54 protein-coding genes (2 of these 54 only partly in view) are annotated in these 57,671 nt (G+C 69.8%); 39 read left to right on the forward strand and 15 right to left on the reverse strand.

The features are described 5' to 3' along the window. Positions 1–104: the beginning of an alpha/beta family hydrolase gene (locus tag AABM41_04655; protein MEK6191601.1), read on the reverse strand. It extends 424 nt beyond the left edge of the window; only the first 104 of its 528 coding nucleotides appear in the window; it begins with the start codon at positions 102–104; the stop codon falls past the left edge of the window. 52 nt (positions 105–156) lie between these two features. Here AABM41_04655 and AABM41_04660 point away from each other — a divergent pair, with 52 nt between their 5' ends. From AABM41_04660 to AABM41_04770, 23 genes are all read left to right on the forward strand, one after another. Further along, complete coding sequence (locus tag AABM41_04660; GenBank protein ID MEK6191602.1) at positions 157–1,680, forward strand: molybdopterin-dependent oxidoreductase; 1,524 nt, start codon at positions 157–159, stop codon at positions 1,678–1,680. 15 nt (positions 1,681–1,695) lie between these two features. After that, positions 1,696–2,607, forward strand: coding sequence for a diacylglycerol kinase family protein (locus AABM41_04665; protein ID MEK6191603.1), 912 nt, complete (start codon positions 1,696–1,698; stop codon positions 2,605–2,607). Continuing rightward, entirely contained in the window at positions 2,604–2,858 is a 255-nt protein-coding gene (locus AABM41_04670; protein ID MEK6191604.1) for a hypothetical protein, read from the forward strand. Before AABM41_04665 ends, AABM41_04670 begins: the two co-directional genes overlap by 4 nt. Further along, a complete protein-coding gene (locus AABM41_04675; protein ID MEK6191605.1) occupies positions 2,851–3,234 on the forward strand; it encodes a DUF2255 family protein in 384 nt (127 codons plus the stop codon). The genes AABM41_04670 and AABM41_04675 overlap by 8 nt, the downstream gene beginning before the upstream one ends. A gap of 17 nt (positions 3,235–3,251) precedes the next feature. Continuing rightward, positions 3,252–4,160 (forward strand): 1,2-phenylacetyl-CoA epoxidase subunit PaaA, encoded by a 909-nt coding sequence (gene paaA / locus AABM41_04680; GenBank protein MEK6191606.1) that lies wholly within the window; start codon positions 3,252–3,254, stop codon positions 4,158–4,160. A 9-nt stretch (positions 4,161–4,169) separates the two neighbouring features. Further along, positions 4,170–4,490 carry a phenylacetic acid degradation protein PaaB gene (locus AABM41_04685; protein ID MEK6191607.1) on the forward strand — a complete coding sequence of 107 codons (321 nt, stop codon included), beginning with the start codon at positions 4,170–4,172 and terminating at the stop codon, positions 4,488–4,490. Then, on the forward strand, positions 4,487–5,257 hold the full coding sequence (paaC, locus tag AABM41_04690; protein ID MEK6191608.1) for a 1,2-phenylacetyl-CoA epoxidase subunit PaaC: 771 nt from the start codon (positions 4,487–4,489) through the stop codon (positions 5,255–5,257). The genes AABM41_04685 and paaC overlap by 4 nt, the downstream gene beginning before the upstream one ends. Before the next feature lie 17 nt (positions 5,258–5,274). Continuing rightward, positions 5,275–5,775 (forward strand): 1,2-phenylacetyl-CoA epoxidase subunit PaaD, encoded by a 501-nt coding sequence (gene paaD, locus AABM41_04695; GenBank protein MEK6191609.1) that lies wholly within the window; start codon positions 5,275–5,277, stop codon positions 5,773–5,775. 9 nt (positions 5,776–5,784) lie between these two features. Then, entirely contained in the window at positions 5,785–7,599 is a 1,815-nt protein-coding gene (thrS, locus tag AABM41_04700) for a threonine--tRNA ligase (protein MEK6191610.1), read from the forward strand. A 28-nt stretch (positions 7,600–7,627) separates the two neighbouring features. Beyond that, entirely contained in the window at positions 7,628–10,606 is a 2,979-nt protein-coding gene (locus tag AABM41_04705) for an adenylate/guanylate cyclase domain-containing protein (protein MEK6191611.1), read from the forward strand. Between the two features lie 208 nt (positions 10,607–10,814). Beyond that, on the forward strand, positions 10,815–11,186 hold the full coding sequence (locus tag AABM41_04710) for a plastocyanin/azurin family copper-binding protein (GenBank protein ID MEK6191612.1): 372 nt from the start codon (positions 10,815–10,817) through the stop codon (positions 11,184–11,186). Positions 11,187–11,313: 127 nt separating this feature from the next. After that, positions 11,314–11,535, forward strand: coding sequence for a hypothetical protein (locus AABM41_04715; GenBank protein MEK6191613.1), 222 nt, complete (start codon positions 11,314–11,316; stop codon positions 11,533–11,535). A gap of 9 nt (positions 11,536–11,544) precedes the next feature. Further along, positions 11,545–14,520 carry an adenylate/guanylate cyclase domain-containing protein gene (locus AABM41_04720; GenBank protein ID MEK6191614.1) on the forward strand — a complete coding sequence of 992 codons (2,976 nt, stop codon included), beginning with the start codon at positions 11,545–11,547 and terminating at the stop codon, positions 14,518–14,520. Then, positions 14,520–14,927: a hypothetical protein gene (locus AABM41_04725; protein MEK6191615.1), complete on the forward strand. Its 408-nt coding sequence runs from the start codon at positions 14,520–14,522 to the stop codon at positions 14,925–14,927. Before AABM41_04720 ends, AABM41_04725 begins: the two co-directional genes overlap by 1 nt. Positions 14,928–15,251: 324 nt before the next feature. Beyond that, entirely contained in the window at positions 15,252–18,401 is a 3,150-nt protein-coding gene (locus tag AABM41_04730; protein ID MEK6191616.1) for an adenylate/guanylate cyclase domain-containing protein, read from the forward strand. A 103-nt stretch (positions 18,402–18,504) separates the two neighbouring features. Next, positions 18,505–19,209 carry a translation initiation factor IF-3 gene (infC, locus tag AABM41_04735; GenBank protein ID MEK6191617.1) on the forward strand — a complete coding sequence of 235 codons (705 nt, stop codon included), beginning with the start codon at positions 18,505–18,507 and terminating at the stop codon, positions 19,207–19,209. 14 nt (positions 19,210–19,223) lie between these two features. After that, a complete protein-coding gene (rpmI, locus tag AABM41_04740) occupies positions 19,224–19,421 on the forward strand; it encodes a 50S ribosomal protein L35 (protein ID MEK6191618.1) in 198 nt (65 codons plus the stop codon). A gap of 15 nt (positions 19,422–19,436) precedes the next feature. Further along, positions 19,437–19,796, forward strand: coding sequence for a 50S ribosomal protein L20 (gene rplT / locus AABM41_04745; GenBank protein MEK6191619.1), 360 nt, complete (start codon positions 19,437–19,439; stop codon positions 19,794–19,796). A gap of 104 nt (positions 19,797–19,900) precedes the next feature. After that, the gene (gene pheS / locus AABM41_04750; GenBank protein ID MEK6191620.1) at positions 19,901–21,004 is read left to right on the forward strand and encodes a phenylalanine--tRNA ligase subunit alpha; all 1,104 of its coding nucleotides are present in this window, start codon (positions 19,901–19,903) and stop codon (positions 21,002–21,004) included. A 3-nt stretch (positions 21,005–21,007) separates the two neighbouring features. After that, on the forward strand, positions 21,008–23,458 hold the full coding sequence (gene pheT / locus AABM41_04755; GenBank protein ID MEK6191621.1) for a phenylalanine--tRNA ligase subunit beta: 2,451 nt from the start codon (positions 21,008–21,010) through the stop codon (positions 23,456–23,458). A gap of 64 nt (positions 23,459–23,522) precedes the next feature. Continuing rightward, a complete protein-coding gene (locus tag AABM41_04760; protein ID MEK6191622.1) occupies positions 23,523–24,092 on the forward strand; it encodes a CvpA family protein in 570 nt (189 codons plus the stop codon). A 59-nt stretch (positions 24,093–24,151) separates the two neighbouring features. Next, complete coding sequence (locus AABM41_04765; protein ID MEK6191623.1) at positions 24,152–24,676, forward strand: DNA-3-methyladenine glycosylase; 525 nt, start codon at positions 24,152–24,154, stop codon at positions 24,674–24,676. Next, positions 24,651–27,026: an endonuclease MutS2 gene (locus AABM41_04770; GenBank protein ID MEK6191624.1), complete on the forward strand. Its 2,376-nt coding sequence runs from the start codon at positions 24,651–24,653 to the stop codon at positions 27,024–27,026. Before AABM41_04765 ends, AABM41_04770 begins: the two co-directional genes overlap by 26 nt. A 4-nt stretch (positions 27,027–27,030) precedes the next feature. Here the strand turns inward: AABM41_04770 and AABM41_04775 are convergent, their stop codons facing one another. Further along, positions 27,031–29,724: a transglycosylase domain-containing protein gene (locus AABM41_04775; GenBank protein ID MEK6191625.1), complete on the reverse strand. Its 2,694-nt coding sequence runs from the start codon at positions 29,722–29,724 to the stop codon at positions 27,031–27,033. 68 nt (positions 29,725–29,792) lie between these two features. On the opposite strand from AABM41_04775, the gene tyrS reads away from it, so the two are divergent. Further along, positions 29,793–30,995 carry a tyrosine--tRNA ligase gene (gene tyrS, locus AABM41_04780; protein ID MEK6191626.1) on the forward strand — a complete coding sequence of 401 codons (1,203 nt, stop codon included), beginning with the start codon at positions 29,793–29,795 and terminating at the stop codon, positions 30,993–30,995. A gap of 25 nt (positions 30,996–31,020) precedes the next feature. Here the strand turns inward: tyrS and fusA are convergent, their stop codons facing one another. Then, entirely contained in the window at positions 31,021–33,096 is a 2,076-nt protein-coding gene (gene fusA / locus AABM41_04785) for an elongation factor G (GenBank protein MEK6191627.1), read from the reverse strand. Positions 33,097–33,139: 43 nt separating this feature from the next. Continuing rightward, positions 33,140–33,781, reverse strand: a complete 642-nt coding sequence (locus AABM41_04790; GenBank protein MEK6191628.1) for a hypothetical protein — start codon at positions 33,779–33,781, stop codon at positions 33,140–33,142. 25 nt (positions 33,782–33,806) lie between these two features. Here AABM41_04790 and AABM41_04795 point away from each other — a divergent pair, with 25 nt between their 5' ends. Genes AABM41_04795 through AABM41_04810 form a run of 4 tightly spaced genes read left to right on the forward strand, consistent with a single transcriptional unit; the run spans position 33,807 to position 36,050 of the window. After that, positions 33,807–34,571 carry a YebC/PmpR family DNA-binding transcriptional regulator gene (locus AABM41_04795; GenBank protein ID MEK6191629.1) on the forward strand — a complete coding sequence of 255 codons (765 nt, stop codon included), beginning with the start codon at positions 33,807–33,809 and terminating at the stop codon, positions 34,569–34,571. Next, a complete protein-coding gene (ruvC, locus tag AABM41_04800) occupies positions 34,568–35,044 on the forward strand; it encodes a crossover junction endodeoxyribonuclease RuvC (GenBank protein MEK6191630.1) in 477 nt (158 codons plus the stop codon). The genes AABM41_04795 and ruvC overlap by 4 nt, the downstream gene beginning before the upstream one ends. Further along, complete coding sequence (gene ruvA, locus AABM41_04805) at positions 35,041–35,616, forward strand: Holliday junction branch migration protein RuvA (protein ID MEK6191631.1); 576 nt, start codon at positions 35,041–35,043, stop codon at positions 35,614–35,616. Before ruvC ends, ruvA begins: the two co-directional genes overlap by 4 nt. Beyond that, the gene (locus tag AABM41_04810) at positions 35,607–36,050 is read left to right on the forward strand and encodes a CoA-binding protein (protein ID MEK6191632.1); all 444 of its coding nucleotides are present in this window, start codon (positions 35,607–35,609) and stop codon (positions 36,048–36,050) included. The genes ruvA and AABM41_04810 overlap by 10 nt, the downstream gene beginning before the upstream one ends. Here AABM41_04810 and pucL read toward each other — a convergent pair. Genes pucL through uraH form a run of 3 tightly spaced genes read right to left on the reverse strand, consistent with a single transcriptional unit; the run spans position 36,034 to position 37,886 of the window. Next, entirely contained in the window at positions 36,034–36,960 is a 927-nt protein-coding gene (pucL, locus tag AABM41_04815; protein ID MEK6191633.1) for a factor-independent urate hydroxylase, read from the reverse strand. The genes AABM41_04810 and pucL overlap by 17 nt on opposite strands. Next, the gene (locus AABM41_04820) at positions 36,957–37,478 is read right to left on the reverse strand and encodes a 2-oxo-4-hydroxy-4-carboxy-5-ureidoimidazoline decarboxylase (GenBank protein MEK6191634.1); all 522 of its coding nucleotides are present in this window, start codon (positions 37,476–37,478) and stop codon (positions 36,957–36,959) included. Before AABM41_04820 ends, pucL begins: the two co-directional genes overlap by 4 nt. Positions 37,479–37,508: 30 nt before the next feature. Further along, positions 37,509–37,886, reverse strand: coding sequence for a hydroxyisourate hydrolase (uraH, locus tag AABM41_04825; GenBank protein ID MEK6191635.1), 378 nt, complete (start codon positions 37,884–37,886; stop codon positions 37,509–37,511). Between the two features lie 15 nt (positions 37,887–37,901). On the opposite strand from uraH, the gene AABM41_04830 reads away from it, so the two are divergent. From AABM41_04830 to AABM41_04840, 3 genes are all read left to right on the forward strand, one after another. Next, complete coding sequence (locus AABM41_04830) at positions 37,902–38,318, forward strand: DUF3830 family protein (GenBank protein ID MEK6191636.1); 417 nt, start codon at positions 37,902–37,904, stop codon at positions 38,316–38,318. Then, positions 38,315–39,676 (forward strand): dihydropyrimidinase, encoded by a 1,362-nt coding sequence (hydA, locus tag AABM41_04835; protein ID MEK6191637.1) that lies wholly within the window; start codon positions 38,315–38,317, stop codon positions 39,674–39,676. Before AABM41_04830 ends, hydA begins: the two co-directional genes overlap by 4 nt. Before the next feature lie 68 nt (positions 39,677–39,744). Further along, positions 39,745–40,206 carry a DnaJ domain-containing protein gene (locus AABM41_04840; GenBank protein MEK6191638.1) on the forward strand — a complete coding sequence of 154 codons (462 nt, stop codon included), beginning with the start codon at positions 39,745–39,747 and terminating at the stop codon, positions 40,204–40,206. On the opposite strand, the gene aceB is transcribed toward AABM41_04840, so the two are convergent. Together aceB and AABM41_04850 are read right to left on the reverse strand one after the other, a co-directional pair. Then, positions 40,203–41,753, reverse strand: a complete 1,551-nt coding sequence (gene aceB, locus AABM41_04845) for a malate synthase A (protein MEK6191639.1) — start codon at positions 41,751–41,753, stop codon at positions 40,203–40,205. The genes AABM41_04840 and aceB overlap by 4 nt on opposite strands. 35 nt (positions 41,754–41,788) lie before the next feature. Then, positions 41,789–42,394, reverse strand: coding sequence for a YdeI/OmpD-associated family protein (locus AABM41_04850; protein MEK6191640.1), 606 nt, complete (start codon positions 42,392–42,394; stop codon positions 41,789–41,791). Positions 42,395–42,451: 57 nt separating this feature from the next. Between AABM41_04850 and AABM41_04855 the strand changes: the two genes are divergently transcribed. Beyond that, on the forward strand, positions 42,452–42,703 hold the full coding sequence (locus AABM41_04855) for a DUF4242 domain-containing protein (GenBank protein MEK6191641.1): 252 nt from the start codon (positions 42,452–42,454) through the stop codon (positions 42,701–42,703). Here the strand turns inward: AABM41_04855 and AABM41_04860 are convergent. The 6 genes from AABM41_04860 to AABM41_04885 are packed head-to-tail and all read right to left on the reverse strand — an operon-like array spanning position 42,700 to position 51,655. Continuing rightward, positions 42,700–45,450, reverse strand: coding sequence for a tetratricopeptide repeat protein (locus tag AABM41_04860; protein MEK6191642.1), 2,751 nt, complete (start codon positions 45,448–45,450; stop codon positions 42,700–42,702). The two genes, AABM41_04855 and AABM41_04860, sit on opposite strands and share 4 nt — an antisense overlap. Next, positions 45,447–46,307 (reverse strand): xanthine dehydrogenase family protein subunit M, encoded by an 861-nt coding sequence (locus AABM41_04865; protein ID MEK6191643.1) that lies wholly within the window; start codon positions 46,305–46,307, stop codon positions 45,447–45,449. Before AABM41_04865 ends, AABM41_04860 begins: the two co-directional genes overlap by 4 nt. Positions 46,308–46,310: 3 nt before the next feature. Next, positions 46,311–46,793 (reverse strand): (2Fe-2S)-binding protein, encoded by a 483-nt coding sequence (locus tag AABM41_04870; GenBank protein ID MEK6191644.1) that lies wholly within the window; start codon positions 46,791–46,793, stop codon positions 46,311–46,313. Continuing rightward, positions 46,790–49,075, reverse strand: a complete 2,286-nt coding sequence (locus AABM41_04875; GenBank protein ID MEK6191645.1) for a xanthine dehydrogenase family protein molybdopterin-binding subunit — start codon at positions 49,073–49,075, stop codon at positions 46,790–46,792. The genes AABM41_04870 and AABM41_04875 overlap by 4 nt, the downstream gene beginning before the upstream one ends. 13 nt (positions 49,076–49,088) lie before the next feature. Further along, positions 49,089–50,678 (reverse strand): amidohydrolase family protein, encoded by a 1,590-nt coding sequence (locus tag AABM41_04880; GenBank protein MEK6191646.1) that lies wholly within the window; start codon positions 50,676–50,678, stop codon positions 49,089–49,091. Further along, positions 50,675–51,655 (reverse strand): XdhC family protein, encoded by a 981-nt coding sequence (locus AABM41_04885; GenBank protein ID MEK6191647.1) that lies wholly within the window; start codon positions 51,653–51,655, stop codon positions 50,675–50,677. The genes AABM41_04880 and AABM41_04885 overlap by 4 nt, the downstream gene beginning before the upstream one ends. A 9-nt stretch (positions 51,656–51,664) precedes the next feature. On the opposite strand from AABM41_04885, the gene AABM41_04890 reads away from it, so the two are divergent. The 7 genes from AABM41_04890 to recA all read left to right on the forward strand — a co-directional run. Continuing rightward, positions 51,665–52,237: a nucleotidyltransferase family protein gene (locus AABM41_04890; protein MEK6191648.1), complete on the forward strand. Its 573-nt coding sequence runs from the start codon at positions 51,665–51,667 to the stop codon at positions 52,235–52,237. A gap of 9 nt (positions 52,238–52,246) precedes the next feature. Next, a complete protein-coding gene (gene ruvB, locus AABM41_04895; protein MEK6191649.1) occupies positions 52,247–53,296 on the forward strand; it encodes a Holliday junction branch migration DNA helicase RuvB in 1,050 nt (349 codons plus the stop codon). Positions 53,297–53,469: 173 nt separating this feature from the next. Next, positions 53,470–54,822: an NCS2 family permease gene (locus AABM41_04900; GenBank protein ID MEK6191650.1), complete on the forward strand. Its 1,353-nt coding sequence runs from the start codon at positions 53,470–53,472 to the stop codon at positions 54,820–54,822. 70 nt (positions 54,823–54,892) lie between these two features. Continuing rightward, positions 54,893–55,966, forward strand: coding sequence for a tRNA preQ1(34) S-adenosylmethionine ribosyltransferase-isomerase QueA (queA, locus tag AABM41_04905; GenBank protein MEK6191651.1), 1,074 nt, complete (start codon positions 54,893–54,895; stop codon positions 55,964–55,966). A gap of 24 nt (positions 55,967–55,990) precedes the next feature. After that, the gene (gene tgt / locus AABM41_04910; protein MEK6191652.1) at positions 55,991–57,193 is read left to right on the forward strand and encodes a tRNA guanosine(34) transglycosylase Tgt; all 1,203 of its coding nucleotides are present in this window, start codon (positions 55,991–55,993) and stop codon (positions 57,191–57,193) included. Between the two features lie 6 nt (positions 57,194–57,199). After that, positions 57,200–57,355, forward strand: a complete 156-nt coding sequence (locus AABM41_04915; GenBank protein MEK6191653.1) for a hypothetical protein — start codon at positions 57,200–57,202, stop codon at positions 57,353–57,355. 44 nt (positions 57,356–57,399) lie between these two features. After that, a protein-coding gene (gene recA / locus AABM41_04920) for a recombinase RecA (GenBank protein ID MEK6191654.1) crosses the window boundary here: on the forward strand, positions 57,400–57,671 show its 5' portion. The gene runs 814 nt beyond the window's last position; only the first 272 of its 1,086 coding nucleotides appear in the window; it begins with the start codon at positions 57,400–57,402; the stop codon falls past the right edge of the window.

The raw sequence follows: 57,671 nt of genomic DNA on the forward strand, positions 1-57,671 counted from the left end.
GCCTCGAAACCGCGATCGCGCAAGCCATCGGTCCACGGCCGCATCGAGGCCGCGGAGCCTGACGCACCGTGGCCCAGGAAGACGTGGAGCGCTGATGGGCGCATCGGGGCATTGTGGGCGACATGGCGGTACTCTGATCGGGTGACAGGCGGGCCGATGATGACCTCGCGCCCGAGCGCTGCACTGGCCGGGGCGGCCGCCGGGACGGCGGCTATCGGCGTCAATGAGCTCATCGCCGGCCTGCTGCCCGGCGCGCCCTCGTTCGTGGTCGAAGTCGGCGCGTTGGTCATCTCCCTCCAGCCGCCGGGCGCCAAGCAGTTCGTGGTGGACCTGTTCGGGGAGGCTGACAAGCTCGTCTTCAACCTGCTGATCGTGGCGGTCGCGATCATCGGCGCCGCGGTGCTGGGGATCGTGGCGCGCACCCGCTTCAGCATGGCCGCCCTGGGTTTCGTCGGGGCCGGGCTGGCCGCCCTGGCCGTCTCGGTGTTGTTCGACTCGCTGGTGCAGCCGATCCTGGCGCTCGCATCGGCCGTCATTACCGTGGGTGCCGGGGTCGGGGTCCTGCGCTGGCTGCTGGGAACAGCCACCCCGTTGGTGGCGGAGATGCCCGATTGGTCGCGACGCCGCTTCATCGGTACCTCGCTGGGGGTGGCCGGCGTGGCGGTTGCCGGCGGCGTGCTGGGTCGTTGGATCGGCGAACAGACGCGCGTCGCGACGCCGGTTGGCATCACCCCGGTTCCCGAGCCCGTCAACCCGCTTCCGGAGCTGGGAGCGGGGACCGACCTGGGCATCTCGGGCCTGACGCCCATCGTCACGCCGAACCCCGATTTCTACCGCATCGACACTGCCCTGCTCACCCCGCGGATCGACGCCGCGACCTGGCGCCTCACCGTCACCGGCATGGTGGACCGCTCGCTGACCTTCACCTACGACGACCTCCTGGCCCTTCCGCTGTACGAGCAGTACGTGACCATCGCGTGCGTTTCGAACGAGGTCGGAGGCCAGCTGGTAGGCAACGCCCTGTGGACTGGTGCCCGCCTGCGCGAGGTGCTGGACACCGCTGGCGTCCAGCCCGGGGCGACCCAGGTCGTGGGCCGCTCATTCGATGGCTGGACCGCGGGATTCCCGACCGAGTGGGTGATGACCGATGAACGCGAGGCCCTGATCGCGGTGGCCATGAACGGGGAGGCGCTGCCCGCGGAGCACGGGTTCCCGGCCCGCCTCATCGTCCCCGGCCTGTTCGGCTACGTGAGCGCCACCAAGTGGCTGACCGAGATCGAGCTGACCACGTGGGACGCGTTCGACGCGTATTGGGTCCCGCTGGGGTGGGCCAAGGAGGGGCCGATCCTGACCCAGTCGCGCATCGACCTGCCGCGTCCCGGCTCGTCGCTGGGCGCGGGACACGTCGCCGTCGCCGGCGTGGCCTGGGCGCCGGATCGGGGCGTGACCCGGGTCGAGGTCCAGGTCGACGACGGGGCGTGGAACCCGGCCGAGCTGTCGGTTGCCATCAGCGATGCCACCTGGGTCCAATGGCACTACCCCTGGCACGCCAACCCAGGCAGCCATCAGATTCGAGTCCGCGCCACCGACGCCACGGGCGATGTCCAGGAGTCGCGGGTTACCGAGCCCGCGCCCGATGGGGCACGCGGCTACCACACCATCCAGGTGAGCGTCGGGTAGGTCACAATCGGCCGCGTGCCGAACCCGGTCGCGCCGGTCCTGATCGTGAACCCCATCGCCGGCGACGGGGCCGGCGGCCGTCTTCTGCCGCGCCTGGAGGAGCAACTCGGCCGGCGCGATGCGCAGATGTTCGTCTCCACCCGACGCGGCCACGCCGAGGAGTTGGCCGCCGAGGCGGTGCGCGACGGTGCCGACCGGGTCGTCGCGGTGGGCGGCGACGGCACGATGCAGGAGGTCGTCAACGGCATCATCGCCGCCGGCGGGGGAACGCTGGGCGTCGTACCGGTGGGTCGTGGTAACGACCTGGCGCGCAGCCTGTCCATTCCCCTCGATCCGTTGGCCGCCCTCGACGTGGCGCTCGGCCCGACCAAAACCACCATGGACGTGGGCCGCGCCATTCGGGGCGCGCATCTCCGCCATTTCGTGGCCGCTGGTGGGGTCGGCTTCGACGCCCAGGTGGCATGGACGATGGCCAACCCGCGCCCGTGGTGGAAGAACGGTCGAGCCGGCTACTTCGCCGGCACCCTGGACGAGCTGCGGCGATTCCACAACCAGCGGCTGCGGATCACGTTCGACACGGCCGACGGACGGGAAGCGGTGGACCACGTCTCCCTGATGGCCGCCTTCGCCAACGGCCCGTACTACGGCGGCGGCATGAAGATCTGCCCGGATGCGAGCCTGACCGACGGGCAGCTCGACGTCTGCGTGGTGGGCGACCTGACGCGCTTCCAGGCGCTCCGTGAGCTGCCGGGCATCTACGAGGCCAAGCACGTCCGCAATCCAAAGGTCCGCTTCTACCGCAGCCGCTGGCTCCTGATCGAGGGCGACGAGCCGACCCGCGTCCACCTGGACGGCGAGCCGTGGGGAACCCTGCCGTTGCGGGTCGAGGCGTTGGCGGCGGCCATTCAGGTGGCGGTGCCGGCATGAGCGAGGCTGAGCCGGCCGCCCGTGGCTGGCAGGTGCTTGATGCCGCGGGCCGCTGGATCGGCACCGTGGACGACGTCTTTGCCGACTACCTGCTGGTCCGGACCCGCGGCTGGCTGCCGGTCGACCTCTACGTCCCGGTGACCGACGTCAGCCCCGCCGGCCAGCCCCAGGCGGTTGTGGTTGCCGCCGAGAACGACCGGGATGCGTATGCCCGCTGGCATCGGCCGCTCAAGAAGGCCCCGCATGACTGAACCGATGGGCTTCGCGCCGGACGTCCTCGGTCGGCTGCGGACGACTGATGAAGTCCGCATAGAGACCTGGGCCGCGCCCTCGGCACAGGCGCATCGGACCACCATCTGGGTCGTGGTCGACGAGCGTGATCGTGTCCTGATCCGAACCTATCGCGGCCCGACCTCGCGCTGGTATCGCGAGGCGAGAGCCAACGCGCAATGCGTGCTGTGGTTGGGTGGCGAGCCGGTGCCCGTGCGGGCCGAGGCGGCTGACGACCCTGACCGGATCGCTGCCGCCAGCCGGGGGTACGAGGCGAAATACGCCGGCGATCCGGCCGTGCGGGGGATGGTGGCTCCAGCCCAACTGCCGACCACGCTCGAACTGCGCCCGCGCTGAACGGGTACCCTACCCACGTGAACGAGGTCCAGCGTGCCGAGGCCTTCTACGCGCACGTCTCGAGCGGGGGCAGAGTCGAGGCCGATGACTGGATGCCGGACGATTACCGGGCCGCCGTCCTGAAGTTCGTCGAAATGCACGCCAACAGCGAGCTCATGGGCGTCCTGCCGGAACGCGAATGGATCCTCCGCGCGCCGAACCTGCGCCGCAAGCTGGCGCTGACCAGCAAGATCCAGGACGAAGTGGGGCACGCCCAACTCCTGTACCGGGTGGCCGAGGACCTGGGCAAGAGCCGCGACGCCATGCTGGCCGACCTGCTGGCCGGCAAGACGAAGTTCCACAACGTGTTCCACTACCCGACACGCTCGTGGGCGGACGTGGGGATCATCGCCTGGTTGGTGGATGCGGCGGCCATCGTCAGCCAGCAGGCCCTGCGCGACTCCTCATACGCGCCGTACGCGCGGACCATGAAGAAGATCTGCTGGGAGGAATCGGTCCACATCATGCACGGCCGGGACGTCGTGCTGACGCTGATGACCGGCACCGATGCCCAACGCGAGATGGTCCAGGAGGCACTGGACCGATGGTGGGGCCCGCTCATGCAGATGCACGGTCCGCCCACCGATCCAGCCACCGACCGCGACCTGATCTGGCAGATCAAGTCAAAGGGCAACGAGCAACTGCGCCAGGAGTTCCTGGCCATCTACGTCCCGCGCATCAGGGAGCTGGGGCTCACGATTCCTGATCCCGAGCTGCGTCATGACGAGGCAACCGGCCGCTGGCACTACACCGAGCCCGACTGGGACGAGCTCCGGTCGGTGGTGACCGGCCACGGGCCGATGTCGCAGGAGCGTCTCGAGTTCCGCCGCTTCCATCGCGCCGAGACCCAGTGGGTGCGCGACGCGGTCCTGGGAGCCGCTGCCTGAGCGGCAGCCGTGACTGACCGGGTGTGGGAGGTCTTCCGTCAGGAGGCGGAGGGCGACCCATTCATCCACGGGGGCAGCGTCAATGCCCCCGACGAGGAATTGGCCATGCACTACGCGCGCGAGTTCTACGGCCGCCGCCAGGAAAGCGTGCGGCTGTGGGTCGTGCCGCGCGACGCGATCGTCGAGCTGGACGACCCGGACCTGCTCCAGCCGCCATTCGATCGGTCCTTCAAGCGCCCCGGCGGCTACCTCATCAAGCACAAGCTGGAGGCGGCCCGGGTGCGTGCCGGTTCGCCGGTCGGCAATGTTGAGCCGGAGGGCGAGGCGTGACGGACCTGGACGCGGCGACGCGGGAGGCGCTGGCGGAGCTGCTGCTCACCCTGGCCGACGACGAGTTCGTGCTCGGCTTCTGGGACTCGGAGTGGACCGGGATCGCCCCCATGCTCGAAGAGGACGTGGCCACCTCGTCCATCGCCCAGGACGAGATCGGCCATGCCAAGGCCTGGTACGAGTTGCTGGCCGAATTGACCGATGACGACGCGGATCGGATCGCGTACGGCCGCGAGCCTGAAGCGTACCGCCACGCCGCGCTCATGAACCACCCGCGCACCGACTGGGCGTTCACGGTGGCCCGTCGCTTCCTGTACGAGACCGCCGACGCGGTTCGGCTCGAGGCGCTGAGCCGGTCGAGCCATCCCGGGGTCGCCGGGCTGGCGGCCAAGATGCGGCGCGAGGAGACCTACCATCTCCTCCATTGGTCGGCATGGATGCGCCGCCTGGCGGAAGGGGTCGGCACGCGGGCGCGCATCGTGGCTGCCCTGGAGCGGCTGTGGCCCGACGCCGAGGCCATCTTCTCCCCGCTGGCCGGTGAGGCGTCACTGGTGGCCGCCGGCATCCTGCCCGACCGCCTCGCAGCCCTCCGCGCAGCCTGGCATGAGCGAGCGGCGACCGAGCTGCGCGGCCTGGGCCTGCCAGTGCCCGTGGATGATGAGGCGCCCCCGCCGACCGAGGGGCGGACGCTGCGGACCGATGACTTCCGCTGGCTGTGGGGCGAGTTCACCTCCGTGGCACGCGCTGAACCGGGAGCCACCTGGTGATCCCGAATCGGGCGCCGGTGGGCGAACCGGAGGCCGCCATCTGGGCCGCCCTGGCCGAGGTTCCCGATCCCGAGATCCCGGCCATCAGCGTCGTCGACCTCGGCGTGATCCACCGCGTGGAGCTCGCGCACGATCGGTCCACGCTGCGCGTGGAGCTGCTGCCGACGTTCATCGGCTGTCCGGCGATCGAGATCATGCGGGAGGCGATCGGCATCCGGCTGAGGGAGCTGGGGGTCGCGGAGCGGGTCGAGGTCAGCCTGACGTTCGCTGAGCCGTGGACGTCGGATCGGATCTCTCCGACCGGAAGGGAGCAGCTCCGATCCAGCGGCTTCGCCCCGCCGCCGCACCTGCGTGACCTGGGGGCGCTGGGGGAGCTGCCGACGCTCACCGTCGTGCCGTGCCCGTACTGCGGCTCGCGTCAGACGACGCTCGAGAACGCGTTCGGCCCGACCCTGTGCCGCGCCATCTACCATTGCGCCGGCTGCCGGCAGCCGTTCGAAGCCTTCAAGCCAATCTAGGAGAGACGGGTGGCCCTCGACGGAGATGAGGTCCGCTCCGCCGCCGCGGAGCTGCTGGACGCCGGTGCCCACGACCCGCTCGACGCCATGCGTCACTCGGCGTCGCATGTCATGGCCGCCGCCGTCCTGGAGCTGTTTCCGGAGGCCCGCCTGGGGATCGGTCCGGCCATCCGGGACGGCTTCTACTACGACTTCGACCTGCCGCGCCCGCTGACGCCCGCCGACCTGGAGGCGATCGAGGAGCGGATGCGCGCCCAGGTGGCGGCCGACCACGCGTTCGAGCGATACGAACAGGACCGCCCCACTGCCCTGACTGAGCTCGAGGCCGCCGGCCAGCCGTACAAGGTCGAAATCGTGCGCGACCTCTCGGCGGAGGACGGGCAGGTCATCTCGTTCTACCGCCACGGGGGGTTCACCGACCTGTGCCGCGGGCCGCACGTGGCGTCGACCGGGAAGCTGGGCCCGTTCAAGCTGCTCAACACCGCCGGGGCCTACTGGCGCGGGGACGAGACCCGGCCGATGCTCCAGCGCATCTACGGCACGGTGTGGGAGAGCCAGGCCGACCTGGACCAGCACCTGTGGCGCCTGGAGGAGGCGCGCAAGCGCGACCACCGCAAGCTCGGCCGCGACCTCGACCTGTTCAGCTTCCATCCCGAGTCACCCGCCGCGCCGTTCTGGCACCCCAAGGGCATGGCCCTGTGGCGGGCGCTGGAGGAGTGGTCATGGGAGGTTCGCCGCTCGGGCGGCTTCGACGAAGTCCGGACCCCAGCCGTGGTCCGCAAGGAGCTGTGGGAGACGTCCGGGCACTGGGAGCTGTACCAGGACAACATGTTCGTGCTCGACGACTCCGACCATCAGTCGGGGCTCAAGCCGATGAACTGCCCCGAGTCGATGCTCATCTACAAGACGCAGCTGCGCTCGTATCGGGATCTCCCGATGCGCCTGGCCGATTACTCGTGGCTGTTCCGCCGCGAACGGACCGGAGCCCTGGCTGGCATGTTCCGCGTCCGCCAGCTGACGCAGGACGACTCGCACGTCCTGTGCCGCGACGACCAGGTGATCGACGAGGTCAACCTGGCGCTGACCCTGGTCCGGCGCCAGTACGCGCCATTCGGGTTCGAGCCTCGCTTCAAGCTGGCCACCCGACCGCCAAAGAAGCTGGGGACCGATGAGTTCTGGGACGCGGCCGAGGGCAAGCTGACCGAGGCGCTCAAGGCGGGCAGCGTTCCGTACGAGATCGACGCCGGGGGCGGAGCGTTCTACGCGCCGAAGATCGACGTGTTCCTGGACGACGCCCTGGGCCGCGAGTGGCAGATGGCCACCATCCAGCTCGACTACCAGCTTCCCCAGCGCTTTGACCTCGAGTACCGCACCGCCGAGGGCGGGTTCGAGCGTCCAGCGGTCCTCCATTACGCCATTTACGGCTCGTTCGAGCGCTGGATCGGCGTCATCACCGAGCACTTCGCGGGCGCCTTCCCGGCCTGGCTGGCGCCGGTCCAGGCGGTCGTGATCCCGATCGCGGACCGGCACGTGGCCTACGCCGAGGAGGTGCGGACCGCCCTCGACGCTGCCGGCATCCGGGCTAGGGTGGACGACCGCGCGGAGCGGATGCAGGCCAAGGTCCGCGATGCGCAACAGCAGCAGGTCCCGGTCATGCTGGTGGTGGGGGATCGGGACGCCGAGTCCCGTGCCGTCAGCCCGCGGCTGCGCACCGGGGAGGCAACCCAGGGCGTGCCACTCGCCGAGTTCGTGGCCGATCTTGCGGGCCGCATCGCCTCCCGCGACCTGTGGCCGGTCGCCGCCGCGGAGGAGTCCACGGGGTAACAGGGGTTCAGCGGCCTAGACTGGCCGGGTGCCAGCCTGTGCGAAGTGCGGCTTCCATTCGGAAGGACCATTCAGGTTCTGCCCGGAGTGCGGCGAAGAGCTTGCCGCCGCGGCGCCCTCCCGTGAGCAGCGCAAGACGGTAACGGTTCTCTTCTGCGACCTCACCGGCTCCACCGCCCTTGGCGAAACGCTCGATCCCGAGCGGTTACGTGTCCTGCTGGCCCGCTACTTCGAGCGGATGCAGGCGATCGTCGAGCGCCACGGCGGCAGCGTCGAGAAGTTCATCGGCGACGCTGTGATGGCCGTGTTCGGCGTGCCCGTGGTCCACGAGGATGACGCGCTGCGCGCGGTGCGGGCGGCGCTCGAGATGCGGGACGCGCTGCCCGATCTCGGGCTGCAGGGGCGGATCGGCGTCATGACCGGCGAGGTAGTGACGGGGACCGAGGAGCGGCTGGCAACCGGCGATGCGGTGAACGTGGCGGCGCGGCTGGAACAGGCGGCCCAGCCGGGCGAGGTCCTGATCGGGCAGCCGACGCTCGCACTCGTCCGCGATGCAGCCGAGGTTGAGCTGGTCGAGCCACTCGAGCTGAAGGGCAAGGCCGAGCCGGTTTCCGCGTATCGGCTCCTCCGCGTGCACGACGCGCCGGAGCGGCGGCATGAGGCGCGGTTCGTCGGACGTGCGCGCGAGCTCGCGGCAGTCCGCGACGCGTGGGAACGTGTGCAGGCCGAGCAGCGCTGCGAGCTGGTCACGATCCTCGGCGATGCGGGCGTTGGCAAGTCTCGGCTGGTCGCGGAGGTTCTGGCGTCGCTCGAGGCGACGGTCGTCCGCGGCCGCTGCCTCCCGTACGGCGAGGGGATCACGTACTGGCCGGTCGTCGAGGTGCTGAAGCAGCTCGACGTACTACCTCCTGACGAGACCGCCGCGGTGGCGATCCGCTCGCTCCTCGGCGAGAGCGCCGCGGCGACATCGGCGGAGGAGATCGCGTGGGCCTTCCGCAAGACGCTTGAGCACGCTGCGGCCGAGCGGCCGCTGGTGGTCGTCTTCGACGACATCCAATGGGGCGAGGAGACGTTCCGCGACCTGATCGAGCACGTTGCGCTCCTGTCCTCGGGCGCATCGATCCTGCTGCTGTGCATCGCGCGGCCGGAGCTCACTGAGCGCCGCCCCGCCTGGCCGGTGACGCTTCGGCTCGAGCCCCTGGGCGACGACGACGTCGAGGAGCTCATCGCGGAGCGCACTCCGGCGAAGCTGCGCGAGAGGATCGCTCGCGCGGCGGGCGGCAACCCGCTCTTCATTGAGGAGATGCTGGCGATGGCCGAGGAGGCGGATGGCGAGGTGGTCGTCCCGCCCACCCTGCAGGCGCTGCTCGCCGCGCGGCTGGATCAGCTCGAGACGGCCGAGCGGAGCGTGCTCGAGCGAGGTGCGATCGAGGGGGAGATCTTCCACCGGGGTGCCGTCCAGGCCCTCGCACCCGAGGAGACCCAGGTCACGCCTCGCCTGGCCGCGCTCGTGCGCAAGGAGCTGATCAGGCCGAACAGGCCACAGCTGGCGGGCGAGGACGGCTTCCGCTTCCGCCATCTGCTGATCCGCGACGCAGCCTACGAGGCGCTGCCGAAGGCGGTGCGGGCAGACCTCCACCAGCGCTTCGCATCCTGGCTGGAGGAGCACGGGACCGAGCTCGTCGAGCTCGACGAGATCCTCGGCTACCACCTCGAGCAGGCTTGCCGCTACCGTGCCGAGCTCGGGACGCCGGACGACCCGATGCTGGCCGCGTCCGCGAGGCGCCGCCTGACCGCCGCCGGCCACCGCGCAGACCTCCGCCAGGACTACGGCGCCGCCGTGAGCCTGCTCGAGCGCGCCGCCGCGCTCGTGCCCGCGGCCGAGATCGACCTCGCCCTCGAAACCGAGCTCGGCGACGCCCTGTTCTGGGCAGGCAAGGGCGTCGACGCGCGCCGGCGCGCGGATTCCCTCGCCGAGCGGGCCTCGGCCGCGGGCGATCGTGTCGGCGAGCTCTGCGGGAGGGTCAAGGCGAGCCTGTTTCTCAGCTTCCTCGAGCCGGAGGGCGAGACCGAGAAGCTGGCCGCCCTTCTCGAGCAGGCGTTGCCCGTGTTCCAGGCCGCCGGGGACGACGTGGCCCTGTACGTCGGATACTCCGCGCTCGGGCAGGTGGCGAACATGCGCGGGCAGATGGACGGCGGGCTGGACGCATACGAGCGGGCCTCCGCCCACGCTCGACAGGCGGGCCGCGGCGCTCAGTTCGTTGCGTGGCGCGGCACCTTTCGCTTCATGGGCACGACACCCGTGTCGGGACTGCTCACGTGGCTTGACGAGAACGAGCCACGAGAAGGGCGGAACCACTGGCTCCGTGCGTACCGGGCCGGGGCGCTGGCGATGCTCGGTCGCTTCGACGAGGCGCGCGCGATCCTCGCCGAAACACGTGCGGAGCTGGCGGAGCGCGGCGCAGGAATCCAGCTAGCGGTGGTGACCGGCATGGACTCAGTCGACGTCGAGCTTTGGGCCGGCGATCCCGCCGCCGCCGCCGAGCTCGGAGCAGAAGGGTGCAGGCTGTTCGAGGAGCTGGGGGAGCAGAGCATGCTGTCGACCGCGGCCGGGAGGCTCGCGCAGGCGCTCTACGCGCTCGACCGGCTCGAGGAGGCAGACGGCTGGGCCGGCCGCGCGGCGGAGCTCGGCGCGAGCGACGACGCGTTCACGCAGATGCTCTGGCGGCAGGTCAGGGCGAAGGTGCTCGCGCGTCGCGGCCAGCACGCCGAGGCGAAGCGGCTCGCGCGTGAGGCGGTGGCGGTCGGCGAGAAGACCGACATGCTCAACCCGCAGGGCGATGTGTATGCCGACCTCGCCGATGTGCTCCTACTGGCCGGGAAGGCCGACGAGGCAGCCGTAGCACTCGGGCAGGCGCTCGGCTGTTACGAGCGCAAGGGCAACCTCGTCTCAACCCAACGCGCCCAAACGCGACTCGCCGAGTTCCTGGACGCCGCGCCGCGATGAGGGCCCCCGTCGTACCGGTTGCGCGGCTCGCTCACGAGTGAGATCCGCGGCCGCCAAGCACTGGGAGTGTCTCAATTGTAAAGACTGCCACTACCAAGCATTGACGCGCCTTGACTGCAAGCTGAGATAGGACAATCATCGACAGGGAGGCACGATGGCCGGCGGTCAACGAGTGGCTCGGCTCCGGGCGCAGGGGGTGACAGTAGCCATGTCGCTCGTCCTCGCCGCAACCGGCTGCGCCGGCACCGCGTCAACCACTCCGACCCCGAGCGTGCCCCCAGCGGTAACGGTGATCCTTGAGGAGAGCGCCTTCGTCCCGCCAGGTGGCGCGGCCATCGATGGCGTGCCCGCACTGACCATCCCTGTCGGCACCACTGTGATCTGGACCAACCGGGACGCCATCGACCATACCGCCACAGAGTATCTCAACGGGTTCAGCAAGCCGGACGCCCGGTTTGATCTCGAGCTGACGCCGGGAGCGAATGGAAGCTACACGTTCGACGAGGCCGGCACCTACGAGGTCGGGTGTGTGCCGCACCCCCCGATGCAGATGCTCGTGATCGTCGAGGAGGCGACCTAGGTCAACGAGACGATCAGCTCGCCCAGGGTCTGCTCGAGCCGGTCGTAGCCCAGGTTGGCCCGCCCAATCACTACGATCGAGCGTAGCGCGGCGGAATGCTCCCCCACGCCAGAGTGTGGGGAACCCGATGACTGACGCGGTGCCTACCCCTCATCTCCCCGCCATCGAGCAACGCCAGCAGGCAACCTGGGCCGCCGGTGGACATCACATGGTCGGGACGCAGATCGTCAACGTGTCCGAGCTGCTCATCAAGGCGCTCGACCTGCACTCAACCGAGAAGGTCCTCGACGTCGCCAGCTGGACGAAGTGCATGGGCCTGAACCGGCGGCTGCCGCCTCATGACGCCTAGACTGGCGGGGTGCCCGCCTGTGCGAAATGCGGCTTCGAGTACGAGGGCGCGTTCAGGTTCTGCCCCGTGTGCGGTGCAGAGCTGGCCGCAGCGGCGCCTTCGCATGAGCAGCGCAAGACGGTCACTGTCGTGTTCTGCGACCTGGCCGGCTCCACCGAGCTCGGCGAGACGATGGATCCGGAGCGCTTGCGGACGTTGCTGGCGGGGTACTTCGCGCGGATGCGCGCGATCGTCGAGAGTCACGGCGGCAGCGTGGAGAAGTTCATCGGCGACGCTGTGATGGCGGTATTCGGCGTGCCGGTCGTCCACGAGGACGACGCGTTGCGCGCGATCCGGGCGGCGCTGGAGATGCGCGATGCGCTGCCCGCGCTTGGACTGCAGGGGCGGATCGGGGTCATGACTGGCGAGGTGGTGACCGGGACGGTTGAGCGGCTGGCAACCGGTGATGCAGTGAACGTCGCCGCGCGGCTGGAGCAGGCGGCCCAGCCGGGCGAGGTCCTGATCGGGCAGCCGACGCTCGCCCTGGTTCGCGACGCGGCCGAGGTCGAGCCGCTCGAGCCACTCCACCTGAAGGGCAAGTCCGAGCCGGTTCATGCGTACCGGCTCCTCAGCGTTCGCGAGGCGCCGGAACGGCGGCATGAGACGCGGTTCGTCGGACGTGAGCGCGAGCTCGCGCTCGTCCGGCATGCCTGGGAGCGGGTACAGGCCGAGCGCCACTGCGAGCTGGTCACGGTCGTCGGCGATGCGGGCGTGGGGAAGTCTCGGCTGATCGTGGAGTTCCTGGCTTCGTTGGACGCGACGGCCGTGCGCGGCCGCTGCCTCCCGTACGGCGAGGGGATCACGTACTGGCCGGTCGTCGAGGTACTGAAGCAGCTCGACATGCTGCCCGCTGACAAGACCGCCGCCGTGGCGATCCGCTCGCTGCTCGGGGAGAGCGAGGCGTCGACATCGGCCGAGGAGATCGCGTGGGCATTCCGCAAGACGCTGGAGTCGGCGGCGGCCGAGCGCCCGCTGGTGGTCGTCTTCGACGACATCCAGTGGGGCGAGGAGACGTTCCGCGAGCTGATCGAGCATGTCGCGCTCCGTTCCTCGGGCGCGGCGATCCTGCTGCTCTGCCTCGCGCGCCCCGAGCTGACCGATCGTCGACCCGCGTGGCCGGTGACCCTGCGGCTCGAGCCGCTGGGTGACGACGACGTCGAGGAGCTGATCCCTGAACACATCGCCCGTGAGCTGCGGGACAGGATCAGTCGGGCGGCGGGCGGCAACCCGCTTTTCATCGGAGAAATGCTGGCCATTGCCGGCGAGGCGGAAGGCGAGGTGGTTGTCCCGCCCACCCTGCAGGCCCTGCTTGCGGCGCGTTTGGATCAACTCGAGACGGGCGAGCGAAGCGTGCTCGAGCGGGGCGCGATCGAGGGGGAGATCTTCCACCGCGGAGCCGTCCAGGCCCTCGCACCGGACGACACCCAGGTGATGCCGCGCCTGGGCGCTCTCGTGCGCAAGGAGCTGATCAGGCCCGACCGTCCCCAGCTGGCGGGCGAGGACGGATACCGATTCCGTCACCTGCTGATTCGCGACGCCGCTTACGAAGCGCTGGCCAAGGGAATGCGGGCTGATCTCCATGCGCGCTTCGCCGCTTGGCTGGAGGAGCACGGGGCCGAGCTGGTCGAGCTGGACGAGATCCTCGGCTACCACCTCGAGCGGGCCTGCCGCTACCGGGCCGAGCTCGGGCTGCCGGACGACCCGATGCTGGCGGCGGAGGCTCGAAGGCGCCTGACGGCCGGCGGCCAGCGAGCGCAGCTCCGGTCTGACTTTCGCGCCGCCGTCAGCCTGTTCGAGCGGGCTGCCGCGTTCGTACCCCAGGCCGAGATCGACCTCGCCCTCGAAACCGACCTCCTCGACGCCTTGTTCTGGGCAGGCAGGGGCGTCGAGGCGCTCCGGCGCGCGGATTTTCTCGCCGAGCGCGCCGCGTCCACGGGCGATCGTGTCAGCGAGCTGTGCGCGAGGGTCAAAGCGGGCGTGCTCCGCCTCAACCTCGAGCCGGAGGGCGCGACCGAGAACCTGACTGCCCTCCTCGAGCGGGCGTTGCCGGTGTTCGAGGAGGCCGCCGATGATGTGGCCCTTTACACCGCCTACCACGCGCTCGGGTGGGTGGCGGCCATGCGCGCGCGGATGGACGCCGGGCTTGAGGCATTCGACCGTGCCGCAGCCCACGCTCGGCGGGTGGGCCGGAAGGATGAGTACGTCGGGATGCGCGCCTCTGTTCGCCTGTGGGGCACGACCCCGGTCTCGGAACTGTTGCCGTGGCTTGACGAGAACGAGCCACGAGAAACGATGGACCACCGGCTGCGCGCGAGCCGAGCCTGGGCGCTGGCGATGCTCGGTCGTGTGGACGAGGCGCGCGCGATCCTCGCCGAAACACGGGCGCAGCTTTCGGAGCGCGGAGGGGGAATCGAGCTCGCAATGGCGACCGGCATGGAATCCGTCAACGTCGAGCTTTTGGCCGGGGATCCCGCGGCAGCCGCCGAGCTCGGAAGAGCGGGGTGCAGCCTGTTCGAGGAGCTGGGAGACAAGAGCATCCTGTCAACCGCGGCGGGGATGCTCGGACAGGCGCTCTACGCGCTCGACCGGCTTGAGGAGGCCGACGCCTGGGCCAGCCGCGCGGCGGAGCTCGGCGCGAGCGACGACGCGCTGACCCAGGCACTCTGGCGGCAGGTCCGGGCGAAGGTGCTTGCATGTCGCGGCCAGCACGCAGAGGCGGAGCGGCTCGGGCGCGAAGCGGTCGCGATCTCTGAGAAGACCGACCAGCTTGACGCGCAGGGCGATGCATATGCCGACCTCGCCGAGGTGCTCTCACTCGACGGCCGCTCGAAGGAAGCTGCCGCCGCGCTCGGACAGGCGCTTGGGTGCTACGAGCGCAAGGGCAACCTCGTCTCAACACAACGTGCGCAGACGCGACTCGCGGAGCTCGTGGACGGAACACCTTGATGACGACAGGCTGGGGACTGCCCGCCGTACTGCGCTTTGCCACCCTCGCGGTGGCCGCTGGTGCGGTAGTCGTGGTCGTCCTGGTCGCCGTGGGTCCGCCCGTGCGGCCTCCGGGCCTGGGCGGCCCTATCCCCTTGCCATCGGTCGAGCAGGCGGCGTCCCCGGCGGTGGGCGAGACTGAGGTCGATTGTGGCCCACTCGACCAAGCCACCTGTGACCGGGTCGTGGCGCGGCTCATCGCGCAGTGGCGCAGGGCGTGGCGCGATGGCCATGACGGGCCGCCCCCGGATGTCCCGATCCTGAGCGTGGTGATTGGACCGGGCGGCGTCACCGAGAGCGGCTGCGTCTGGGAGTACGAGATCAGCTGGCCCGGTGGCGGCCGGGTCGTCCAAGCATCATGCCCCTAGCCGTTCGGCAGGCCGCACCCATACCTACGGATCGACCAATTCGAGAGTTAGGGTCGTTTCCACGATCTTGCGCGCGGATCCATGATCCTCAAAGACCCAGCTCCGCGGATCTTCATGTATGTCGAACGCTCTGTCGGTATCGGCCAGCAATGCGCCGGGCAACGTCCTATCCAGACCCATTCGGTCCGCCCCCGATCTTGAGAGCGGCGAAAAGAAGCTCCCTCGCAAGACCGTCCGGCGGACACCGGAACGCCGATCCATCAGGCAGAGGCATGGGCAGCGGCTCCGTTGACCTCGAGATCGCCGGCGGCGACGATACGCATCGTGCGCGCTTGCCCCACCTGCGGCCACGAGAATCCGGAGAACTCCCGTTTCTGCGGCAACTGCGCAAACTTGCTCGAGGCAGCGGCACCGGAGCGCCGTAAGCTCGCCACCCTCCTCTTCTGCGACGTCTCGGGCTCGACGGCCTTGGGCGAACAGCTCGATCCCGAGACCGTCCGCGAGCTGATGTTCCGCTACTTCCACACGATGCGCGACGCCATTGAGGGGCACGGCGGGACGGTCGAGAAGTTCATCGGGGATGCGGTGATGGCGGTCTTCGGCATCCCGGAGAGTCACGAAGACGATGCCCTCCGCGCAGTCCGAGCCGCAGCCGAAATGCAAGAGCGGATGGCCGAGCTCAACGTCGAGTTGGCGCGCACACACGGCCAGGAGCTCCGCCTGCGCATCGGAGTCAACACCGGCGAGGTGGTTTCCGGAGACGCGACCAGCCGCGTTGCCCTGGTCACGGGGGACGCCGTTAACGTCGCCGCCAGGTTGGAGCAGGCCGCGGCACCAGGTGAGGTCCTGCTCGGACCGATGACCCATCGGCTTGTGGCACATGCAGTAGACGCCGAAGCCACCAAGCCACTGGAGCTGAAAGGCAAGGCAGACGCGCTGCCCGCCTACCGATTGCTGGCGGTGAGCTCGACAGAGCGTCGAGCGCCACGCGCGTTGACCGAGATGATGGGCCGCGACGCAGAGCTCGCGGATCTCCGGGCGATTATCGACCGCGTAGGTACTGGTCGACGGGCCGAGATGGCGATCGTCATCGGTGAGGCGGGGGTCGGGAAGTCAAGGCTCGCGGCCGAATTCTTGGCACGGCTGCCCACCCAGCATGTCGTCCTACAGGGCCGCTGTCTGTCGTACGGCGCGGGAATCACGTACTGGCCGATCGGCGAGATCGCCCGCTGCGCCGCCAGAATCCACGACGAGGACGAGCCGCTATCGGCGCTGGCGAAGCTGGAGGCATTGATCGGTGGCGAGGATGGGGAGGTCGCAGCGCTTCGGGTGGGCCAGGCCATTGGCCTCGCCGGGGGAGCGGCACCGGCCGAGGAGATCAGCTGGGCGGTTCGCCGGCTGCTCGAGGCGGTGGCGCAGGAAGCCGTGGCGGTGGTCGTAATCGACGACCTCCAATGGGCGGAGCCGGCCTTGCTCAGCCTGGTGCGTCAGCTGGTTACCAGCGTAGACGCGCCGGTTCTGCTTCTCTGCCTCGCACGCCCCGAGCTGCTCGAGACGCATCCGGACTGGCCACTCCAACTGCTCCTCGATCCACTCGGAGCGACCGACATCCACCGGCTCATCGGCGCCCTCCTGGACACGCGCACGGACGCCGGCCAGCGCCTGATGCAGCGATTGGTCGAAACGGCGGGAGGCAACCCGCTCTTCGCAGAGGAGCTCGTTTCGTCTCTCGTAGAAGAGGGTCATATCAGGCACGGCGAGGCGGGCCTGATCGCGGACGACGCGCCCGAACGGATCCGCCTACCCGACGCGCTGGGCGCCCTCCTTGGCGCGCGGATCGACCGACTGGCCTCCGCGCCCAGGCAGGTGTTGGAGGGCGGATCCGTGGAGGGCGAAGTGTTCCATCGTGGCGCTGCGACGGCGCTTTCCGGTGCGCCGCACGGCGTGGCGCCCGCACTCGACGAGCTGGCGGCCAAGCGGTGGGTGTACCCGGCCCGATCCGATTTCGTGGATGACGCCGCCTTCCGCTTTCGCCATCTGCTCGTTCGGGATGCAGCCTACGGTGCGATCCCAAAGCGCCGCCGCGCCGTCCTGCACCGTCTATTCGCCGACTGGCTGTCAGCGCGCGCCGGCACGCGTGCGACGGAGTTCGAGGAGATCATGGGCTATCACCTCGAGCAGTCATACCGCTACCAGTGCGAGCTCGGACCGCCGGACAGCGAGACGGTGGCGATCGGCGATCGCTCATCGGAGCTCCTTCACGCGGCCGGGCGCCGTGCCGTGCTTCGGGGAGATCAGGCCGCGAGGCGGCTGCTCCAACGGGCCGTAGACCTCGCCAGCGACCAGCTTCGGCGGATGGGGATCGAGATCGAACTCGCGACAGTTCCGATGACACCGAAGTCGGAGGCACTCGCGCAGCTGGCTTCAATCCACGAGCGCGCGGAGGCAGCCGGCGCGGAGCTGCTCGCGCTCCATGCGCGCACCGAGGAATTGTGGATTCTGTCGTGGACCGATCCAATCGGCGCGCCTGGCCGTATCACCGAGCTGGAGTCGATCATTGGACGCCTCGAGGGACTGCGCGATCCTGACGGTCTGGCGCGTGCGCTGCGACTGCTTGCGGAAGAGCGATTCCAGGCGGGACGCGGCGCCCTCGCACTCGAGCTGATCGACCAGGCGATTGGCGCGGCGCGCGAGGTGGGCGACACTCTCCTTGAGGACACCGCGGTAGAGCGTCGGCTTCAGTACATGGTGTGCGCACCCATTCACTCCAGCAAAGTCGTCGAGGCTGCGCAGGAGTTGCTGGGTAGGTCGACACCGTTGGGACTCGGCCTCCGCGCGGAAACGCTCAAATACCTCGCCGTAATGCTGGCAATGCTCGGTCGGTCGGAAGCAGCCCGTGCGGCGCTCGCTGAGGGCAGCACAATTGAGGCCCAGCTTGGCTGGCGCTCCACTGGCCAGGCGGGCGGAGCGACTCTCATGCTGACCGGCGACCTTGCGGGCGCGGAAGAGGTCATGCGCGCGGGCCTTGCGACCCTGGAGGAGGCGGGCGACATCGGTATGGCCGCGACGTCGCGCGCGGAACTGGCTCAGGTGCTCTTCGCCCGGGGTGCCACCGACGAAGCCATGGAGAAGGCCGAGACGGTGGAAGCGATGACCTCGCCGGACGACATCAGTGCGGTCATTCCTGCGCGCTGCGTTCGAGCACAGGTTCTCGCCGCGCGGGGCGAATGGGACGGCGCAATCCAGCTAGCCGAATCGGCCGTCGCGCTCGCGGATACCTCCGACTGGCCCGGGCTCCGAGGTGAGGCCCGGCTGTCACAGGCGCGCGTGCTTGCCGCGTCCGGTCACTCTCGAGCCGCGATGGCCGCCGCGAGGGCTGCGGAGGATTCCTTCTTCCAGAAGGGGAACGTCGTCTACATGGAGCGCGCCCGCCAGCTCTGCCACGAGCTCGAAGGGCTCGGATCGGTTCGTTGACCCTCGTTTTGGCATCGGTGTATAGTCGGCCGGCGTATCGCGCAGATGTGGGCCACGCGTCCGTCATCGGACCGTGGCTCATGTGTTGAAGGAGTAGATACCGATAGCCAAGGACCTCCGCATCAACGAGATGATCCGTGTCCGCGAGGTGCGGGTCATCGACGATGAGGGTCAGCAGCGCGGCGTGATGCCGACCGCAGAGGCTCTCGCGCTGGCGCAGGAGCGTGGCCTCGACCTGGTCGAGGTGGCTCCCACGGCGGTCCCCCCGGTGTGTCGGTTCCTCGACTACGGCCAGTACAAGTACGAGATCCAAAAGCGCGAACGCGAAGCGAAGAAGCGCCAGAAGTCGCAGACCTTCAAGGAGATCCGGTTCCGGGTCAAGATCGACAGGCACGACCTGGAGACGAAGACCCGCCGGGCGTCTCAGTTCCTGGACGATGGCGACCGGGTGAAGGTGGCGGTCCAGTTCCGCGGGCGGGAGCTCAATCACCCACAGCTCGGACGAGCATTGCTCGATCGGGCGGCCGAGATGATCGGCGACCACGGAGTGATGGAGCGGTCGCCGCTGATGGAGGGCCGGAGCCTGTTCATCGTGATGGCTCCGCCTGGTTCCAAGGTGGAGCGCAGAGACGACCAGTCGGGCCAGACCGATGGGGCAGCCGCCCCGGAAGCTCCGGGCGAGACGATTGGGGAGGCACTGGCGGCCAAGGGACAGGTGCCCGAGGTGGCGGCACCGGAGGTGTCGCCCGAAGCAGTGGGCCCAGAGGTAGAAGGCGACGAGCCGCAGCCGGCACCGCCGGCCGCGTAGGTCAGGGGAACAAAATGCCGAAGATGAAGACCCACAAGGGCACCGCCAAGCGATACCGCAAGTCGGGTTCGGGCAAGTGGCTCCGGCCCAAGGCCTGGCGTGGCCACCACCTGGAGATCAAATCCAGCCGGCGCAAGCGTCGCTACGCGGGGATGGCGGAGGTCAGTTCGACCCACGCCGCCCAGCTCAGGCGGCTCATGCCCTACGAGTAGGACGCGTAGCGAGCGATGGCAAGAGTCAAGCGCGGCGTTCCCGCTCATCGGCGGCACAAGCGCCTGCTGAAGCAGGCCAAGGGCCGTCGGATGACGCGCTCGAAGCTGATCCGCCCTGCCCGCGAGGCACTGTTCCACGCCCTGCGCTATGCGTACCGCGACCGCCGCGACCGGAAGCGCGACATGCGCCGGCTGTGGATCCAGCGTATCAACGCCGCGTCCCGGTCCCACGGCATGCCGTACGGGCGATTCGTGTCCGGACTGAAGTCGGCGGGGATCGAGGTCAACCGCAAGCAGCTCGCCGACCTGGCGATCCGCGAGCCGGCGGCGTTCCGAAAGATGGTCGAGATGGCCCTGGCCTCGTTTAGCAGCTGACCGGCGCCACGCTGGCGCCGGTCCCACGGCCCTGCTCCGGATGACGGAGCGGGGTCGTTTGTTTCACCGACAATGACGACTGACCGATGGAGATGGCCTGACCGATGAGCGCCCCGACTGATCCGGCCGCAGCCATGCTGGCCGAGGTCGCCAGGACCCAGGCCGATGCGCTGGCCCGCCTGGCCGCCGCCACCGACGCTGCCGCAGTCGAGGGGCTTCGCCACGAGGTGCTGGGCCGATCGGGGGCATTGACCGCCCTCCTGCGCGGCCTCGGCGCGCTCCCCGCTGCTGATCGACCCGCCGCCGGGACAGCCGCCAACGCGGCCCGAGAAGCCCTGGAAGAGGCCATCACGGAGCGCCTGGCACAGCTTGCCGAGCGGGAAATGGCCGATCGGTTGGCCACCGAGGCGCTCGACATGACCGCTCCCGGACGGCCGGTGCGGGTTGGCCACCTTCACCCGCTGATGACCGTCGAGCGCGACCTGCGGGAGATCTTCCACGCCTTCGGGTTCGAAGTCTTCGAAGGGCCGGAGATCGAATCGGACCTCATGAACTTTGAGCTGCTGAACATCCCGCCTGATCACCCGTCGCGGGACCTGTGGGACACGCTGTACGTGGCGGAGCCGGGGTCGGTGGAGGCCGGATCTCCGCGCCCCGCCGAGGACGGCACGATCCTGCGAACCCATACCTCCCCGGTCCAGATCCGTGCCATGCGGGCGCTCACCCCGCCCATCCGGGTACTCATGCCGGGCCGCTGCTATCGGTACGAAGCGGTGGACGCCGCACACGGCTTCGAGTTCTTCCAGGTCGAGGGCCTGGTCGTGGACCGCGACACCAGCCTGGCCGATCTGAAGGGCATGGTCGAGGAGTTCGCGCGGGCCATGTTCGGGGACGGCACCCGAACCCGGTTCCGGCCCGGCTACTACCCGTTCACCGAGCCCAGCGCAGCCTTCGACATCGGGTGCCTGGTTTGCGGTGGCCCGGGCTGCCCGGCCTGCGGGCGGACGGGCTGGATGACCATCCTGGGCGCCGGCATGGTGCACCCCGAGGTCTTGCGCAACGGCGGCTTGGACCCCGACGAGTACCAGGGCTACGCCTTTGGGATGGGGCTGGACCGGATGACCCTCCTGCGCCATGCAATCCCGGACCTGCGCCTGCTGATGAGCGCCGACCTGCGATTCCTGCAGCAGTTCGCCGGCGGCCGCTGAGCCATGCGAGTCCCCCTCTCCTGGCTGCGCGAGTACGTGGACTTCGAGCTGACCCCTGGTGAGCTTGCCGGGCGCTTGACCCTGCTCGGGTTCGAGGTCAAGGCCGTGGAGGCCGCCGGCGGTGAGTGGAGCGGGGTGGTCGTCGGCCGAGTCCTGGAGGTCGAGCGACACCCGAACGCCGAGACCCTGTGGTTGACGAAAGTCGACGTCGGGGATGGCGCCGCCCTGGAGATCGTGTGCGGCGCCCAGAACCTGGCCGTCGGCCAGCTCGTGCCGGTGGCGCTTGCCGGCGCGCAACTCGCCGGCCGGCGCATCGGCCGCACCAAGATCCGGGGCGCCGTCTCGAACGGGATGCTGTGCAGCCCCATCGAGCTGGGCCTGGGCGACGATGCCGACGGGATCCTGATCCTGGGCACCGGCGAGGAGCATCGGCTCGGCATGGACCTGGGCGAGGCGGTGGGGGAGATGGTCCTCGACGTCGACGTCAAGCCCAACCGGGGCGATGCCCTGTCCATGGTCGGGCTGGCGCGCGAGATCGCCGCTGCCACCGGAACGACGGTGCGCTATCCGGAGGTGACGCTGGCCGAGAGCGGCGGGGCGACCGCCGACGAGGTCCGGGTCGAGATCGCCGACCCCGATCTGTGCCCGCGCTTCGCGGCCCGGCTGCTGGACGGGATCGGTCCGGGGGAAACGCCGGGCTGGATGGCGCAGCGCCTGCGGGCGGCCGGGATGCGCCTGATTTCGCCAGTGGTGGACGTCACGAACTACGTGATGCATGAGTTCGGACAACCGATGCACGCGTATGACGCCGACCGCATCCCGGATGGGCGGATCGTGGTCCGTCTGGCGCGCCCCGGGGAGTCGCTGGTCACCATCGATCACGTTGAGCGGCCCCTCGATGAGCGGATGCTCGTCATCGCCGACGCCGAGCGCCCGATCGGGTTCGCGGGGATCATGGGCGGCGCAGACACTGAGGTCGGCGCAGCCACGCAGCGGGTGATCCTCGAGTCAGCAATCTTCCACGGGCCCAACGTGCGTAACACGGCCCGCCGGCTGGGTCTGCGGTCCGAGGCCTCGATGCGCCATGAGAAGGGGATCTCCCCGGATCTGCCACGCCTGGCCGCTGATCGAGCCGCTGCCCTCATCGCGGACATCACCGGGGCCCGGGTGGCGGTCGGCATCGTGGACAACGACCCGGGGCCGCATCCCCGACGGGTGGTCGAGGTCGACACCGCCCGCACCTCCCGCCTGCTGGGGATCCCGGTCGACGGCGTGGGCGCGGCGGAGTGGCTGGCCCCCCTGGGCTTCGACACCACCGACCTCGACGCCGTCCGCCTGGCGGTGACCGTGCCCGCCTATCGGCTGGACGTGAACGGGGCCGCGGACGTCGCCGAGGAGCTGGCCCGGGTGTACGGCTATGACCGCATCCGCGGCAAGCTGCCCGCCGCCGAGCTGCCGCCCACCCGGCCCGATCCGAGCGAGCCGCGCCACCGCCTGCGACGGGTCCTGGCCGGTCTGGGCCTGGACGAGGTCGTGACGCATGCGCTCATCGGACCCGCGGACCTGTCGCGCTCCGGGTTCGACGCCGCGGCCTCGCACCTCGTGCGCGTGGCGAACCCGCTGTCCGAGGAGCACGCCATCCTCCGCCCGGTGCCGTACCCCTCGGTCCTGTCGGCCCTGGCCGAGAACGTCCGCCAGCGCCGCACCGACCTCGCGATCTTCGAGGTCGGCAAGATTTACCGATATCGACCGACGACCGCGTCGGGTCGGTCCGGAGCTGAGCTGCCGCAGGCCGCCGGCGCGTACCACGAGGCCTGGACGGTGGGCATTGGCCTGCTGGGATCGGCGACTCCCCGCTACCCAGGGGAGGCGGCACGCGAGTGGGACGTGGCGGATCTGAAGGGGATCCTGGACGCGCTGCACGCCGCCCTGGGGATGCCCGCCCCGGCCTACCGGCCGGAGAGCCCCGCCGAGCACCATCCCCACCTGCACCCAGGGCGCGCGGCCCGGGTGGTGGACGGCGGCGATCGTTCCTACGGCTCGGTGGGGGAGGTGCAGCCGGCGGTGGCCTTGTCATGGGACCTGCCGGGCCGACCACTGGTGGCCGCACTCCACCTGGAGCCCAATGGCCTGTTCGACCTGCCGCCCCTGAGCAAGCGTGCGGGGCCGGTTCCGGCCGCCCAGCCGGTGGACCGGGACCTGGCGGTCGTCGTGGACGTCGCGACGCCGGTCGGGGAGCTGCTGCGCCTGGCGCGTCGCAACGCGGGGCCCATGCTGTCCGACCTGCACCTGTTCGATACATACCGCGGCGCGCAGGTCGGCGAAGGGCGGATCTCGTACGGGCTCGCGTTCCGCTTCCAGCCCCAATCGGTCGCGGACGAACGGGCCGTGGATCGCGCCATGGATAAGATCCGCGGCGCCCTGCGCCACCACCTGGGAGCCGAGATCCGATAGTACGGAGCCCGCTCGATGGACACCGCTGGTACCCTTCGCGGCGTCGATTGGAGGACGAGCCGACGTGGAAGTAATCGCCGAGTTCACCGTCACCGACCTGGTGGTCCTGGTCACGCTGGCCGGTGGCGTGCTGATGGGATTCACGCAGGGCACCCTGCGCTACGTCCTGAGCTCGGTCGCGGTCCTGGTGGCCTTCGTCGTGGCCAGCCTGCTCAAGGGTCCCATCGCGGACGCGCTCGGGACGGTCTGGCGGGCCTCCACCCCCGCACAGCAGGAGCTGTGGATCTACGTCCTGCTGCTGGCCATCAGCATCATCGGCGGATGGTTCCTGGTGCGCATGTTCTATCGACAGACCCGGCTGCCGATCTATCGCCGCCTGGACGAGATAGGCGGCGCGGTCCTGGGAGTGCTGTTCGTGATCCTGGTCTACAGCGTCACCCTCGTCGCACTGGACACGTACTTCCTGCAGGCGGACCAGGCCGTGGTCGACGCCTCGCCGGGGCTCGGCGCGCTCTACCAGTTCCTGAACGACTCGGTTCTCGTGAGCTGGTTCCGCGACTACGTGATTCCCATCGCCGGGTTCGTGCTGCGCCCGTTCGTCCCCGACGACATCGACCAGTTTCTGGGCTCCTGACCCCGCTGACCGATCGGCGCTGGTTCGATCGTTCGGCACTCGACGTTGCGCCGGAGCTGCTGGGCGCCTTCTTGACGCATGAAACGCCCGAGGGTCGTGTGACGGTGCGTCTGGTCGAGACCGAGGCCTACCTGGGCCCCGAGGACCCGGCCGCGCACTCGGCGCGCGGCCCGACGGCGCGGAATGAGCCGATGTGGGGGCCACCGGGGCACCTGTACGTGTATCGGATCTATGGGATCCACGACTGCGTGAACGTGGTGTGCGGCCCCGGAACCAAGCCCGAGGCCGTGCTCCTGCGCGGGGGCGAGGTCATCGAGGGCGAGGAGCTGGCGCGCCGACGGCGTGGCCCGAAGCCATCCACCGCCCGCCTGGCGGCCGGTCCGGGCAACCTCGGGCGTGCGCTGGGGATCGGTCGTGACCTCAGCGGCGCCGACCTGCTGACCGGGCCCGTGAGCCTCATCATGGGCGCCCCCCCGCCGGCGGTCGCGTCCCGCCCGCGGGTCGGGGTCGGCTACGCCGGCGCCTGGGCCGCGCGCCCGTATCGGTTCGTGATTCCGAATGACCCGCACCTCTCGCGCCGCTGAGCCCGACCCCGCCAGTCTGCGGGCGCTGGAATTCGCGGCCATCACCGAGCAGCTGGCTGCGCGGACCGCGTTCGCGCCCTCGCGCGAGATGGCGGAGGCCACGCTCCCGGTTGGCGATGCGGTCCACGTCGCGTTCCTCCACGACCAGACCGATGAAGCCATGCGTCTGCTTGAGCTCCATGCCGATGCCACGATCGGGGGTGCGCGCGACATCCGGCCCGCCCTGGCCCGCGCCCGGCGCGGTGGACGCCTGGTGCCGGCCGATTTGCTGGACGTTGCCGGCACCCTCCACGCCACCGACCTGTTTCGGCGCCGGCTGACGCGCTGGCCCGGCCCGCAGCTGGCGGGGGTGCGCGAGGATCTCGAGCCGGCGCCTGCCCTGCGCGAGCAGATCGAGCGCAGCATCGATCCAGGCGGGGAGATCCTGGACAGCGCGTCGCCGGCGCTGAAGACGGCGCGGCGCCGGATCCGAGTGGCGCAGGAGCGCCTCCGCGAGCGGCTGAACGCGATGCTCCACTCCCCGGACCTGGCTGGCGCCATCGGCGACGCGATCGTCACCCAGCGGGGCGGCCGGTACGTGATCCCGGTCCGAGCCGAGGCCAAGGGCCGCGTCCCGGGCATCGTCCACGACCAGAGCGCCTCGGCGGCCACCCTGTTCATCGAGCCCCTGGCGGTGGTGGAGCTGAACAACGCCTGGACCGAGGCCACGCTCGAGGCGGCCGAGGAGGAGAAGCGGGTCCTCGAGGCCTTGTCGCGCGAGGTGGAACGCCAGGCCGAGGCCCTATCGACCTCGCTGGCGGGACTGGCGCGGGCCGACCTGTGGCTCGCGCGCGCCCGGCTGGCGGGTGAGATGGACGCCGTGCGGCCGGCCGTGGCGGAGGACGCGGTCGAGCTCCTCTCCGCCCGTCACCCGCTGCTGGGCGCGGAGGCGGTACCCATCGACCTGCGCCTGGGCGAGCGCTTCGGGTATCGGGCGCTGGTCATCACCGGTCCGAACACTGGCGGCAAGACGGTGGCGCTGAAGACCCTGGGTCTGCTGGCTCTCATGCACCAGGCCGGTCTGCGCGTACCGGCGGCGGATGGGGCGCGGCTCCCGGTCTTCGCGCGAATCATGGCCGACATCGGCGACGAACAGAGCATCGCCCAGTCGCTGTCAACCTTCTCCAGCCACCTGCGCAACGTCGTCCGCTTCCTCGAGGTCGCCGGACCGCAGACCCTGGTGCTGCTCGACGAGATCGGCGCCGGCACCGATCCGACCGAGGGCTCGGCGTTGGCCATGGCGGTGCTCACGGTCCTCCTCGAGCGCGGGGCGCTGGTCGCCGCCACCACCCATTACGCCGAGCTGAAGGCCTTCGCCGAGATCCAACCGGGGGTGACGAACGCCGCGGTCGAGTTCGACGTGGCCACGTTGCGCCCCACCTACCACCTGTCGATCGGCCTTCCGGGCGCCTCGCAGGCCTTCGCCATCGCGGAGCGGCTGGGCCTAGCGCCGGACGTCCTGGCCCTAGCGCGTGAGCGGATCTCGTCCACCCACGCGTTGCTGGAGGAGACGCTGGCCGCCATCCGGCGCGCCGAGGCCGAACGCGCCGAGGCGCTGGCCACCGCCTCCGAGGAGCGCCACGCGGCCCGCACCGAGCGGGAGCGGGCCGAAGTGGGGACCGACCGCGCCCGGCGGGAGGCGGCTCGGATCCTGTTGGAGGCGCGGCGCGCGGCCGACTCGCTCCTCGAAGCCGCTGAACGCGAGGTCGCCGAGGCCCGGCGGGGGGCCCGCAGTTCCGATTCCGCGGCCCTGGCCGAACTTGGGGCGCGCACGGCTCGCCGCCGGGCCCGCATCGCCGCCACGCCGGCGCCCGCGGGGCTGGCCGCAGACGAAGCTGCGCTCGAGCCCGGACCCCAACCCCGCGTTGGGCTGTGGGGTCGCAGCCGGACCTTGGGACGGAGCGGGCGGATCGCTGCCATCAGCGGCCGCACCGGGCGAGTCACGTTGGACGCGGATGGCGCTCGTTTGGTGGTCCCCGGCGACGATGTCGAGATCGTGGACGAGCCAGGGGCCGCACCACCCGAGCGTGACCTGGCGGCCGAGGAGCTGGTGCGCCGCGCCGCCGCCGAACTCCCTCCTAGCCTGGACCTGCGAGGTGAGCGCGTCGAGGCCGCCCTGGAGCGGCTGGCGACCCATCTCGACCAGGCACTACTGGCCGGCGCCGACCAGGTCGTCATCATTCACGGGGCTGGAACCGGAGCGCTGCGACGCGCCATCCGCGAGTACCTGGCCGACCATCCGCGGGTCCGCACCCAGCGGCGTGGACGGCGCGAGGAAGGCGGAGACGGAGCGACGGTCGGGGAGCTCTAGCCGCCTAGGGAGTCGGCTCGGGAGTAGGCGTCGGCTCCGGGGTAGGCGTCGGCTCCGGGGTAGGCGTCGGCTCCGGGGTAGGCGTCGGCCGCGGGGTCGGGGTGGACGTAGGCACCGCGCCTGGGGTGCACTCTTCGGCCGGCGCCAACGGGGCGTCCAGCGACCCGAGCGGCGCCCGTGGCGGCTCCTCGCGACCATACCACCGCTTGATCCACGCCAGGTTGGAGGCTTCCCAGATGGCGTGGTGATCGTCCCATCCGACCAGGTCGAGGTATACCCGGAGGCCAGGCGGGGCAGGCGTCGGCTCCGGGATCGGCTCGCCGGACGGGACAGGCGCAGCGGTGGGCCCGGGAGTCGCGGGGACGTAGTCACCACAGCCGGCCTGCCAGATCTTCCCGGTCGCGGCCTCGACGGCCAGCTCGCGGTGCGCATCGTCGGTAGCCAGGCTCGGGCCGGCAGCCATGAAGATCTCGCCCATGGTCGTGGTCGTGAATTCGCCGGGCGCCTGACCGGTCATGGCGTCGATCGTCCGATCCACGATCCCCTCGGGTCGGACGAAGTCGCGCACCGGGAGGGCGTTGAGAGCCGTGACCTCGGTCATGTAGTCGTGCCAGATGAACGTGGGGCCATCGGCCGCGAACACGGAGTCGATGGACGTGAAGTCGCTGTTCCCGACCCACACGCCGGTGATGAGCGCTCCCTCGTCGAGCTCCGGGTCGGGATCGGCGGCCAGGTAGCCGAAGGCCTGCAGGTCGCGGAAGTCGGTGGTGGTGCCGGTCTTGAGGGTGGCCGGCCGGCGGCCGGCATCGGTCAGGAGCTGGAAGCGCGGGCCCCACAACGCGTTCTGCGCCGGATCGGTGTTGTCGGCCAGGATGTCGCTGACCAGGTATGCCGCCTGGGGCGAGATGGCCTGAACCGGGTCGGGGCCGTCGGTGGCCCGGTCGTACAGGACGTTGCCGTCGCGGTCCACGATGCGCTCGATCAGGTACGGCTCGCGGTAGATCCCGCCGTTGGCCAGCGTGCCATAGGCGGCGGCCAGATCAATCATTCGCACTCCGATCGTGCCCAGGGTCAGCGACGCGACGTTCGGGTCCTGGGCCGGGTCCCACTCGAGGCCCAGCCGCTCGGCCTGGTCCACGACCTGCGCGGTCCCGATCAGCTGCTGGGCCTTGGTGACCGGGATGTTGAGCGAGAACTTCAGCGCATCGCGGACCCGAACCGGGCCCCGCTCGCCCAGGTCCGCGTCGCGGACCGGGTAGCCGGGCACGATCTCGGTCGAGACGTCCATGAACATCGTGGCCGGGGTGATGGTCCCGGTCTCGAACCCGGTCGCGTAGGTGACGGGTTTGAATGCCGATCCGGACTGGCGGAAGGCCTGGCCCACGACGTCGAACTGGGGCTGGTGGATGGGGGTGGCCTCCCCGTCGAAGTTAGCGCTTCCCACGTAGGCCACCACCGCTCCGGTCCGGTAGTTGAGGGTGACGATGGCGTCGTTGCCGATGTTCCGGCCCTGGAGCTGGTTGATCCAGTTCATGGCATCGGCGCCGTAGCGGGCCGCCAGCTCTTCATCGGTCAACCGATCCATGTCGTAAGCCACCTGCGCCCACTTCTCGGCGGTCACCTGGTAGCCGTCGTAGTCGAGTGTGGTCTCGATCCGCAACCCGCCGCGGTCGATGATGTCCTCCGCGCCCAGCAGCTCGGCCACCTCGCGTCGGGTGGCGTACACGAAATGGGGAGCCAGGAACTCGGGCGTCTCGGGGACGATGACGTAGACCGGCTGGCGCACGATGGCGTCGCGCTGGAAATCGGTCAGGTAGCCGAGCTCGACCATGTCGTCCAGGACGCCGTACCGAATCAGGACCGGCTCCGCGTCGTCGGGAACTTCCAGGACACCGGGGATCTCCAGTCCTTCGGCGTCCATGGCCTGCCGCCCGTACTGGGTGGGGTCGAGGTCCGACGGGGCGCGCAGCAGGCCCGCCAGCAGCGCCGCTTCGCCCGGGGTCACGTTGTGCTCGGGCGCTGGATCGGTGAAGTCCTTGCCGAAATAGCGGTCCACGGCGGCCCAGATCCCGTAGCCGTTGTTGCCGTAGTACATCTCGTTGAGGAAGAACTCCATGATCTGGGCCTTTCCCTCCTCGCCCGGGTAGGCTGCATCCAGTCGGAGGGCGAGCATGGCCTCCTTGATCTTCCGTTCGAGCTGGCGTCCGGGATCGGCCATCAGCTCAGGCGGCAGGAGCACGCTGCGGACGAGTTGCTGGCAGATGGTCGAGGCTCCGGATATGACCTCGCCGGCGGACACGTTCTGGAGCAGGGCACGCACGATGGCTCGCGGATCGACACACGGGTTGTCCCAGAACGTATGGTCCTCGGCCGACACGGTGGCCTCGACCAGGACGGTCGGGATCTCGTCAAAGCCCACGACCCGGCGGTTGGTGGCGGCGAATGTCGCCAGCTCACGGCCATCGGCGGAGACGACGAGCGAACCCTCGTCGGGGGTGTAGTCCTCGAGGGCGGTGACGTCGGGGAGTGAGCCGGCGTACGCGGTGTACAGGAACACCGCGCTGAGCACGATGCCCACCCCGAGCACCGCAAAGGTGGCGAGGATCACGGCGGGCAATGGCTGAACGCGCATCCGGGGCGCGGCGCCGGTCCGCGCGGGCGATCCGTAGCCCGCCGGCGGCGGAGGTGACAAGGTCACGGCCGCGAACTCTAGCAGAGCGGCCCGAAGGGTGCCGTCCGGCGCTCGGGGGCGCGTACCATCGGGGCATGGATCGCGTCGGCGCCATCGAGGACCTCCTGACCCGCCGCGTGGCCCAGGTGGTCGAGAGCGAGGCGCTCCGGACGCTCCTCGCCGGGGCCCGCCCCCTGCGGGTGAAGCTGGGCTTCGATCCCACCAGCCCGGACCTGCACATCGGTCATGGCGTCGTTCTCGAGCGGCTGCGCGCGTTCCAGGACCTGGGACACACGGCGGTGCTCGTGGTGGGGGACACCACGGCCCAGATCGGGGATCCGTCGGAGCGCAACACGACCCGCCCCATCCTGTCGGCGGACGAGGTCCGGGCCAACGCCGAGACCTACCTGGCCCAGTTCCACCGCGTCGTGGACGAGGCCAGGACCGAAGTTCGCTGGCAGTCCGAGTGGTTCGACACGTTCGGCCTGCGCGAGGTATTCGCGCTCATGAGCCGGTTCACGCTGGCCCGCATGATCGAGCGCGACACCTTCGCCAAACGCCTGGCCGAGGGCGCGCCGGTGTCGATGCACGAGACCCTGTACCCGCTGCTCCAGGCCTACGACTCGGTCGCGGTCCAGGCCGACGTCGAGCTGGGCGGCACCGACCAGACCTTCAACCTGCTGGTCGGCCGCGACGTGCAGCGCGACTTCGGCCAGGACCCCCAGCAGATCCTGACCTGCGAGCTGCTGGTCGGCATCGACGGGGTGGCGAAGATGAGCAAGTCGCTGGGCAACGCGATTGGCTTGACCGATCCGCCGTACGAGCAATACGCCCGCACCATGAGCATCCCCGACAGCCTGCTTCCGAACTGGGCGCGCCTGGTCACGCGCTGGACCGATGCCGAAGCCGAAACCTTCCTGGCCGATCTGTCCGCGGATCGCATCCATCCCAAGGCGGCGAAGCAGCAGCTGGCGCGCGAGATCGTGTCCCGCTGGCACGCCGAACAGGCGGCGGCCGAGGCAGAGGACCGCTGGGAGCAGGAAGTGAGTGGTGGGCAGGTCGTGTCCGAGATGGAGGAGACGACAGTGACGATCCCCCTGGCCGGGATCAGCCTTCCCGACCTGCTGGTCGCCGCCGGTCTCGCGTCGTCACGGAGCGTGGGGCGCCGCCTTGTCCGGCAGGGCGGGGTGCGGGTGGACGGGGAAGTCCAGACCGATGAGCTGCGGATGTTCGCGGCCGGGACGGACCACGAGGTTCGGGTTGGGAAGCGCCAGGCCGCGCGAGTGCGCCTGACCTGACTGCGCCCAGACGGGTGCGGGGTGGTTAGTGACGCTCTCCGGCGGCGACCTTGGACTGGTGCTCGGCGATCACCTTGTCGGCAATCGTGTGCGGGACCTCGGCGTAGTGATCCAGCTTCTGGGAGAAGCGGCCGCGACCCTGGGTGATGCTCCGCAGCTCAGTGGCGTAATGGAACATCTCGGCCTGCGGCACCTGGGCGCGCAGGTACTGGGTCCCGTCGGCGGAGTCCATGCCCAGCACGTGCCCGCGCTTGGCGGTGATCTGTCCCATCACGTCGCCCATGTACTCGTCAGGGACGATGACCTCGACCTCGAGGACCGGCTCCAGGAGAGCCGGGTCCGCATCGGTGAATGCCTTCTTGAGGGCTTGCGAGGCCGCGATCTTGAACGCCATCTCGGACGAGTCGACGGTGTGATACGAGCCGTCCACCAGGGTGGCCTTGAGGTCGACGACCGGGTAGCCGGCCAGAACCCCCTCGGCCATGGACTCACGGAGGCCCTTTTCGACGGCCGGGATGTACTGCTTGGGCACCGCCCCGCCCACGATCCGATCACCGAACACGAACCCTTCGCCGGCCTCGTTGGGCTCGAACTCGATGACCACGTGCCCAAATTGGCCGTGGCCACCGGTTTGGCGCTTGAATCGGTTGTCGATCTTGGCCGGGCGCCGGATGGTCTCGCGGTACGGCACGCGCGGGGCCACCACCTTCACCGCCGCGCCGAACTTGCGCTTCAACCGATCCACGATGACATCGACGTGGGCGTCTCCCATGGCGGTCAGGATGGTCTGGGACGTTGCCGCCTCACGGTGGACCCGCATGCACGGTTCCTCCTCGAGCATCCGGTTGAGGGCCTGTCCCAGCTTGTCGAGGTCGGCCTTGGACTCAGGTTCCACCGCGACCTGGAGAGTCGGCTCGGGGAACGTGAAGGCCGGCAGCTGGACCGCCTCGGAACGTTCCGCCACCAGCGTGTCGCCGGCATGGGTCGAGGCCAGCTTGGCGACGGCGGCAATGTCGCCGGGGCCGACCTGGGGCAGGTTGACCTGCTCCTTTCCCTGGAGGGCCAGCAGGTTGCCGAACCGCTCGTCCTCACGCCGGGTGGCGTTGTGGAGGTGGCCCTGGGCTTTGAGGGCGCCGGAGACGACCCGGAAGTAGGTCAGGCGGCCCACGAACGGGTCTGCGGTGACCTTGAACACCTGAGCGACGAACGGGCCCGCCGGATCGGGCTCGATGAGCGTGCCGTCGGTGGTGGTGCGAGCCCCGACCTCGGCCGCCGACGGCACGTGGCGGGCGATCATCCGGATCAGCTCGCGGACCCCGATGTTGCGAAGGGCCGACCCCACGAACACGGGCACCACCGACCCGTCCCGCGTGCCGGTATGGAGGGCCGTCTCGATCTCCGCATCCGAGATCACCTCGCCCTCCAGGTACTTGAGCATGAGATCGTCCGATGCTTCGGCCGCGGCCTCGATGAGGGCCTGGCGGCGGGACTCCTCGGCCGCACGCATGTCGTCCGGGATGGGCACCTCCTTCGGCTCCCCGTTGTCGTAGATCGAGGCGTGCTGCTCCACGACGTCGATGTAGCCGCGGAACGACTCCGCGGCGCCGATGGGCAGGTAGACCGGCGCGATCTTGGGGCCGAAGGCCGTCTTCAGCTGGTCCAGGGTGGCGTCGTAGTTGGCGTTCTCGCGGTCCATCTTGTTGACGAACACCATGCGCGGCAGGCGCCGCGCATCGGCCAGCCGCCAGACCGCATCCGTCCCGACCTCTACCCCGGCCGATGCGTCAACGACCACGATGGCGGCATCCACGGCTGCCAGAGCCTGGACGACATCGGCCTGGAAGTCGGCGTAGCCGGGGGTGTCGACCAGGGTGATGCGGGCGCCCTCGGCCTCGAACGTGCCGATGCCCAGGTTGATGGAATGGTGCCGGCGCTGCTCGTCGGGCTCCCAGTCCAGGGCGGCGGTGCCGGCTTCGACCGATCCGAGGCGGGGGATGGCTCCGGCGTCGAAGAGCATGGCCTCGGCGAGGCTGGTCTTGCCTGCGCCACCATGGGCGATGAGGGCGACGTTCCGGATCCGATCGGGCGTGGTCGGCTTCATGCGGCTCCTCGGGCGGGGACGGCCATTATAGGGAGCGGCAGGTTCAGCGGCCGCGGAGCTCCAGCCCAAGCCGGATGTAGAAAACGGGGGCCAGGATCACCCCGGTGAGTGCCGCTGGGACGGCCACCAACAGGTTGGTCGGGACCAGGACGATCAGGCGCGCCAGGTAGACGACCACCAGCATCACACCCAGCAGAAAGCCCAGGTTGGACACCCGGCGTGAGAGGGCCCGGCTGCGTCGGGCCTCGGCCGCCAGGACAAGCAGCCCGAGGCCGGAGACACCGAAGGTGAGAAGGCCTCGAGGGTCAACCGGGCTGGGTAGCCCGGCGTCGGTGATGACGTCGGCGGCGGGTGGGTTGAGGACGTTCGCCAGGTCGTACCCGCCATGCGCTACCGCGCCGAACGCCCCCATCAGAGCCAGGGCCAGGCCGATCAGGGCAATGCCATGGCTGACGGCGCTGACCCGGCGGTAAACGGCCACCAGCACGACAAGGCTGAGCACGCCGCCCAGCGCGAGGGCGATCGAGGCCACCAGCATGCCGAGCGCGGGGTTCGCGCCCAGGACGACCCCGCCCAGGAACGCGACAGCGTAGACGACCCCGCCGATCCCGGCCGCGATGGCGGCCAGCCCCGCCCAGTGCTCGAAGTTCGAGTCGGCGCCACGATCGGCGGAGGGCCGGGTCACTCCGGGAGCATACAATCCGACGCGTATGTCGGGACATAGCAAGTGGTCTCAAATCAAGCGGCAGAAGGGGGCCAACGACGCCAAGCGCGGGGCGCTGTTCACCAAGTTGACCCGCGAGATCATCACCGCCGCGCGCCAGGGCGGATCCGATCAGGAAGCCAATTACCGGCTCCGGATGGCGGTCGACAAGGCACGGGCCAACTCCATGCCCGTGGACAACATCAAGCGCGCCATCGAACGAGCCACCGGGTCAGGGGCCGATGCCGAGCAATACGAGGAGATCACGTACGAGGGCCTGGGCCCCGCGAACGTCGCGGTCGTCGTGGCCGCCATGACGGACAACAGGAACCGGACCGCCGCCGCGGTCCGGGCCATCTTCACCCGGTCCGGTGGCTCCTTCACCCCCGTGTCGTGGCAGTTCGAGCACCGCGGGGTCCTGTCGGTTCCGCTCAAGGGAAGCGACCCGGACGAGGTGTCGCTGGCGGCCATCGATGCGGGGGCAGTCGACGTGGGCTCGCCGGAGGGAGGCGCCATCCTGGTCGTGACCGAGCCGGGTGCCCTGGAGCGTGTGCGGAGCGCCCTGACCGATGCCGGGTTCGCGCCCGACACCGCCGAGGTGTCGCTGGAGCCGACGACCAGGGTTGAGATCGCCGATGAGCGCGCCGCTCGCCAGGTCCTGGAATTCGTCGAGCACCTCGAGGACCTTGACGATGTCCAGACCGTCTATGCCAACTTCGACATTCCCGACGCCCTGATGGAGCAGCTCGAGGCATCGGTCGTCGGAGGATGATCGCGCTCGGAATCGATCCCGGATCCGCGGCCTGCGGATTCGGGGTGGTCGCGTCCGATGGGTCGAACCTGCGATTCGTGGATGCCGGCACGGTGCGCACGGACCCCGCACGACCCGAGGCCGCGCGCCTGGCGGAGCTCGAGGCGGCCCTGGACCGGCTGGTGGCCGAGCACCACCCCGACCGGGTGGCGGTCGAGCGCCTCTACTTTCAGCGCAACGTGCGGACCGCCATGGCCGTGGGCCAGGCGCGCGGGGTGGCGCTGCTGGTCGCCGCGCGGCACGGACTGGCGGTGAGTGAACCCACCCCCAACGAGGTGAAGCTGGCCGTGTGCGGCAACGGGGCGGCGGACAAGCGGCAGGTGGCGGTCATGGTGGGCCGTCTGCTGGGGATGGAGCTCAGCGGGGCGTCGGATGACGCCACCGACGCGCTGGCGGTGGCCATCGGGGCGCTCTACCCGCGGAGCACCGCGTGATCGGGTCGCTCCGTGGTCCGGTTGGGCACATCGGGCTGGACCACGTGATCATCGACATCGGAGGGGTCGGTTACCGGGTGGTGGTGTCGCCGGAGCTGATCGGGCGCGTGCGCATCGGCTCCGAAACCAGCCTGTTCATTCATCACCTGGTCCGCGACGACGCCCAGGCCCTGTTCGGATTCGCCAAGCCGGAGGAGCTGGCCTTCTTCGAGCTGCTGATGACGGTGACCGGGGTCGGGCCGCGCCTGGCGCTGGCCATCACTAGCGCCCACCCGGTGACGCGCCTGCAGATGGCGATCGTGACCGACGACCTCGACGTCCTGACCTCCGTGTCCGGGGTCGGGCGCAAGACCGCCCAACGCATCGTGTTGGAGCTCCAGGAGAAGATTCACGCTGCCGGGATCGCGGTGGGGCCGGGCGCGTCGGCCGATTCGGACGTGGTGGCCGCCCTGGAGTCGCTGGGCTACACCGCCTCCGAGGCACGGCGCGCAGCGGGCAGCGTGGTCGGGGTCGAGGGCGGGCTGGACGAGCGGATCCGGGCCGCGCTCCAGGAGCTGGCCCGATCCCGGTGACGTTCGCCGATCCGGAGACCATCGAACGCGTTCTGCGCGAGACCCACACCTGGGCCGTGGTGGGCCTGTCCTCGAACCCGCTACGGCCGAGCCATGGCGTGGCGCGGACCTTGATGGACCACGGCTACCGCATGATCCCGGTCAACCCCCACGAGACCGAGGTCCACGGCCAGACGGCCTACGCCGACCTATTTTCCGCCCAGGCCGATGCGGTCGCGGCCGGCCAGCCGATCGACGTCGTTGACATCTTCCGCAACTCGGCGTTTGCGGGGATCCACGTCGACGAGGCGATCGAGATCGGGGCCAAGGCGGTATGGATGCAGCTGGGGGTCATCGACGAGGCGGCCGCCGAGCGGGCGCACGCGGCGAGGTTGTGGGTCGTGATGGACCGATGCCCGGCGATCGAGCTGCCGCGGCTCAGTCTCGGCGCATGACCAGGTCGATCCGCCCGATCGGCGGCGGGGGATCGGCGTAGGTCTTCACCTTCGGGTCGTCCGGGCTGAGGACGCCCGGATCCCAGGTCCGGTTCTGCGCGTCGAAGCTGACCTCCGCCAGCTGGGTCCAGCGTTCGAGCATGCGGCCGCCGATTTCATGGACCAGGTGCTGGATCGACAGGCTCACGAACTGGTGGAAGACCGACGCCGCCAGGTCCGCCACTTGTTCGCCGGCAACGTAGCGTTCCGGGCTGGCCGCCAGGGCGTCGGCGGGGTCGACATACCGCCAGCCAACGTCCATCCACGTGAACAGAGCGCGGTCCGGCCGCTCGGGCAGGGTCGTGTGCTCGTCACGGGCAAAATCGGCGAACGAGGACCCGGTGATCTTGATGAGCTGGAGCCCTTCACGCCCGCAGGCGTGATCGGTCGGGCGCACGCCGCCGTCATCGGTCAGCTCCAGGTCCAGGCGCGCGGTCGAGCGATCGTTGCGATCCCGGGCGAACAGGACCTCGGAGGCGACGAAGCCATCGTCGTCGGCCGGGACCAGGGACGCGGAGTAGGGCAGCTCCGTGCCGAGCATGGAGATGCGCTCCATGTGGGGGTAGTGGTCAAGGAACGCGCGGCCCACGTGGTCGAGCCAACCCTCGAGCGTGGCCGCCGGGTTGGAGGCCGAGGTGGCGTGGATGAAGTTCTTCATCGTGTCGGTCGCCACCACCAGCCGGTTGTCGCCCTCGGTGTATGACTCGAGGAATCCCTGGCCCTGGACCTGGATCTCGATCTCGGCCGCCATGAGCGTGTTGTCGCGGCCGGTGAACGGCGACTCGGGGATGGGCGTCACCCCCACCAGCGGCGTGCCATACGTGCGGTAGACGCTGACTCCGGCCTTGCCGTAGCCGATCTCGTACTTCATGCGCCCTCCGGTCCGGGGGAGCGGAACCACTGGAGCCGATCGGCGGCGATGGCGAGCGAGTCGTCCAGGGCGCGACGGATCTCGACGTCGCGTTCGCGCTTGAGCGCGGCGCGTAGCTCGGGGGGCAGGTCCGCCCGCGGCCGTCCTGCGACGTAGACCAGGTAGCGGAATCCGAACCGCGCTTCGTAAGCGTCGTTCAGGCGAGCCAGCTCCGTGTCCACGCGGTTCGCCTTGGCGCCCTGCTCGCGTCTCGAGGCGGACGAGAGGCTGTCCCGCGAGCCCAGTCGCGGATGCGCGTTGATGAGCTCCACCTGCTCCGTCTCGGTCATGCGATGCGCGATGCGCGCAGCCGCCTCGAGCATCATGCCGTCCGATTTGAACGGGCGCGCACCCGCCAACCAGGCGGCGAAGCGAGGGGCGGGCCCGAACAGAAGCGCGATCGCATCGGCAAAGTCTCGGCTGGGGAGCCGGTTCAGGTCGGTCAGTGATGGGAAGCCGGTGGCCTCAGCCGCGCGCAAGCCGATACTCCTGGTCGCGCTCGCCGGCGCTCAGCTGCCGCGGTAGACCGTGGCGCCGAAGGGCGCCAGGAGGAGCGGGACGTGGTAGCTGCGACCGGCATCGGTCACCCGGAGGGCCACCGCGATGCCCTGCAGGAAGGCGTCATCCTCCCGGTACCCGGCCAGGTCGAACAGGAGCTGGTAGTCGCCCGTTGTCAGCTCGCCCCCGATCAGGTCCGCGATCCGGCCATCCGCATCGGTCTCGCTTTCATTGAGGGCCTCGAACTCGTCGTCCTCCCCGCGCCGAAAGAGGACCACGCTGATCCCAGGCGCGGGCACTCCCGTCTCGAGGTCCAGCACGTGGGTCGAGATGGTAGGGCGCGGCGAGCGCTGAGGGCGGTTGGGGCGATTCGGCCGTCGAGCGGCCACGCTATCCTCCCTGGCGTGGGTGACCTGCAGATCCGGGTCGGCGATCTCCACTTTAGCGCCCGATGGGAGGACGCCGCGCCGCGCACACGCGAGGCGTTGCGCCCATGGCTGCCCATCCAGTCCCAGCTGATCCACTGCCGCTGGAGCGGGGAAGGGACCTGGATCCCGTTCGGCGACCGCCGGCCCGGGGTGGGTTACGAGAACCACACCGCGCACCCAGCTCCCGGGCAGCTGCTCATCTATACCGGCGAGCTGTCCGAGTGCGAGATCCTGTTCCCGTACGGGGCCTGCTCGTTCAGCAGCAAGCTGGGCCCGCTGGCGGGGAACCATTTTGCGACCGTCGTTACCGGGGCGGAGCAGCTAACGGAATTAGGCCGCCGCGTCCTGTGGGAGGGCGCCCAGGACATCGAGATCACCGAAGGACCGGATTGACCGATCTCGTCGTCACCGAAGGCACGGTCGTAACGGCCGAAGGCTCAGTCCTGGCCGATGTCGGCGTGACACAAGGGCGTATCACCGCCGTCGGTCCCAATCTCCCGCGCGACCCGGCGACCGAGACGATCGACGCAACCGGGCTTCTCGTCCTACCTGGCTGCGTTGACGTCCACACCCACACTCGGCTGCCTACGGGCGCGGAACCGGACCGGTTCTACCAGGACAGCGTGGCAGCCGCATCCGGTGGCACGACCACGTTCCTGGCCTTCAACAATCCCGGCACCGGGATCTCCGACGAGGGGTCGCTTTCGCTTCTTGCCGGCCTCCGTGAGTTCCGTGCCCGGACCGAGGGTGAGTCGGCAGTCGACTTTGGCCTGAGTGCGGTCATCACCGGCCAGCAGGACGACCCCATCGCCGAGCTTCCTGAGCTCATCGCCTCCGGCGTCTCCACGGCCAAGGCCTTCATGGTCTACGACTTCCGGCTGACCGATGAGCGCCTCTTCGCGGCGCTGCAGGCCATGGGCCGCCACGGCGGGATGCTCCAGGTCCACTGCGAGAACGCCATCATCATCGACGCGCTCACGGCCGAGGCCCTGGCCCACGGGAACGTCGCCGGCCGCCACCACGCCCTCACGCGCCCGACGTACGCCGAGGCGGAGGCGACCCACCGCGCCATCGCCCTGGCTCGGGCCGCGGACGCATCGGTCTACATCGTTCATCTGTCCTGTGCCGATGCGCTGGCCGAGGTCGTCACCGCCAAGGCGCGCGGGTGGCCGGTGTACGCCGAGACGTGCCCCCACTACCTGACCCTGACCGATGACCGATATGCCCCGCCCGACGAAGCCGAGGTCATCAAGTCCGTCATCTCACCGCCCCTCCGCACGGATGCCGATCGTCAGTCGCTGTGGCTGGGCCTGGCCCGCGGGGGGCTGGACGTGGTGGCCACCGATCACGTGCCGGACCGGCTGGCCGTCGAGAAGCGCGTGCCGGCCCCGCCGTTTCCGCAGATCAGCAACGGGGCGCCGGGCATCGAGACGCTGCTGTCGGTCGTCTACTCCGAGGGCGTGTCTCGTGGCCTGATCAGCGTCGAGCGCATGGTGGATCTGTTGGCGACAACCCCGGCTCGCCTCTTCGGCCTACCTACGAAGGGCGCCATCGAGGTCGGCCGCGATGCTGACCTGGTGCTGTTCGACCCAAAGGCTACTCGCAGGATCCGGCAGTCCGAACTCCATCACACCAGCGACTTCACCCCGTACGAAGGTATGGTGGTTGCGGGTGCCGTCGTCCAGACGCTCGTTCGCGGTCGGCGTGCCGGTGCACGGATCGGCGTGTTCGTGGAACGACGGCTGGCCTAGGCGGCAAGACGGATGGCCCGAAAGGGCCCTTGCGTCCGGTACCGGGTCACGCGCTAGGGTAGGCACCCATGGCGAGCCCGCGTGACGCCTACAAGGTCCTGCAGATCGATCCCTCGGCATTGCCGGAGGTTGTCGAGGCCGCTTACCGCGCGCTGGCGCGGCTGCGCCACCCAGACCGGAACGACCTGTCCGGTGCCAGCGAGGCGATGGCGGATCTGAACTGGGCGTATTCCACCCTGCGCGACCCGGAGCGGCGGATCCAGTACGACGAGACCCGAACGGCTGCTGTCACGGTGAACGCGCCGGAGGGTTCGCTGCGCGACCGGATGGAAGCGGCACGCGGCGGAGGTTCCCAGGGCGTGAACTCCGAGGCCCCCATCGTCCTCGATTTCGGACGGTATTCGGGGATGTCCCTGCTCGAGGTTGCCCGCGTGGACCCCGCGTACCTCGCGTGGCTCAAGCGCCGACCGCACGCGGCGCGGTACCGGCAGCAGATCGAAGAGCTGACCGCCAGGCTGCACGCGCGCTAGCGGAGCCGGCCATAGGCGGGGATGGTCAGGAATTCGGTGAAGGTGTCGGATAGGACGAGCTCGTCGAGGAGTGCGGCGGCATCGGTCCAGCGGAAGTCCGGCATGCTGGATTGGAGCCGGCCGAGCTCGTCGTCCCGGATCGTGGTGTAGCGATCGGCCGACATCGGCTCGCCGTCCTCCAGGGCGACCTTGTGGACGCGCCACTGCCACAGCTGTGAGCGGCTGATCTCGGCGGTTGCCGCGTCCTCCATCAGGTCGTTGATGGCGGCCGCGCCGTTGCCGGCCAGCCACGAGGCGAGGTACTGGAGCGCCACGCTGACATTGGTGCGGACGCCGGCCTCGGTCGCGCGGCCGCCCGCCACCTCGACGTTCAGCAGCTCCGCCGCCGTCACGATGGCCTCCGGCAGCTTGTCTTTCTGGTTCGTGCGCTCCCCAAGGACCTCATCAAAGATCTCGCGCGCCACGGGGACCAGGTCCGGATGGGCGACCCATGTCCCGTCCGACCCGTCGCCGGACTCGCGCCGCTTGTCGACTCGCACCTGCTCCAGCGCATTCGCTGTCACCTCGGGCTCGCGCCGGTTGGGGATGAACGCGCTCATGCCGCCGATCGCATGCGCCCCGCGCCGGTGGCATGTCTGCACCAGCAGTTGCTGGTAGGCGCGCATGAACGGGACGGCCATGGTCACCTGGGCTCGATCGGGGAGCACCATGTCCGGCCGCGACCGGAACTTCTTGATCAGGCTGAAGATGTAATCCCACCGGCCGGCATTGAGCCCGGCGGCGTGCTCACGCAGCTCGTACAGGATCTCCTCCATCTCGAACGCGGCCAGGACGGTCTCGATCAGGACCGTGGCCCGGATGCTCCCGCGCGGGACGTCCAGCGCGGTCTGCGCCGCGACGAACACGTCGTTCCATAGCTGGGCCTCGAGGTGGGACTCGAGCTTGGGGAGATAGAAGTAGGGCCCGCTTCCCCGGTGCAGCTGCTCCCGGGCGTTGTGGAAGAAGACCATCCCGAAGTCGAACAGGCTGGCGGAGATGGGGGAGCCGTCGACCAGGACGTGCGCCTCGTCCAGGTGCCAGCCGCGAGGCCGGATGACCAGGGTGGCGATATGCTCGGCGAGGGCATACGCCTTCTCCGCGCTCTGGAAAGTGAGCTCGCGGCGAACTGCGGACGCCACGGCCCACTGGCCGGTCACGACGTTGTCCCAGGTGGGGGACAGGGCGTCCTCGAAGTCGGCCATGAATACCTTCGCGCCGCTGTTGAGGGCGTTGATCATCATCTTGGGCTCGACCGGGCCGGTGATCTCCACCCGACGGTCTTCAAGGTCGGCCGGAGCGGGCGCCACCCGCCAGTCGGGGTCCTCACGGACATGAGCCGTGTTGGGCAGGAAGTCCGGCAGCTCGCCGGTATCGAACCGAGCCTGCCGCTCGGATCGGTCCCCGAGAAGCCGCAGGCGACGGGCATTGAAAGACCGATGCAGGCTGGCCACGAAGATCAGGGCCTCCGCTGTCAACACCTCGTCCGTGTGCGGGTTTGATAGACCGATGACCTCAACGCCGGCCGGGAGTGTCGCTTTCTCGCTCACTTGCTGTTCCTCCCGTACGACAGCGGCTTGATGGGGCGCCCGGCGGCGGAGTCCTCGATGAGGAACGTCAGGCGGCGTTCGCGAGTTGCTTCCTGCTTGGCTGAGAGGACCCAGAAAGCTGCCTGTCGACGGTAGCCGGGCGCCTGCGCCTGCCAGTATGTCCAGGCCGTGGGCTCGGCTTTGATCCGGGCTTCGAGCCGGGGAGGGAGCTGCTGCCGGAGCGGGTTGTCCCGCATGTACGGCATGTCCTTGCTTTGGTCCCGCTCCTCGAACGCCAGCCGCCCGGCGGGATGCATGCGGCCGGCCTTCGTCAATTCGGCGACCGTGGCGATGTTATTCGCGCTCCAGCTGCTGCCTTTGCGGCGCGGTGTGAACCGGTTGGTGTGCACCTCGTCATCGATCCGATAGCCGATCCCGTCGATCCACCCAAAGCACAGGCCCTCCTCGACCGCCTCCGGATAGGTCATCGCCGTCTTGCCAACTCCCCTGCGGTAGTAGCCCACCCACAGCTCGCCGACCGACGCGTGGTTGGCCTCCAACCACGCCCGAAACTCCTCCTGGGTGGGGAAGATGGCCACCTCACGGGACGCCGGCCTATTCACGTTTGTGGAGCGCGCCGTACCATACGCGCGATTGTCGACCAGGAGACGAACGCCGGCATGCCCCTCTATCTTGACACTCACGACCACATTCCCGGTCTGACTGGGGAAGCCGTGGCGCAGGCCCACGCGCGTGACCTCGAGGTCGGCCCGAAGTACGCCGTGTCGTACCTGCGCTACTGGTACGACGAAGCGACGGGCAAGGTGTTCTGCCTGGTCGACGCGCCCAGCGCCCAGGCCGCCGAGGACGTCCATCGTGAGGCGCACGGACTGCTGGCGGACCGCATCCAGGAGGTCCAGGAGGGGGTCTAGCTCACCCGGCTGGCGTCCGCCAGCACGACCTCCAACGAAAGACGACGGCCCGCCGCTCGCACGCCGGTGAGGGGTCCGCGCCCCAGCTCACCCTCCAACGCCGCCAGAACCTGATCCCGCTCTGCAGCATCCGCCGGAGGCAGCGACGCACCGATCGCCTCACGCTGCGCATCGGCGAAGCCCATGAGCCGCGCCGCCCACTCGGGTTGCGAAGCGGCGGCAACCCGAGCCAACCGGTCGCAGGCGGTGGCCAGCCCACCACGGTCTCCCAGCTGACGTCGCTGCTCGATGCTGGACCGATAGAGCCGCTCCGCCTCGGCCAGATTCCCCTCTACCGCGGCGATGTCGCCCAGGAACATCTCCGTCCGGGCCACGCCCCGGCCGTCACCGAAACGACTGAAGATGTCGAGAGCCTCCGCGTGACGAGCTCGGGCCTCGGCCGTGTCGCCGTCCTGCAGGCTGAAGGTCGCGGCTCGACCGAGCGCCAAAGCGACGCCCATGAAGTCTCCCTCAGCCCGGAAGGTCGCAATGCTCTGGTCGGACAGCTGGCGTGCCTCGTCACCGTCTCCCTGGCGAGCAGCCACGTCGGCCAGGTTCAACAGGCCGAACGCAGCTCCCCGGGTGTCCCGCGTGCCGCGGAGGATCGCAATCGACTCTTCGTATAACTCGCGGGCCCGGCCGTAATCTCCGCGCTCGACGGAGACGTTGGCCAGGTTGCTTCCGGCATACGCGATGCCGTTCTGATTCCCAAGCTGGCGTTGGGTATCCAGGGCGCCCTGATGGGCCTCGATGGCAGCGGGCAGGTCGCCCTGCTGAGCGGCCAGGCTGCCAAGACCGGTCAGCGCGTTGGCTCGCAGCTCCGAGATCTCGCCATCCGTCCGGGCCAGGGCCCGTGCCAGCCAGCTCCGAGCTTCGACCAGGTGTCCGCCGATCTCCCAGTAACGCCACAAGTTGCCCGCCAGGCGCAGTTCGGCGCCGGCTCCATCTGGGTCATCGTCGCTCCACTGGAGCGCTGCGCGCAGGTTCTCGTGCTCGATCGCCAGCTGGTCGACCGCCGGTCCGGCGGCCGGTCCGGCGAACAGGGTCGGCGCGATGCGCTCCACCAGCTCGAGCATGAAGGCCTGGTGTCGAGCACGGACCGCCCCGGTCGGGTCATCCTCGATGAGCCGCTCCTGGGCATATTGCCGAACGGTCTCCAGAAGCCGATACCGGGCCTCGGCCGCGCCTTCCTCGGCGACCACCAGCGAGCGGTCGATCAGCCGGCTGAGAAGGTCCAACACGTCGGCGCGCTCGACGATGTCGTTGGCGCATACCGCCTCGGCTGCGTCCAACCCGAAGCTGCCGACGAACACCGACAGACGCATGAGCAGGGCCCGTTCTGCATCGGTCAGCAGGTCGAAGCTCCAGTCCATGGCTGCTTTGAGCGTGCGATGCCGGGGCAGTGCCATCCGGCTGCCGCCGGTCAGCAGCCGGAATCGATCATCCAGCCGGGCCGCGATCTGTTCTGGCGGCAACGACTTGACGCGCGCCGCGGCCAGTTCGATGGCGAGCGGGATGCCGTCCAGTCGCCGGCAGATCTGAACCACGGCCGCCGCGTTCCGCTCGTTGAGAACGAATGCGGGTTGGACTGCCCTGGCGCGATCCACGAACAGGCGAACCGCCTCTGACTCGGCGAGCATGGTGACTGATGCGTCGCCCGGCTTGGGCAGATCCATGGAGGGAACCGGGTAGAGGCTCTCGCCGCGGATGCCCAGCGCTTCGCGGCTGGTGGCCAACACCCGGAGGTTCCGGCACGCGCGGAGGAGCGCGTCGATGACCTCCGCGGCGGGCTCGAGCACGTGCTCGCAGTCGTCAAAGACGAGGAGCTGGCGGCGAGACTCCAGGTGCTGGGCGAGGGTGGTCAGGATGGAGACGCCCGGCTGTTCCTTGACGCGCAGCGTCGCTGCCACGGTCTCCGGAACCAGCGATCCATCGCCCAGCACGGCCAGTTCGATCACCCAAGCGCCATCCGGGAAGAGGTCCATCGCTTGCGCGGCCACTTCCAGCGCCAGACGGGTCTTCCCGACGCCACCCGGGCCGGTGAGCGTGAGCAGAGGGGTCGTCGTCAGCCGTTGGCTGGCCTCGGCCAGCGATTCGGCGCGGCCGACGAAGCTGGACAACTGACGTGGCAGGTTGTTCGGCCAGTTGTCGAGCGAGCGCAACGGCGGAAACTCGGACGGAAGGTCCGTGGCGCTGGCCTGGAAGACCCGCTCCGGATGGGGCAGGTCCTTGAGCCGATGCTCGCCAAGGTCGCGCAGGAGCGCGCCGCCCGGTGTCTCGCCGCGAAGTAGGTCGTGGGTGGTGAGCGAAAGCAGGATCTGGCCGCCATGGCCGGCCGCGCAGATGCGCGACGCTCGATGCACGTCGAGGCCGACCAGCATGGCGTCGGAGCTCACCGGCTCCCCGGTGTGGATCCCGATCCGCGCCTCGAGGTTGGCACCGGCGTGCCACGCGTGGTCGCGGAACGATCGCTGGGCGGCGAGAGCGGCCGACACCGCACCCCGCGCCGAGGGGAATGAGAAGAAGAGCCCGTCACCGGCCGTGTCCACCAGGGCACCCCGTTCAACTTCGGCGGCGGTGCTCATCAGCCGGCGATAGTCGCGCAGCACGGCCCCGTAGTCGTCGCCGAGCTCGGCCAGCATCCGGGTGGAACCGGCGATGTCCACGAACAGCAGGGTGACGGTGGCGCCGCGCGGACTTTCGGTCACCAGCCGCCTTCCTCGCGGATCAAGCGGCGGAGGACGCGTCCCGCCACCAGGCGGCGGTAGTTCGCCGTGGAGCGGACGTCGTCGATGGGCTGGATTTCGGCTTCCAGGGCGGTCACCGCCGCGTCGGCCGCGGCACGCACCGGCTGCTGCCCGTCGAGGGCGGCCTCCGTGGCTCCAGCCCGGACCGGAGTGGCCGCCACGGAGCCCAGCGCGACGCGCGTGTCGATCCAGGCCCCGTCCTCGCCGGTGTGCCACGACACGGCCATGACGACCTTGCTGATCGCCTGTGCGCGCCGCGTCCCCACCTTCCGGAACCGGACGCGGCGGCGTGGGAGCAGCGGCACGCGAACCCGCAGAACCAGCTCGTCGTCGCGACGGGCGGTCTCCCGATACCCGGTGAAGAAGTCCAGCGCCGCCACGGAACGTTCGCCGCCGGCACTCCCCAGAACGACCAGCGAGTCGGTTGCCAGCCAGATGGGCAGCGTATCGCCGGCAGGCGAGGCATTGACCAGGTTCCCGCCGACGGTGCCACGGTTCTGGATCTGGGCCGCCCCAATGGTGGCCGATGCCTCGGCCAGGGCCGGTAGCAGCTCACCCACCAGGGCCGATTGACGCAGCTCGGTGTACGTCGTCAGGGCACCAATGACCAGCTCGTCGCCCCCCAGGTTGATCCCACGCAGCTCGTCCAATGCCCAGATATCGAGGACTCGCTCCGGCGGGGGACCGAGCTCGCCCGTGATCTGGACCAGCAGATCGGTTCCTCCAGCCAGCGGGCGCCAGGCCGCCCCGCCGTCGGTCAGCAGGCCATAGGCGTCAGCCAGCGATCTCGGGCTCTCGACAGGAGGCTCCGCCGGCATCGGTCAGGCCTGGGCCTCCGCCGTCCCCGACCGACGGGCATCGGCCAGGACGATGGCGTCGATGATCTTCGTGTACCCGGTGCACCGGCACAGGTTGCCGGCAATCGCCTCCCGCACGGCCTCCTCGGTAGCCTCCATCCCGCTGGCCAGGAACGCCTCCCCAGCCATGAGCATGCCGGGAGTGCAGATCCCGCACTGGGCGCCACCGGTCTCCAGGAACGCGGCCTGCAGCAGATTCAGGGCACCGGCCGCGGCCAGGCCCTCCACCGTGTCCACCCGCGCACCTTCGACCTGGCATACCGGCACCAGGCAGGAATCCACGACCTCACCGTCGATCAGCACCGAGCACGCTCCGCACTCGCCCTCGCCGCACCCCTCCTTGGTGCCGGTCAGGCCCAGGTCCTCGCGCAGGACGTCCAGCAGGCGCCGCATGCCCGGCGACTCGACCTGGGTGGCGATCCCGTTCACGGTCAGCCGATACGTCATGCCGGGCGCTCCGCGCTGATCCCCGGCGGTCCGGGGGCGGGCGAGCCCGTCAACGCCGCCAGCACGCGCTCGGGAGTGGCCGGCAGGTCGCAGATCCAGGATCCGGTCGCGTCGTGGATGGCCGCCACCACCGCGGGCGCCACCACGTCCATGGGCAGCTCGCCCACGCCCTTGGCCCCGTGCGGCGCGCCGCTGTACGGATGCTCGAGCAGGATGGAGGTGATGCGCGGCGCATCCATGGCGGTGGGAATGAGATACGTCGCCAGCCGGTCGTTGAGGTAGCGGCCGTCGACCAGCTTCAGCTCCTCGATGGTCGCGTACCCGACCGCCTGCAGCGAGCCGCCCTCGACCTGGCCCTCGGCCATGACCTGGTGGATGACGTGGCCGATCTCGTCGGCGCTCACCACGTCGCGCACCGTCACCTCCCCGGTGTCCAGGTCGACCTCCACCTCGGCCACCGCACAGGCCCAGCCGAAGCACGGGTAGGCGTCCCCGGTGTAGGTCGCGTCGTCGAACGTGACCCCCGGGTAGGGCTGGAACTGCTCGTCCACCCGCAGGTTTCCGTGTTCGGCCGCGAAGGACCGATAGGTGTCGGCAAAGGATCCCCCGGCAGCCTCCTCGACCTGGGCGCGCATTCGCTGGGCGGCTTTGATCAGCAGGCCTCCGACCACCATCGCCGTCCGGGACGCCACGGTGGGGCCCGAGTCGGGAACGATGGAGGTGTCCTGGGGCGCGATCTCGACCTCGTCGGGGCTGATCTCCAGCGCTTCCCCGACCAGCTGCGGGAAGATCGTCTTCGTCCCCTGACCCATTTCGGTCGAGGCGGTCAGGATCCGGATCCTCCCGTCCGCCGTCAGCTCCAGCGACGCGACGCTGGCTAGATGCACCTCGCCCGAGCCGGTGAAGCCGGCGCCGTGCCAGGCCAGGGCGATCCCGATGCCGCGCGCCGAATGCGCGTCGTCGGAGCGCTGAGCGCGCGCCTTTCTTGTATGTGCCGCGACTCCCTCGTACTCGCTGGCCTGGGCCGCCGCCTCCAGCACCTCCAGCCCGGCCACGCTCTCGCGCAGCACCTGCCCGGTGGGCGTCACGCCGCCCTCCCGGTACACCCATTTGCGGCGCAGGGCGAGCGGCGAGAGGTCCAGGCGCTCCGCGATCCGGTTGACCTGGGTCTCGGCCGCAAACTCGGTCTGCGGCGCACCGAAGCCGCGGAACGCCCCGTTCGGAGGCGTGTTGGTGGCCATGGCGCGGCCGCGGATTCGGACGTTGGGGCACTCGTACGGCCCGCCGGCGTGGATCGTGCCGCGGCTGAGCACGACCGGGGTCAGGGTCACGTACGCGCCGCCGTCCATGACGACCTCGATGTCCTGGGCCACCAGCTCCCCGTCACGGGTCACCCCGGTCCGGTGCCGGACCCACGCCGGATGGCGTTTGGTGGTGGCGCTGATGTCCTCGTGGCGGTCGTAGATCATCCTGACCGGCTTGCCCACCCGCTGGGCCAGCAGGGCGGCGTGGAGGGCAATGATCGAGGGGTACTCCTCCTTGCCGCCGAAACCCCCGCCCGTCTCGGCCTGGATGACCACGGCCTTGGCATCGGTCAGGTTCAGAGCCCGCTTGAGTGCGCTGTGGATGTAATACGGGCACTGCATCGAGCCGTGGACCTCGATCCCGCCGTCGGGGCGGGGGACGGCGATCATGGCCTGGTTCTCAATGTACAGCTGCTCCTGGTGGCCGACCCGGTAATCACCCTCGACCACGATGTCGGCGGCGGCCAGCCCAGCCTCGATGTTGCCCTTCGTCAGCTCGAAATGGGCGAACTCACGTGTTGAGAGCAGCGGGTCGAAGATGGCCGGCAGGCGCTCGGTGCGGAGCGTGACGTGACGCTTCGCCACGCGCAGCAGATCACGGTCCGGCGCGGCCAGCAAGCACACCGGCTCGGCCTGGTGCTGGATCTCGCCGCCGACCGGGACGAGCACCGGCTGGTCATCCTTGATCAGGGCCACGACGTTCTCGCCGGGGATGTCCGCCGCGGTCACGACCACCACCTTGGACCAGTCGAAGTCCGGGTCAAGATCGATTCCCAGCAGGCGCGCGTGGGGCTCGGTGGAGCGGACGGTGGCCCCGTACCAGGCTCCCGGAAAGACCAGGTCGTCGGCGTACTGGGCCAGCCCGGTCAGCTTCTCGGGGCCTTCGCGGCGCAGGGGAAGAGCCGGACGAGTACGCCCGGGGGCGATGGTCCCGGGTGCCAGGAGGAGCGGCGTCTCGGGAAGCGTCGGGGTGCTCACGGCGGCATGGTATCTAGTCCCGCCCGTGGCGCAGGGCGCGGCCCGGCAGGGCGCCGGTATGCCGGCCGCCATCCACGACCACGGTGCCGTTGACGACCACGTAGTCAATGCCGTCGGGAAACTGGCGCGGCTCGTCGTAGGTCGCGTTGGAACGCACGCGGGCCGGGTCGAAGACGACCAGATCGGCGACGTAGCCGTCGCGCAGCAGGCCGCGGTCGCGGAGCCCCAACCGCGCCGCGGGGGCGGAAGTCATCTTGCGCACCGCTTCTTCCAACGACAGGCGCCGCTCGTCGCGGACGAACTGACCCAGCACCCGCGGGAACGATCCGTAGGTGCGGGGGGACGGCTTCAGACCGATGAACGTCGAGTCGGTGCCAACCATGCCCGCCGGGTGGGCCACGAAATGGGGGAGCGTCTCGGACCACGGCCCGGGGGTGACCTGGTTGATCCGCAGGTCCTCGGCCAGCAACAGGTCGCACAGGGCGTCGATCGGGTCGACCCCCAGCTCGCGACCGACATCCTCGAGCGTGAGGCCCTCCCAGCGTTGGTTGGCCTCGGTGGCGAAGGCACCCAGGCGGACGTCCCCCCAATCCAGCGGGGCACCGTGGGCCGGTCCGTGACGCTGGATCTCGTCGTGCAGGCGGCGGCGGATCGTGGCGTCGGCGAGTCGCTCCTTGAGCGGCCCGGGCCCGCCGGCCTGCACCCACTGCGGGACCTGGATGAGAAGCCGCGTGGAGGCCCACTCGTACGGGTAGGTGTCGAACGTCACGTCGCGACCCGCGTCCCGCGCATCGTCGACCAGCGCCAGCATCGGCTCATGACCCCCCGGATAGGTCTGCCGGTGGTAGAAGTGGGTGAGGTGGACCGGCCCGTCCGCCATCTCGCCGATCTGGAGCGCCTCGCGGAACGGGTCGAGGTAGCGGTCACCCAGATCGTATCGGACGTGGGTGTGGTAGAAGCCGCCGTGCCGCGCGGCGGCGGCCGTTAGATCGGCCAGTTCCCCCATGCTGGCGTACGACCCGGGTGGGTAATCCAGTCCGCTCGAGACCCCGTACGCGCCCTCGGCCATTCCCTCGCGCAGCATGGCTCGCATGTCGGACATGGCCATGTGATCGGCGGGGATGTCGTCCCAGCCCATGGCGCAGATCCGGAGCGCGGAGTTTCCGATCAGGAACGCGACGTTGACCGCCACCTGGCCGTCAAATCGGCCGAGGTAGCTGGCCACCGTGTCCCAGTCCAGCGCCACGTCGGGCCGCCCGTCGAGCCCCGCGTTCATCTCGACCAGGGACGCCAAGTCGGATGCCCTCGACATCGGTGCGTACGACAGGCCGTCGACGCCGATGACCTCGGTCGTCACTCCCTGGCGGACCTTGGGCTCATGGAGCGGCTCGTGCAGCAGCCACAGCCCGGAGTGTGAATGAAGGTCGATGAACCCCGGCGCCACCACCAGACCGGCGGCGTCGATCACGCGCCCGGCGGGCGGCGAGGGCTGGTCCGTATCCAGCAGGCGCAGGCGACCGTCGGCCACGGCCAGCGACCCGGCTCGACCCGGCGCTCCGCTGCCGTCCACCAGCGTCCCGCCAATGATGAGGAGGTCGGTCACGAGCCGCTGTTCGGTCTGGGCATCGGCCCTCCCTCCCGACCATGACGCGCGGCGACCAGCTCGGCCACGATGGCCAGGCCGATCTCGGCCGGCTCCCGGCCGCCCAGGTCGAGGCCGATGGGCGCGTGCAGGCGGGCCAGATGCGCGTCGTCCACGCCGGCTGCTCGAAGGCGCGCGCGACGGTCCGCCTGGGCACGCTGGCTGCCGATGGCGCCCACGTAGCCGATGTCCGCGCTCAGCGCCGCCACCAGGGCCGGCTCGTCGATCTTCGGGTCGTGGGACAGGACGACCACCGAGTCGTCGGGCCGCAGTTCGCGGGCCGCGAACGCGCGATCCGGCCAGTCGGCGATGACCTCCAGGCCCTCGAGGCGTGGCTGCTCAGCGAACAACCGCCGCGGGTCGACCACCAGCGGGGTCAGGCCCGCCCGCGCCGCAAACGCGGCCACGTGCTCGGCGATGTGGCCCGCGCCCACGATCCAGACCCGCGGCGCCGGCAGCGCACGGTCGTAGACCGCGTCGGACCCGTCGGTCGCAGCCACTGCTTCCTGACCGTCCAGGACGCGTTGCGTCCCCACCGCGGTTCCTGTGATGCCGATCTCCCGGGCCGCCGGCTTGCCTGCGGCGATCAGGGCGGTGAAGAGCTCGACCAACGAAGCGCTGTGCCCGCGCACGGGCTCGATCAGAACCTCGATGCTGCCGCCGCACATGAGACCCACTTCCAGGCCCTGGTCATCGCTGATCCCGTAGCGGCGCAGGACCGATTCCCCGCTCCGCAGCACCGCGCGGGCATGCTCGACGACATCGCCTTCCACGCAGCCCCCGCTGACCGAGCCCGCCATCTGGCCTTCGGCAGACACCGCCAGCTTGGCCCCCACCCCGCGTGGGGCCGACCCCTCGACCCGCACCACGGTCGCCAAGGCCGCGTCCTGACCCTCCTTGCGCCAGGCGCGCAGAGCCGCCAGCGCCTCGTCGATCATGGGTCCAGTATGCCGCCCATGGAGGACCGATCGGAGGTGGCCGCGGTGATCCTGGCCGCGGGCCTGGGACGACGCTTCGGCGGGCCCAAGGCGGTCGCGCGGCTGCGGGGGCGGACCCTGCTCGCGCATGTTGCTGCCCTGGCGCGGGCTGCGGGGCTGGAGCCGGTCATCGCCGTGGTTTCCGGCACCCCAGACGCCCCGGAGGGCGTCATTCCCGTGGTCAACCCGAAACCGGAGCGAGGGCTCAGCTCGTCGCTGCAGCTCGGCATCGGCGCCGTGCCTCCGGGCCAGGCGGCCGTGGTGCTGCTGGTGGACCAGCCCACCCTGGCCCCGGAGAGCATCGCGGCCGTGCTCGCCGCTCGCGGGACGCGCCCCATCCTCGCCGCCCAGTCGGGTGGCCGCCTCGCGCCGCCGGTGCTCCTCGAACCCGAGGCATTCCCCGTGGTGGCGACGCTGGCCGGTGACATCGGTCTGCGAGAGGTCTTCCACCGCAACCCCGTCCTGGTCCATGCGGTCCCCGTGCCTTCGCACGCGCCGGACATCGACACCCGACAGGACCTGGCCCGCCTGGAGGCGGGCTAGACTGCGGCCATGACCATCGAACGGGTCGGCAGCGCGGAGGTGCTCGAGGAGGAGCGGACGCTCGAGGCCACCGTTCGGCCGCGCCGCCTGGACGAGTTCGCCGGGCAGGAACGGATCAAGGAGAACTTGGCCATCCTCATCGACGCCGCGCGCCAGCGGCAGGAGCCGGTCGACCACATCCTGCTCTACGGCCCGCCGGGGCTGGGCAAGACGACCCTGGCCACCATCGTGGCCGCCGAGCTGGGGGCCCAGCTGCGAACGACGTCGGGACCGGCCATCGAGCGGGCCGGCGACCTGGCCGCCATCCTGACCGGCCTGCAGCGCGGGGACGTCCTGTTCATCGACGAGATCCATCGCCTGTCGCACGTGGTCGAGGAGGTCCTGTATCCGGCCATGGAGGACTTCGTGCTCGACATCGTGCTGGGCAAGGGCCCGGGGGCGCGGACCGTGCGGCTGCAGATCGAGCCGATCACAGTCATCGGCGCCACCACTCGGGTGGGGAGCATCACCGGACCGCTGCGCGACAGGTTCGGGGTCACCCATCGGCTGGACTACTACATCGATGCCGACCTGGTCACCATCCTCCACCGCAGCGCCGGCATCCTCGACATTCCGTTGGATGACGAAGCAGCGGAGCTCATCGCGCGCCGGAGTCGCGGCACGCCGCGGATCGCCAACCGGCTCCTCAAGCGGGTCCGCGATTACGCCCAGGTGCGGGGCGACGGGGACGGGCGGGCCACGGCCGCGGCGTCGGAGGCGGCGTTGGGGCTGCTGGACATCGACGAGCGCGGCCTGGACACCCTGGACCGCCAGCTGCTGACCGCGATTGCCGAACACCACGGGGGAGGTCCGGTGGGCCTGCAGACCATGGCGGCCACCATCAGTGAGCCGGTGGAGACGATCGAAGACGTGGTGGAGCCGTACCTCATCCAGGCCGGGCTACTGGCCCGAACGTCGCGCGGGCGACAGCTGACCCCCGGCGCCTGGGCCCATCTGGGGCTGACGCCACCCGCCGAGCCGGCCCCCGTGGGGGCCGATCAGCGGGGCCTTTTCGACTAGATTTCAGCGCCCCACATCCGCCCTCGTGGCGGCCGCTCTGCCTCGCGAAGCGACCGCGCAGAAATACCCCCGACCCGGCGTTCGACGGGGGGTAGGATCGGCCTCCGGGTCGCGTCACGCACCCAGGCCCTTGGTGCGGCGTCGGCCCCGGGAGTGAGGAGGGTCCCACCAGCGTGGAACCGTTAACTTCGTTCTTCAAATTCCAGGAACGGGGTACCACGTTCGGCACCGAGATCCGGGCCGGCATCACCACCTTCTTGGTGATGGTGTACATCGTTGCGCTCAATCCGGCGATCATCGCCGGGCCGATGGGGCTCGACCCGGTGGCCGTGGCGGCCGGGACGGCGCTGGTGGCCGGAATCATGACCCTGGCCATGGGTCTCATCACCAACTATCCGTTTGCCCTGGCAGCCGGACTCGGCCTGAATGCGGTGGTCGCCTTCTTCCTGGTCCTCGGCCTCGGGATGACGGCTGCCCAGGCGATGGGCGTGATCGTCATCGAGGGTGTGATCATCACCCTGCTGGTCGTGATCGGCCTGCGGGAGGCGATCATGAATGCGGTGCCGCTCGGCCTGAAACGTGCCATCGGCGTCGGCATCGGCCTGTTCATCCTGTTCATCGGCTTCTGGGATGGCGGACTCATCGTGGGCGTCACGCCCGAGTTCGCACCACCCCCGCCGCCCCTCACCTTCGTCTTCCCGACCACAACCGCCCACTTCGTCTTCCTGGCCGGTCTGCTGCTTACGGCCGCCCTCTGGGCCCTGAAGATCAAGGGTGCGCTGATCATCAGCATCGCGGCGACCACGGTGCTGGCCATCCTCACCGGTGTTCAGCCCCTACCAACTGAATTCACCTGGACCCCGAGCTTCAGCACTCTGGGTCTCGGTCTCCAGGACCTCGGCGGGATCTTCACGATTGAGGCCGGCGTGCTGGCCGCAATCCTGGCGATCTTCACGATCATGCTGAGCGACTTCTTCGACACCATGGGCACCGTGACCGGCGTCGCCGCCGAGGCGGGCCTGACCGAAGAAGATGGGACGGTTCCCGGCGTCGGGCGCGTCCTGTTCATTGATGGCCTCGCGGCCGCCGTCGGAGGTGCGGCCGGGGTGAGCTCGAACACCACGTATATCGAGAGCGCAGCCGGGGTAGGGGACGGCGGCCGGACCGGGATGACTTCGGTCGTCACCGGGCTGCTCTTCCTGGCGGTCATCTTCCTGGCGCCGATTGTCCAGATCATCCCGCTGGCGGCCACGGCCCCGGCCCTTGTGCTGGTCGGCTATCTGATGTTCACCCAGATCGGCGAGATCGACGCCCGAGACGTCGTCATCGGCTTCCCGGCGCTGCTGATCATGATCCTGATGCCATTGACCTTCACGATCACCATCGGTATCGGGGCCGGCATCGTCATGTGGGTCATCCTCAAAGTGGTCACCCGCACGTGGGCGGAAGTCCACTGGCTGATGTGGCTCGTCTTTGTGGCGTTCCTGCTGTACTTCGCCCAGGCGCTGATCCAGACATACCTCTGACCGTCTGGGTACCGATGGCGCCCGGCCGGGCCACCCGGCCGGGCGCTGTGTTTGCCGCTAGCCTCTGTCGGTGAACGATCCGGACCCTCGCCGCCTCCGCGTTGACGACTTTGACTACGACCTCCCGATCGAGGCCGTGGCCCAGACCCCGGCCGAGCCGCGGGACGCCAGCCGGCTCCTGATCCTCGATCGGGCGGCGTCGCGTCGCGGGGAGCCCGCGGTGACCCAGGCCAGCTTCGCGGACATTCGCAACTGGCTCCATCCCGGAGACCTGCTGGTCGTGAACGACAGCCGCGTCCTGCGAGCTCGGCTGCGGGGCCGGCGTTCCGGTGGGGGAGCGGCCGAAGTCCTCCTCCTGCGCCCGCTGCCTGATGGTCGCTGGGAGGCACTCGTCCGTCCGTCGCGTCGCCTGCGGGACGGTGCTACCGTGCGGCTCCCCACCGGAGATGAGCTCGTCATCGGCGGGTGGGTGGGGGATGGGACTCGGGCTGTCGCCTTCGCACGCGAGGCGGACACCGTCATGGCCGAGGCGGGCGAGATGCCACTCCCGCCATACATCACCGCGCGCGATGCCCCGGACGAGCGATATCAGACCGTCTATGCCGAGCCACCCGGCTCGGCCGCGGCGCCCACCGCCGGCCTCCACTTCACCCCTGCCCTCCTCGACGGGCTGGAGCGCGCTGGGATCAATCGGGCCGCGGTGACCCTCCACGTCGGGCTCGACACGTTCCAACCCCTGGACGGCACGTATGTCGACGAGCACCACATCCATCGCGAGTGGTACACGGCGCCACCGGCCACCCTCATCGCCCTCACCGCCGCCCGGGAACGGGGCGCGCGGGTCGTGGCCGTGGGCACGACGACCACCCGCGTCCTCGAGACGCTGACCCGAACCGGTGAGCCCGAGGGCTGGACGGACCTGTACCTGGTGCCGCCTCATCGGTTTTCCGCTCTCGAAGCGCTGATCACGAACTTCCATCTCCCGCGCAGCTCGCTCCTGCTCCTGGTCACGGCCTTCGTCCAGGACGGCTTGCCTGGCAGCACCCCACTCGAGGCACGCGACACGCTCCTCGCCGCCTACCACGCGGCGCTGGGGTCGGGCTATCGCTTCTACTCGTTCGGGGACGCCATGCTCATCGTCTAGCAGGCCGGCCGGTATCCTCGGCCCGTGCCGCCGCCGATCCAGTTCAGCTTCAAGCCGGGTGGCGTGGCCCGTGCCCGGCTGGGGATCTTGGAGACAGCCCACGGGACCGTCGACACGCCCCAGTTCATGCCGGTCGGCACCCAGGCCAGCGTGAAAGCGGTCACCCCCACCGACCTGCGAGCGACCGGGACGCAGATCCTGCTCGCCAACACGTACCACCTGTCGCTACGGCCGGGCGAGGATCGGATCGCGCGCCTGGGCGGCCTGCATCGGTTCATGGCCTGGGATGGACCGATCCTGACCGATTCCGGCGGGTTTCAGGTGTTCAGTCTGGGTCACCTCCGAACGGTCGATGACGATGGCGTGACCTTCGCCTCGCACCTGGACGGATCGGCGCAGCGGCTGACGCCCGAGCGCGCCATCGAGATCCAGGAGGCGCTGGGGAGCGACATTGCCATGGTCCTCGATCACCTCGTCGGATCCGGCTCTTCGACCGAAGCCGTCCGGGATGCGATGGAGCGCACCCATGGATGGGCCGGCCGCTCACTCGAGGCCCGCAGTCGGGCGGACCAGGCCGTGTTCGGGATCGTGCAGGGCGGCGTTGACCGCAGCTTGCGGGCCGAATCCGCGCGAGCCATCGCCGCCTTGCCGTTCGAAGGCATCGCCATCGGCGGCTTGTCGGTGGGGGAGTCGAAAGCCGAGATGGCAGACGCGCTGGAGGTCGTGGCCGGCGTCCTGGGCGACGATCCGCGCCCGCGCTACCTGATGGGGGTGGGGGCGCCGGACGACTTCTTCGTGGCCATCGAGCACGGGGTGGACCTGTTCGACTGCGTTCTGCCCACCCGCCTGGCTCGCCACGGCCAGCTGTGGACCTCCCACGGGCGCCTCCGGCTGGGCAACGCGGCCCTGCTGGACGACCCGCAGCCGGTGGACGACGTATGCGCGTGCGAGACCTGCCGGGATTACTCGCGGGCCTACCTCGCGCACCTGTTCCGGGCCGGCGAGCTGCTCGTCCATCGGCTCACCTCGGTCCACAACCTCACCTATACTCTCGACCTGATGCGGGCCATCCGCCAGGGGCTCCGCGATGGCGGTTATCAGGCCCTTCGCAACCGCGTGACGAGCCAGTTCGCCGCTCCGAGCGACGACCCGCAATCGACTGGTAATGGACCGATACAGGCCCACTCCGAGACTGACCTTGCCTCGGACCCCCGCCTGGACGAGTGAACGCCGATGGGAAACCGAGACCGCCCCAAGAAACAGGCCAAGCGCAGACCCAAGGACAAGGACAAGGCCCACAAGGCCGCCCCGCCCATGGTCTATGAGCCCATGACCGTGGAGGTCATCAAGCCCAGGCGCAAGCCGCGCGACGAGCCCGACGCCGGGTGACCCGCGGAGCCACCCAGGCAGACCGGAAGGAGCACGGACAACGCATGGACGCCACCGCGGCCGCCCCCAAGACTCAGGCCAACGGCGAGCGCGCCCGCGCGGTCGACGCCGCCATCCTCCAGATCGAAAAGCAGTTCGGGCAGGGCTCGATCATGCGTCTCGGGGACACGGGTGCCAAGATGGCCGTGGATGTCATCCCCACCGGGTCCATTGCGCTGGACCTGGCGACCGGCGTGGGCGGCGTCCCGCGCGGCCGGATCACCGAGATCTTCGGCCCCGAATCGAGCGGCAAGACGACGCTGGGCTACCACATCGC

The sequence above is a fragment of the Chloroflexota bacterium genome (assembly GCA_038040195.1).
GTDB lineage: Bacteria > Chloroflexota > Limnocylindria > QHBO01 > QHBO01 > DASTEQ01.

Bases quoted from the DNA above. Each gene is read 5' to 3' on its own strand.
- AABM41_04660 (MEK6191602.1), top strand. From the start codon at position 157: ATGATGACCTCGCGCCCGAGCGCTGCACTGGCCGGGGCGGCCGCCGGG.
- AABM41_04670 (MEK6191604.1), top strand. From the start codon at position 2,604: ATGAGCGAGGCTGAGCCGGCCGCCCGTGGCTGGCAGGTGCTTGATGCC.
- AABM41_04675 (MEK6191605.1), top strand. From the start codon at position 2,851: ATGACTGAACCGATGGGCTTCGCGCCGGACGTCCTCGGTCGGCTGCGG.
- AABM41_04710 (MEK6191612.1), top strand. From the start codon at position 10,815: ATGTCGCTCGTCCTCGCCGCAACCGGCTGCGCCGGCACCGCGTCAACC.
- AABM41_04715 (MEK6191613.1), top strand. From the start codon at position 11,314: ATGACTGACGCGGTGCCTACCCCTCATCTCCCCGCCATCGAGCAACGC.
- AABM41_04725 (MEK6191615.1), top strand. From the start codon at position 14,520: ATGACGACAGGCTGGGGACTGCCCGCCGTACTGCGCTTTGCCACCCTC.
- rpmI (MEK6191618.1), top strand. From the start codon at position 19,224: ATGCCGAAGATGAAGACCCACAAGGGCACCGCCAAGCGATACCGCAAG.
- rplT (MEK6191619.1), top strand. From the start codon at position 19,437: ATGGCAAGAGTCAAGCGCGGCGTTCCCGCTCATCGGCGGCACAAGCGC.
- pheS (MEK6191620.1), top strand. From the start codon at position 19,901: ATGAGCGCCCCGACTGATCCGGCCGCAGCCATGCTGGCCGAGGTCGCC.
- pheT (MEK6191621.1), top strand. From the start codon at position 21,008: ATGCGAGTCCCCCTCTCCTGGCTGCGCGAGTACGTGGACTTCGAGCTG.
- AABM41_04770 (MEK6191624.1), top strand. From the start codon at position 24,651: ATGACCCGCACCTCTCGCGCCGCTGAGCCCGACCCCGCCAGTCTGCGG.
- tyrS (MEK6191626.1), top strand. From the start codon at position 29,793: ATGGATCGCGTCGGCGCCATCGAGGACCTCCTGACCCGCCGCGTGGCC.
- fusA (MEK6191627.1), bottom strand. From the start codon at position 33,096: ATGAAGCCGACCACGCCCGATCGGATCCGGAACGTCGCCCTCATCGCC.
- AABM41_04795 (MEK6191629.1), top strand. From the start codon at position 33,807: ATGTCGGGACATAGCAAGTGGTCTCAAATCAAGCGGCAGAAGGGGGCC.
- ruvC (MEK6191630.1), top strand. From the start codon at position 34,568: ATGATCGCGCTCGGAATCGATCCCGGATCCGCGGCCTGCGGATTCGGG.
- pucL (MEK6191633.1), bottom strand. From the start codon at position 36,960: ATGAAGTACGAGATCGGCTACGGCAAGGCCGGAGTCAGCGTCTACCGC.
- AABM41_04840 (MEK6191638.1), top strand. From the start codon at position 39,745: ATGGCGAGCCCGCGTGACGCCTACAAGGTCCTGCAGATCGATCCCTCG.
- AABM41_04855 (MEK6191641.1), top strand. From the start codon at position 42,452: ATGCCCCTCTATCTTGACACTCACGACCACATTCCCGGTCTGACTGGG.
- AABM41_04865 (MEK6191643.1), bottom strand. From the start codon at position 46,307: ATGCCGGCGGAGCCTCCTGTCGAGAGCCCGAGATCGCTGGCTGACGCC.
- AABM41_04870 (MEK6191644.1), bottom strand. From the start codon at position 46,793: ATGACGTATCGGCTGACCGTGAACGGGATCGCCACCCAGGTCGAGTCG.
- AABM41_04885 (MEK6191647.1), bottom strand. From the start codon at position 51,655: ATGATCGACGAGGCGCTGGCGGCTCTGCGCGCCTGGCGCAAGGAGGGT.
- AABM41_04890 (MEK6191648.1), top strand. From the start codon at position 51,665: ATGCCGCCCATGGAGGACCGATCGGAGGTGGCCGCGGTGATCCTGGCC.
- ruvB (MEK6191649.1), top strand. From the start codon at position 52,247: ATGACCATCGAACGGGTCGGCAGCGCGGAGGTGCTCGAGGAGGAGCGG.
- AABM41_04915 (MEK6191653.1), top strand. From the start codon at position 57,200: ATGGGAAACCGAGACCGCCCCAAGAAACAGGCCAAGCGCAGACCCAAG.